At 60.1% G+C, this 57,671-nt stretch carries 49 protein-coding genes and 2 pseudogenes; 19 read left to right on the forward strand and 32 right to left on the reverse strand.

Annotated features, from left to right (window positions below; translation table 11 throughout):
• Positions 1 to 139: 139 nt before the first annotated feature.
• Entirely contained in the window at positions 140 to 760 is a 621-nt protein-coding gene (locus tag IB254_RS09885) for a TetR/AcrR family transcriptional regulator (RefSeq protein ID WP_008041885.1), read from the forward strand.
• 191 nt (positions 761 to 951) lie between these two features.
• On the opposite strand, the gene IB254_RS09890 is transcribed toward IB254_RS09885, so the two are convergent.
• The 3 genes from IB254_RS09890 to IB254_RS09900 all read right to left on the reverse strand — a co-directional run bounded on the left by IB254_RS09890 (position 952) and on the right by IB254_RS09900 (position 2,753).
• Positions 952 to 1,800 (reverse strand): phasin family protein, encoded by an 849-nt coding sequence (locus tag IB254_RS09890; RefSeq protein WP_192417167.1) that lies wholly within the window; start codon positions 1,798 to 1,800, stop codon positions 952 to 954.
• Positions 1,801 to 1,810: 10 nt separating this feature from the next.
• Complete coding sequence (locus IB254_RS09895) at positions 1,811 to 2,233, reverse strand: phasin family protein (protein ID WP_008025226.1); 423 nt, start codon at positions 2,231 to 2,233, stop codon at positions 1,811 to 1,813.
• 244 nt (positions 2,234 to 2,477) lie between these two features.
• Positions 2,478 to 2,753 carry a polyhydroxyalkanoic acid system family protein gene (locus IB254_RS09900; protein WP_192417168.1) on the reverse strand — a complete coding sequence of 92 codons (276 nt, stop codon included), beginning with the start codon at positions 2,751 to 2,753 and terminating at the stop codon, positions 2,478 to 2,480.
• 155 nt (positions 2,754 to 2,908) lie between these two features.
• On the opposite strand from IB254_RS09900, the gene ubiE reads away from it, so the two are divergent.
• From ubiE to IB254_RS29830, 11 genes and pseudogenes are all read left to right on the forward strand, one after another.
• On the forward strand, positions 2,909 to 3,679 hold the full coding sequence (gene ubiE / locus IB254_RS09905) for a bifunctional demethylmenaquinone methyltransferase/2-methoxy-6-polyprenyl-1,4-benzoquinol methylase UbiE (protein WP_007948968.1): 771 nt from the start codon (positions 2,909 to 2,911) through the stop codon (positions 3,677 to 3,679).
• Positions 3,679 to 4,302 carry an SCP2 domain-containing protein gene (locus tag IB254_RS09910; RefSeq protein WP_008025228.1) on the forward strand — a complete coding sequence of 208 codons (624 nt, stop codon included), beginning with the start codon at positions 3,679 to 3,681 and terminating at the stop codon, positions 4,300 to 4,302. The genes ubiE and IB254_RS09910 overlap by 1 nt, the downstream gene beginning before the upstream one ends.
• Positions 4,299 to 5,903: a ubiquinone biosynthesis regulatory protein kinase UbiB gene (ubiB, locus tag IB254_RS09915; RefSeq protein ID WP_192417169.1), complete on the forward strand. Its 1,605-nt coding sequence runs from the start codon at positions 4,299 to 4,301 to the stop codon at positions 5,901 to 5,903. The genes IB254_RS09910 and ubiB overlap by 4 nt, the downstream gene beginning before the upstream one ends.
• A gap of 80 nt (positions 5,904 to 5,983) precedes the next feature.
• Positions 5,984 to 6,385, forward strand: coding sequence for a phosphoribosyl-AMP cyclohydrolase (hisI, locus tag IB254_RS09920; RefSeq protein WP_007899278.1), 402 nt, complete (start codon positions 5,984 to 5,986; stop codon positions 6,383 to 6,385).
• Positions 6,378 to 6,710 carry a phosphoribosyl-ATP diphosphatase gene (locus tag IB254_RS09925; protein ID WP_008025232.1) on the forward strand — a complete coding sequence of 111 codons (333 nt, stop codon included), beginning with the start codon at positions 6,378 to 6,380 and terminating at the stop codon, positions 6,708 to 6,710. Before hisI ends, IB254_RS09925 begins: the two co-directional genes overlap by 8 nt.
• A gap of 25 nt (positions 6,711 to 6,735) precedes the next feature.
• The gene (locus tag IB254_RS09930) at positions 6,736 to 7,008 is read left to right on the forward strand and encodes a twin-arginine translocase TatA/TatE family subunit (RefSeq protein WP_008025233.1); all 273 of its coding nucleotides are present in this window, start codon (positions 6,736 to 6,738) and stop codon (positions 7,006 to 7,008) included.
• A 10-nt stretch (positions 7,009 to 7,018) separates the two neighbouring features.
• Positions 7,019 to 7,489, forward strand: a complete 471-nt coding sequence (gene tatB, locus IB254_RS09935; RefSeq protein ID WP_192417170.1) for a Sec-independent protein translocase protein TatB — start codon at positions 7,019 to 7,021, stop codon at positions 7,487 to 7,489.
• Positions 7,486 to 8,280: a twin-arginine translocase subunit TatC gene (gene tatC, locus IB254_RS09940; RefSeq protein ID WP_008025235.1), complete on the forward strand. Its 795-nt coding sequence runs from the start codon at positions 7,486 to 7,488 to the stop codon at positions 8,278 to 8,280. Before tatB ends, tatC begins: the two co-directional genes overlap by 4 nt.
• Positions 8,277 to 8,984: a 16S rRNA (uracil(1498)-N(3))-methyltransferase gene (locus IB254_RS09945; RefSeq protein WP_192417171.1), complete on the forward strand. Its 708-nt coding sequence runs from the start codon at positions 8,277 to 8,279 to the stop codon at positions 8,982 to 8,984. Before tatC ends, IB254_RS09945 begins: the two co-directional genes overlap by 4 nt.
• Positions 8,985 to 9,064: 80 nt before the next feature.
• Positions 9,065 to 10,123: pseudogene (locus tag IB254_RS29825) on the forward strand (methyl-accepting chemotaxis protein); the annotation flags it as partial.
• 144 nt (positions 10,124 to 10,267) lie between these two features.
• Positions 10,268 to 10,981 (forward strand): methyl-accepting chemotaxis protein, encoded by a 714-nt coding sequence (locus tag IB254_RS29830; protein ID WP_411736712.1) that lies wholly within the window; start codon positions 10,268 to 10,270, stop codon positions 10,979 to 10,981.
• A gap of 142 nt (positions 10,982 to 11,123) precedes the next feature.
• Here the strand turns inward: IB254_RS29830 and IB254_RS09955 are convergent, their stop codons facing one another.
• The 20 genes from IB254_RS09955 to hutC form a co-directional block, all read right to left on the reverse strand.
• Entirely contained in the window at positions 11,124 to 11,858 is a 735-nt protein-coding gene (locus IB254_RS09955; protein ID WP_008025241.1) for an amino acid ABC transporter ATP-binding protein, read from the reverse strand.
• Positions 11,851 to 12,810 (reverse strand): amino acid ABC transporter permease, encoded by a 960-nt coding sequence (locus IB254_RS09960; protein WP_008025242.1) that lies wholly within the window; start codon positions 12,808 to 12,810, stop codon positions 11,851 to 11,853. The genes IB254_RS09955 and IB254_RS09960 overlap by 8 nt, the downstream gene beginning before the upstream one ends.
• A 131-nt stretch (positions 12,811 to 12,941) precedes the next feature.
• Positions 12,942 to 13,739 (reverse strand): transporter substrate-binding domain-containing protein, encoded by a 798-nt coding sequence (locus tag IB254_RS09965; RefSeq protein WP_008025244.1) that lies wholly within the window; start codon positions 13,737 to 13,739, stop codon positions 12,942 to 12,944.
• 189 nt (positions 13,740 to 13,928) lie between these two features.
• A complete protein-coding gene (gene mdoH / locus IB254_RS09970) occupies positions 13,929 to 16,499 on the reverse strand; it encodes a glucans biosynthesis glucosyltransferase MdoH (RefSeq protein WP_192417173.1) in 2,571 nt (856 codons plus the stop codon).
• Positions 16,492 to 18,309 carry a glucan biosynthesis protein G gene (locus tag IB254_RS09975; RefSeq protein ID WP_192417174.1) on the reverse strand — a complete coding sequence of 606 codons (1,818 nt, stop codon included), beginning with the start codon at positions 18,307 to 18,309 and terminating at the stop codon, positions 16,492 to 16,494. The genes mdoH and IB254_RS09975 overlap by 8 nt, the downstream gene beginning before the upstream one ends.
• A gap of 321 nt (positions 18,310 to 18,630) precedes the next feature.
• Positions 18,631 to 19,068 (reverse strand): D-aminoacyl-tRNA deacylase, encoded by a 438-nt coding sequence (gene dtd, locus IB254_RS09980; RefSeq protein ID WP_008025248.1) that lies wholly within the window; start codon positions 19,066 to 19,068, stop codon positions 18,631 to 18,633.
• Positions 19,065 to 20,036, reverse strand: a complete 972-nt coding sequence (gene pip, locus IB254_RS09985; RefSeq protein WP_192417175.1) for a prolyl aminopeptidase — start codon at positions 20,034 to 20,036, stop codon at positions 19,065 to 19,067. Before pip ends, dtd begins: the two co-directional genes overlap by 4 nt.
• Before the next feature lie 104 nt (positions 20,037 to 20,140).
• The gene (locus IB254_RS09990) at positions 20,141 to 21,070 is read right to left on the reverse strand and encodes an alpha/beta hydrolase (protein WP_192417176.1); all 930 of its coding nucleotides are present in this window, start codon (positions 21,068 to 21,070) and stop codon (positions 20,141 to 20,143) included.
• A 151-nt stretch (positions 21,071 to 21,221) separates the two neighbouring features.
• Entirely contained in the window at positions 21,222 to 22,169 is a 948-nt protein-coding gene (locus IB254_RS09995; protein ID WP_192417177.1) for a choline ABC transporter substrate-binding protein, read from the reverse strand.
• A 262-nt stretch (positions 22,170 to 22,431) separates the two neighbouring features.
• On the reverse strand, positions 22,432 to 23,235 hold the full coding sequence (hutG, locus tag IB254_RS10000; protein ID WP_192417178.1) for an N-formylglutamate deformylase: 804 nt from the start codon (positions 23,233 to 23,235) through the stop codon (positions 22,432 to 22,434).
• 10 nt (positions 23,236 to 23,245) lie between these two features.
• Entirely contained in the window at positions 23,246 to 24,451 is a 1,206-nt protein-coding gene (gene hutI, locus IB254_RS10005) for an imidazolonepropionase (RefSeq protein WP_008025259.1), read from the reverse strand.
• An 87-nt stretch (positions 24,452 to 24,538) separates the two neighbouring features.
• Positions 24,539 to 26,071: a histidine ammonia-lyase gene (hutH, locus tag IB254_RS10010; protein WP_192417179.1), complete on the reverse strand. Its 1,533-nt coding sequence runs from the start codon at positions 26,069 to 26,071 to the stop codon at positions 24,539 to 24,541.
• Between the two features lie 131 nt (positions 26,072 to 26,202).
• A complete protein-coding gene (gene hutH / locus IB254_RS10015) occupies positions 26,203 to 27,726 on the reverse strand; it encodes a histidine ammonia-lyase (RefSeq protein ID WP_192417180.1) in 1,524 nt (507 codons plus the stop codon).
• Between the two features lie 127 nt (positions 27,727 to 27,853).
• Positions 27,854 to 28,684 carry a quaternary amine ABC transporter ATP-binding protein gene (locus IB254_RS10020; RefSeq protein WP_008036590.1) on the reverse strand — a complete coding sequence of 277 codons (831 nt, stop codon included), beginning with the start codon at positions 28,682 to 28,684 and terminating at the stop codon, positions 27,854 to 27,856.
• Positions 28,681 to 29,532, reverse strand: coding sequence for an ABC transporter permease (locus tag IB254_RS10025; protein WP_008025264.1), 852 nt, complete (start codon positions 29,530 to 29,532; stop codon positions 28,681 to 28,683). The genes IB254_RS10020 and IB254_RS10025 overlap by 4 nt, the downstream gene beginning before the upstream one ends.
• A gap of 70 nt (positions 29,533 to 29,602) precedes the next feature.
• Entirely contained in the window at positions 29,603 to 30,571 is a 969-nt protein-coding gene (locus IB254_RS10030; protein WP_008025265.1) for an ABC transporter substrate-binding protein, read from the reverse strand.
• Positions 30,572 to 30,640: 69 nt separating this feature from the next.
• Positions 30,641 to 32,110: a purine-cytosine permease family protein gene (locus tag IB254_RS10035; protein WP_192417181.1), complete on the reverse strand. Its 1,470-nt coding sequence runs from the start codon at positions 32,108 to 32,110 to the stop codon at positions 30,641 to 30,643.
• A 134-nt stretch (positions 32,111 to 32,244) separates the two neighbouring features.
• Positions 32,245 to 33,933 carry a urocanate hydratase gene (gene hutU, locus IB254_RS10040; protein WP_192417182.1) on the reverse strand — a complete coding sequence of 563 codons (1,689 nt, stop codon included), beginning with the start codon at positions 33,931 to 33,933 and terminating at the stop codon, positions 32,245 to 32,247.
• 444 nt (positions 33,934 to 34,377) lie between these two features.
• Positions 34,378 to 34,947: a HutD family protein gene (locus tag IB254_RS10045; protein ID WP_192417183.1), complete on the reverse strand. Its 570-nt coding sequence runs from the start codon at positions 34,945 to 34,947 to the stop codon at positions 34,378 to 34,380.
• Entirely contained in the window at positions 34,944 to 35,612 is a 669-nt protein-coding gene (hutC, locus tag IB254_RS10050; RefSeq protein WP_253405710.1) for a histidine utilization repressor, read from the reverse strand. The genes IB254_RS10045 and hutC overlap by 4 nt, the downstream gene beginning before the upstream one ends.
• 200 nt (positions 35,613 to 35,812) lie before the next feature.
• Here hutC and IB254_RS10055 point away from each other — a divergent pair, with 200 nt between their 5' ends.
• Positions 35,813 to 37,177: a formimidoylglutamate deiminase gene (locus IB254_RS10055; RefSeq protein WP_008036578.1), complete on the forward strand. Its 1,365-nt coding sequence runs from the start codon at positions 35,813 to 35,815 to the stop codon at positions 37,175 to 37,177.
• A 105-nt stretch (positions 37,178 to 37,282) separates the two neighbouring features.
• Here the strand turns inward: IB254_RS10055 and IB254_RS10060 are convergent, their stop codons facing one another.
• Positions 37,283 to 37,852 (reverse strand): lipocalin family protein, encoded by a 570-nt coding sequence (locus IB254_RS10060; protein ID WP_192417185.1) that lies wholly within the window; start codon positions 37,850 to 37,852, stop codon positions 37,283 to 37,285.
• A 31-nt stretch (positions 37,853 to 37,883) separates the two neighbouring features.
• Complete coding sequence (locus tag IB254_RS10065; RefSeq protein ID WP_192417186.1) at positions 37,884 to 38,138, reverse strand: hypothetical protein; 255 nt, start codon at positions 38,136 to 38,138, stop codon at positions 37,884 to 37,886.
• Positions 38,139 to 38,432: 294 nt separating this feature from the next.
• Between IB254_RS10065 and IB254_RS29835 the strand changes: the two are divergent.
• Positions 38,433 to 39,455 (forward strand): annotated as a pseudogene (locus tag IB254_RS29835) (cache domain-containing protein); the annotation flags it as partial.
• Between the two features lie 93 nt (positions 39,456 to 39,548).
• Positions 39,549 to 40,313, forward strand: a complete 765-nt coding sequence (locus IB254_RS29840; protein ID WP_371927683.1) for a methyl-accepting chemotaxis protein — start codon at positions 39,549 to 39,551, stop codon at positions 40,311 to 40,313.
• Between the two features lie 122 nt (positions 40,314 to 40,435).
• On the opposite strand, the gene IB254_RS10075 is transcribed toward IB254_RS29840, so the two are convergent.
• The 5 genes from IB254_RS10075 to IB254_RS10095 all read right to left on the reverse strand — a co-directional run bounded on the left by IB254_RS10075 (position 40,436) and on the right by IB254_RS10095 (position 49,972).
• Positions 40,436 to 41,038: a DUF924 family protein gene (locus tag IB254_RS10075; protein WP_192417188.1), complete on the reverse strand. Its 603-nt coding sequence runs from the start codon at positions 41,036 to 41,038 to the stop codon at positions 40,436 to 40,438.
• A 2-nt stretch (positions 41,039 to 41,040) separates the two neighbouring features.
• A complete protein-coding gene (locus IB254_RS10080) occupies positions 41,041 to 42,051 on the reverse strand; it encodes a class 1 fructose-bisphosphatase (protein WP_008040991.1) in 1,011 nt (336 codons plus the stop codon).
• A gap of 290 nt (positions 42,052 to 42,341) precedes the next feature.
• Positions 42,342 to 43,715: a DUF3999 domain-containing protein gene (locus IB254_RS10085; RefSeq protein WP_192417189.1), complete on the reverse strand. Its 1,374-nt coding sequence runs from the start codon at positions 43,713 to 43,715 to the stop codon at positions 42,342 to 42,344.
• A complete protein-coding gene (locus IB254_RS10090) occupies positions 43,712 to 47,305 on the reverse strand; it encodes a DUF2339 domain-containing protein (RefSeq protein WP_192417190.1) in 3,594 nt (1,197 codons plus the stop codon). The genes IB254_RS10085 and IB254_RS10090 overlap by 4 nt, the downstream gene beginning before the upstream one ends.
• Before the next feature lie 216 nt (positions 47,306 to 47,521).
• Positions 47,522 to 49,972: a glycogen/starch/alpha-glucan phosphorylase gene (locus IB254_RS10095; RefSeq protein WP_008028030.1), complete on the reverse strand. Its 2,451-nt coding sequence runs from the start codon at positions 49,970 to 49,972 to the stop codon at positions 47,522 to 47,524.
• Positions 49,973 to 50,232: 260 nt separating this feature from the next.
• On the opposite strand from IB254_RS10095, the gene IB254_RS10100 reads away from it, so the two are divergent.
• Positions 50,233 to 50,673 carry a YkgJ family cysteine cluster protein gene (locus tag IB254_RS10100; protein WP_085988407.1) on the forward strand — a complete coding sequence of 147 codons (441 nt, stop codon included), beginning with the start codon at positions 50,233 to 50,235 and terminating at the stop codon, positions 50,671 to 50,673.
• A 213-nt stretch (positions 50,674 to 50,886) separates the two neighbouring features.
• Here IB254_RS10100 and typA read toward each other — a convergent pair whose 3' ends face one another.
• Together typA and thiI are read right to left on the reverse strand one after the other, a co-directional pair.
• Positions 50,887 to 52,707, reverse strand: coding sequence for a translational GTPase TypA (gene typA / locus IB254_RS10105; RefSeq protein ID WP_008028025.1), 1,821 nt, complete (start codon positions 52,705 to 52,707; stop codon positions 50,887 to 50,889).
• Between the two features lie 139 nt (positions 52,708 to 52,846).
• Entirely contained in the window at positions 52,847 to 54,301 is a 1,455-nt protein-coding gene (gene thiI / locus IB254_RS10110) for a tRNA uracil 4-sulfurtransferase ThiI (protein ID WP_192417191.1), read from the reverse strand.
• A 330-nt stretch (positions 54,302 to 54,631) separates the two neighbouring features.
• Here thiI and glnA point away from each other — a divergent pair, with 330 nt between their 5' ends.
• From glnA to IB254_RS10125, 3 genes are all read left to right on the forward strand, one after another.
• Complete coding sequence (gene glnA, locus IB254_RS10115) at positions 54,632 to 56,038, forward strand: type I glutamate--ammonia ligase (RefSeq protein WP_192417192.1); 1,407 nt, start codon at positions 54,632 to 54,634, stop codon at positions 56,036 to 56,038.
• 280 nt (positions 56,039 to 56,318) lie between these two features.
• Complete coding sequence (locus tag IB254_RS10120; protein ID WP_192417193.1) at positions 56,319 to 56,828, forward strand: DUF4124 domain-containing protein; 510 nt, start codon at positions 56,319 to 56,321, stop codon at positions 56,826 to 56,828.
• Complete coding sequence (locus tag IB254_RS10125; RefSeq protein ID WP_192417194.1) at positions 56,825 to 57,442, forward strand: DUF4124 domain-containing protein; 618 nt, start codon at positions 56,825 to 56,827, stop codon at positions 57,440 to 57,442. Before IB254_RS10120 ends, IB254_RS10125 begins: the two co-directional genes overlap by 4 nt.
• The last annotated feature ends 229 nt before the right edge of the window (positions 57,443 to 57,671 follow it).

Raw genomic sequence — 57,671 nt, forward strand, 5'->3', positions numbered from 1 at the left:
CCACTGCTGCTTCCGTAGGAGCGGGCTTGCTGGCGATCGCATCACCGCGGTTTCACGACCCACCGCGGTGATGCGATCGCCAGCAAGCCGGCTCCTACAGGGTTTAAGCGCGGCAGGACTTGAACATTAAGAAGACTGGATGAAAACCCGCGACCGGATCCTCGAATGTGCCCTGCAGTTGTTCAATCAGAAGGGCGAACCGAACGTCTCCACCATGGAAGTTGCCAACGAAATGGGCATCAGCCCGGGCAACCTCTACTACCACTTTCACGGCAAGGAACCGCTGATTCTCGGGCTGTTCGAGCGCTTCCAGGCGGAGCTTGCGCCGCTGCTCGATCCGCCGTCCGATGTGGAATTGGCACCGGAAGATTACTGGCTGTTCCTGCACCTGATCGTCGAGCGCCTGTCGCACTATCGGTTTCTCTTTCAGGACCTGTCGAACCTCGCCGGGCGCCTGCCGAAACTGGCCAAAGGGATTCGCAACCTGCTCAATGCGCTGAAGCGCACACTGGCTTCATTGCTGGCGCGGTTGAAGGCTCAAGGGCACTTGGTCAGCGACACGCAGGCGTTGGGGCAGTTGGTGGAACAGATCACCATGACGCTGCTGTTTTCGCTGGATTACCAGCGGATTCTGGATCGCGAGGGCGAGGTGAGGCTGGTGGTGTATCAGATCATGATGCTGGTGGCGCCGCATCTGCTGCCGCCAATCAAGGTGGCGACGGAGCAACTGGCACTCCAATACCTCGAAGAACACGGATAACACCTGAATACCACGGTCCCCTGTGGGAGCTAGCCTTCTAGCGATAGCGATTTATCCGGCGACATTGTTGTTGACTGATGAACCGCTATCGCTAGCAGGCTAGCTCCTACAAGGGCCGTGGTGTTTGCAGGATCGTGCACAAACAAAAACGCCCGACCTTTGCAGGCCGGGCGTTTTTTTGAGCCCTGAAATCAGGACTGACTGGTTGGCGTCGATGGAGCTGGCGCGGCAGTCGGGGTTACAGCAGAGGTCGGCGCGGTAGCAGAGTTGGAGCTGCTCACTGTCGGCGCCGGGGTTGCCGGTTTGGCGGCAGCCACTGCTGGTTTTGGAGCAGCAGCTTTCGGCGCTGCCGGTTTTTTCACTGCTGGTTTTTTCGCGGCGGCAGGTTTTGCCGCAGGCTTGGCTGCTGCAGGTTTAGCAGCCGGTTTAGCGGCGGCTTTGGCGGCAACCGGTTTCGCTGCTGGCTTGGCTGCGGCAGGTTTTGCTGCGGCCGTTTTGGCAGCCGGCTTGGCCGCTGCTTTCGCGGCGGGTTTTGCAGCCGGTTTAGCGGCAGCTTTTGCCAGTGGCTTGGCAGCGGTTTTAGCCGCTGGTTTGGCTGCTGCGGTTTTCGCCGCAACAGGCGCAACCTTGGCACCGGTGAGTTTTTCGATTTGCTTGGTCAGGGTATCGACCTTGCTGTGCAGCGCTTTCACTTCGTTGCGGCTCGGGACACCCAGGCGCGAAATGGCGCTGTTCAGGCGCTTGTCGAAAGCCCCTTCCAGCTCATCCCACTTGCCCAGCGCACGATCTTTCACGCCAGTGATGCGCGATTTGGCAGAGGTAGCGGAGTCCTTGGCGGCATCGACTTTCTTGCCGACAGCGCTCTTGGTTAGCTTCTCGGCTTTCTCGCCGTCTTTGACCAATGTATCGAAGAGCTTGCTGCCGTCAGTGTCGATCTTCGAGTACACGCCTAAACCAGCAAGCCAGATTTTGCGGGAGTAGTCTTCGACTTTCCCGATCCACGAGCTGCCTTCTTTTTCGGTGTTCTTTTTACCAGCCATCCCGTTCTCCTTAAGATTTACGCGCGACGCGTTCGAGCAATGCCGTCAGCTCATCGAGCTTAGCAGAGAGTGCCTCAACGTCATGTTTAGACGGAATGCCAATACGATTCAAGGTACTTGCGACACGCGAGTCAAAAGCCTTCTCGACCTTGTCGAGTTGAACTTCGACCTTGCCTTTGAAAGTGCTTACTTCGCTCTTCGCTTCATCGATCTCGGCGTTAGCTGCTTCAAGTTTCTCGGCAACTACCTTTTTGCCTTTCTTTTCAACAGTTTGACCAGCCTTGATCAACTCTTGAAAGTAATCGCTGCCCTCTTGGCCGACCTTGGCGTAGGCACCCAGGCCTGCCAGCCAGATCTTGCGGGCATAGGATTTGACGTCGCTCAGAGCGGTTGTCGAAGCGTCGATTTTTTTCTTCAAAATAACTTTGGCCATGGTGCACCTCACGCGCAGAAGGTTTGAGGAACTGCCCGCGAAAGTGTCGGGCTCATGCACAAAGTAGGGAGAAAAATTAGAAACGGCACCCTAACAACTGACATAAAACCTCGGGCGCACCTTAAAACAAATGTGGGAGCCTGCCTGCTGGCGATAGCGGTTTATCCATCAACATCAATGTTGACTGATACACCGCCATCGCCAGCAGGCTGGCTCCCACAAGGGATGTAGTTCGACTCGGAAATCAGATCAGGGCTTTATCGAGGGCCTTTTCGATTTCCGATTTGATCATGCCGCTCATGGCCGACATCATCAGGCCCAATTCCACATCAACGCGAATCGAATCCTCAGCAACATGCACCGCGCCTTTCACTCCGGAACGCTTGAGGTTCAGGGTGTCGCCGGACCACTGCGGCTCCAGGCCATATTGATCGGACAGTTTCTGCGCCAACTGGTCGGCCTTCTCGCGGGCCGCTTCCTTGCCCAGGCCGTGGGCACGTTCAACACTAATACGGGCCATCGAATGACTCCTGCTTTATGAATACTTTCCTGAAGCATCTTGACCGCGCCTGCGGCAAAACGTCCCGGCGGTTCTACATCTTACCTTCAGCCTTGCCAAGACAAAGCAGGCCACCGGGATTAGAATGTCCCGCATTCTCTTCTGGTGACAGCGATATGACTGATCAGCGCAAAGGCAGCGATGCCGAACCCACCACGCACTTCGGTTTCAAAAACGTTCCGGAAAGCCAAAAAGCGGAAAAAGTCGCTGAGGTTTTCCACTCGGTAGCCGCCAAGTACGACTTGATGAACGACCTCCTGTCGGGCGGCATGCACCGTTTGTGGAAGCGTTTTGCGATCGAGCTGTCGGGCGTTCGCACCGGCAACCGCGTACTGGACATTGCCGGCGGCACCGGCGACCTGACCAAAAAATTCTCGCACCTCGTGGGCCCGACCGGCCAGGTGGTGTTGGCCGACATCAACGAATCCATGCTCAAGGTCGGTCGTGACCGCCTGCTGGACCTGGGTGTGGCCGGCAACGTCGAATTCGTTCAGGCCGACGCTGAAAAGCTGCCGTTCCCGGACAACCATTTCGACTGCGTGACCATCGCATTCGGCCTGCGCAACGTGACGCATAAAGAAGACGCCCTGCGCTCGATGCTGCGCGTACTCAAGCCGGGTGGCCGTTTGCTGGTGCTGGAATTCTCCAAGCCGACCAACGCGCTGATGTCCAAGGCCTACGACGCCTACTCGTTCGCCTTCATGCCGCTGATGGGCAAGCTGATCACCAACGACTCGGAAAGCTATCGCTACCTGGCCGAATCGATCCGCATGCACCCGAACCAGGAAACCCTGAAGTCGATGATGGTCGAGGCCGGTTTCGACCGCGTGACCTACCACAACATGACCGCAGGCATCGTGGCCCTGCACCGCGGCATCAAACCCTGATGTTGCTGGCCGGTCTGCTCGCCAGCATTGAACTCGGCCTGAACCGGGTGCTGCGTCTCGACAGCACGGCGCTGCCGCGGCTGGCGCATTTGAGCGGCCGGGTGATTGCCGTCGATTGCCGCAGCCCGGCACTGCAACTGTTCATCCTGCCCAGCGACGAAGGCTTGATGTTGGCGACCCACTGGGAAACCGGCGCCGACTGCACCTTGCGTGCACCGGCTTCCAGCCTGTTGAAACTGGCGATGAGCAAGGACAAGACCTCCGTTTTGCATGCCCCTGAAGTCGAACTCGATGGCGACAGCGGCGTGCTGCTTGAACTGGCCGCGATCCTCCAGGACCTGGAGCTGGACTGGGAATACGAACTTTCGCGCTGGCTGGGACCTGTGGCCACGCAACTGGTCGGCGGTCACCTGCGCAGTCGCGCACGCTGGTATCAGCAAGGATTTGCCAGCCTGGGTCAGAACCTGGGCGAATACCTGGCCGAAGAATCGCGCACCCTCGTCGGTCAGCGCGAAGCCGAAGCCCGATTCAGTGAACTGGACCAGATCAAACTCGATCTGGAACGTCTCGAGGCGCGTTTCGAGCGCCTTTCCCGATCCCTCGACCCAAGCGATAACGCATGAAGCTGCTTGCCGTCCGCCGTTTGTTGCGCATCCAGCGCGTTGTGATTCGCTACCGCCTCGATGACCTGCTGTTCGCCCTGCCGCTGCCGTGGTTTCTGCTGGCGCTGCGCTATGCCTTGCCGTGGCGCTGGTTCCCGCGCAAGCCGCTGGACCTGAGCCGTGGCGCGCGATTGCGCCTGGCGTTGCAGGACCTGGGGCCGATCTTCATCAAGTTCGGGCAGATCCTGTCCACCCGCCGCGACCTGCTGCCGGAAGACATCGCCGATGAGCTGATGAAGCTGCAGGACCGCGTGCCGCCGTTCGATTCGCAAGTGTCGGTCAAGCTGATCGAAGAACAGCTCGGCAAAAAGATCAGTGAAGTGTTCAGCCGTTTCGACGTCGAACCGCTGGCCTCGGCTTCGGTGGCGCAGGTGCACGCCGCGCAGTTGAAAACCGGTGAAGAAGTCGTCGTCAAAGTCATCCGCCCCGGCCTCAAACCGATCATCGCGCAAGACCTGGCATGGCTGTTCATCCTCGCCCGCGCAGCGGAAAAACTCTCCGCCGACGCGCGTTTGCTGCACCCGGTGGACGTGGTCAGCGACTACGAAAAAACCATCTACGACGAACTCGACCTGTTGCGCGAGGCGGCCAACGCCAGCCAGTTGAAGCGTAACTTCGACGGTTCGCCGCTGCTGTACGTGCCACAAGTCTATTGGGACTGGTGCCGGCCGAAAGTGCTGGTGATGGAGCGCATCTACGGCATTCAGGTCACCGACCTCGCGACCCTGGCCGACCAGCGCACCGACATGAAAATGCTCGCCGAGCGCGGCGTCGAGATCTTTTTCACCCAGGTGTTCCGCGACAGTTTCTTCCACGCCGACATGCACCCGGGCAACATTTTCGTCAGCACCGTCAACCCGTGGAGCCCGCAGTACATTGCGATCGACTGCGGCATCGTCGGCAGCCTGACCCCCGAAGACCAGGATTACCTGGCGCGCAACCTGTTCGCGTTCTTCAAACGCGATTACCGGCGTGTGGCGCAACTGCACATCGACTCGGGCTGGGTCCCGGCGGAAACCAAACTCAACGAATTCGAAGCGGCGATCCGTACCGTTTGCGAGCCCATCTTCGAAAAACCGTTAAAAGATATTTCCTTCGGTCAGGTGCTGATGCGCCTGTTCCAGACCGCCCGACGCTTCAACATGGAAGTGCAGCCACAACTCGTGCTGCTGCAAAAAACCCTGTTGAACATCGAAGGCCTGGGCCGTCAGCTGTACCCGGACCTCGATCTGTGGAACACCGCCCAGCCGTTCCTCGAACGCTGGATGCGCGAGCGCGTCAGCCCCAAAGCCTTGATCGGCAACGTGCAGAGCCAGTTCGAACAACTGCCGCACCTGGCCAACATGGCGCGTGACCTGCTCGAACGCATGTCGCAGCCCCACGCTTACGACCCGCCGCCACCGTGGCATCGACGCCGGGACGACTGGTTCCTGCGCCTGCTCGGCACCGCGCACCTGGCCGGCGGCGCAATACTGGCCATGGGCGGGCCGTTGAACGAACTGGCCTACTGGCCTGCGGGAATCATGATGGCGGTCGGTTTGTATCTGGTCGTTCGCCGATAGCCAGTTGTGTGATCCACTGGCACACTGTTTCAACGTTGGACTCTGCTCATGTAGTGCGGAGCCCGCTGTCGGAGTCGAAGATGAAAAACTGGCTGGACGAGATCAAGTGGGACGCCGACGGCCTGGTGCCGGCAATCGCCCAGGATCACAAGACCGGGCGCGTCCTGATGATGGCCTGGATGAACCGCGAAGCGCTCGAACTGACCGCTGCCGAAAACCGCGCCATTTACTGGTCACGTTCCCGTGGCAAGTTGTGGCGCAAGGGCGAAGAGTCCGGCCACGTGCAGACCCTGCATGAGATGCGCCTGGACTGTGACGCCGACGTGATCATCCTGATGGTCGAGCAGATCGGCGACATCGCCTGCCATACCGGTCGGCAGAGCTGCTTCTATCGCGTCTTCGAGAACGGCGACTGGAAAACCGTCGACCCGGTTCTCAAAGACCCGCACGCCATCTATTCCGCAGGACACACACATGAGTGACACTCTGACCCGACTGGCCGAGGTACTGGAAGCGCGCAAAGGCGCCGCCGCCGACAGCTCGTACGTCGCCAGCCTGTACCACAAGGGCTTGAACAAGATTCTGGAAAAGGTCGGCGAAGAGTCGGTCGAAACCATCATTGCCGCCAAGGATGCCGCCATCAGCGGCGACTGCAGCGATGTGATCTACGAGACCGCCGATTTGTGGTTCCACAGCATGGTCATGCTCGCCCAACTGGGGCAGCATCCACAGGCTGTACTCGATGAACTGGACCGTCGTTTCGGTCTGTCCGGACACGCAGAGAAAGCCTCGCGCCCGTCTGCCTGAACAACTATTAGAGAGGAGCAGCAACATGGGCATTTTTGACTGGAAACACTGGATCGTCATCCTGGTTGTTGTCGTGCTGGTGTTCGGCACCAAGAAACTGAAAAACCTCGGCACTGACGTCGGCGAATCGATCAAAGGCTTCAAGAAAGCCATGAACGACGACGAAAAACCGGCCGATCCGGCAGCGGCCCAACCGGTTCCGCCTGTTCAGCCACAGACCACCCAGTCCGTGAACCAGCCGCACACCATCGACGTGCAGGCGCAAAAAGTCGAAGAGCCGATCCGCAAAGACGTGTGAGCACTGACTAATGTTTGGTATCAGCTTCTCTGAACTGCTGCTCGTCGGCCTCGTGGCCCTGCTGGTGCTGGGCCCCGAGCGTCTGCCGGGTGCTGCGCGCACCGCCGGCCTGTGGGTCGGTCGCCTGAAGCGCAGCTTCAATGCGATCAAACAGGAAGTTGAGCGTGAAATCGGTGCCGACGAGATTCGTCGGCAACTGCACAACGAGCACATTCTGTCGCTGGAACAGGAGGCGCGGAAGATTTTCACGCCGACCCAGCAGGAAGCCACACCGGTTCAGCCGGTGGCAGAGCAGACGATCCATGCATCGACGACAGAATCCGCGCCTGCTGCTACGCCGACGGAAACCGTGAAAGCGGTGGAAGCGGTTGAAGCGGTTGAAGCGGCGCCGGTCGTGGCGCACGTAGAACCCGTTGCTCCTGCCGCCGCGCCGACAACGCCGGCTCCTCACGACACCACTTTGCCGCCGCGAGCCTCATGAGCGATCTCCCAGAAAACGACCAGCACATGCCGCTGGTTTCGCACCTCACCGAGTTGCGTACCCGTCTGCTGCGCTGCGTAGCGGCGATCTTCATCATCTTCGCCGGGTTGTTTGCGTTCACCCAGCAGATCTACACCTTCGTCTCCACGCCGCTGCGCCAGTATCTGCCAGTGGGCGCGACGATGATCGCCACCGACGTGTCGTCGCCGTTCCTGACGCCACTGAAGCTGACCATGATGGTGTCGCTGTTCCTGGCGATCCCGGTGATCCTGCATCAGATCTGGGGTTTCATTGCGCCGGGCCTGTACAAGCATGAAAAACGCATCGCGGTGCCGTTGCTGGTATCGAGCATCATGCTGTTCTATGCCGGCATGGCGTTCGCCTATTACCTGGTATTCCCGCTGATCTTCAAATTCTTCGCCGCCGCCACCCCGGCCGGCGTGGAAATGATGACCGACATCAGCAGCTACCTCGATTTTGTCATGACGCTGTTCTTCGCCTTCGGCGTAGCGTTCGAGATTCCGGTGGCCGTGGTGCTGCTGGTGTGGATCGGCGTGGTCGACGTCAAATACCTGAAGAAAATCCGCCCGTACGTGATCATCGGCTGCTTCGTGGTCGGCATGATCCTGACGCCACCGGACATCTTCTCGCAGACGCTGCTGGCCGTACCGATGTGGCTGCTGTTTGAAATCGGCATCCTGTTCGGCGGCCTGATCAGCAAGCGCGGCGACCATCCGGACGACCAACCGGTTGACGATCACAACGACCAGCCGCCAGCGACCCAAGCGTGAACCTGCTGCTCCTTGAAGAGGCCGATTTCATTGCGGCCGACCGGGCGATCCTGCGTGATCGCCGGTTGACGCACATGCAGGAAGTCCACCGCTGTGAAGTGGGTGACAGCATGCGCGTCGGGCGTATCGGCGGCCTGATGGGCTCGGCCGAAGTGTTGCGCCTGGACGCCGATGAAGCCGAACTGCGCGTCACCCTCGACCAGCCGCCACCGGCCAAGCTGCCGCTGACCCTGGTGCTGGCCCTGCCACGCCCCAAAATGCTGCGTCGGGTGTTTCAGACCGTGGCGGCCATGGGTGTGCCACGGATCGTGCTGGTGAACAGCTATCGCGTCGAGAAGAGCTTCTGGCAGACCCCGTTCCTGGAACCGGAAGCGATTCGCGAGCAACTGATCCTCGGCCTCGAACAGGCTCGGGACAGCGTGTTGCCTGAAATTGTCATCGAGAAGCGTTTCAAGCCGTTTGTCGAAGACCGACTGCCAGCGATTGCCGAAGGCACCCTCGGCCTGGTCGGCCATCCGGGCAATTACCCGCCCTGCCCCCGCGGCCTCGACGAGACGGTTACGCTGGCCATCGGCCCGGAAGGCGGCTGGATCCCCTACGAAATCGACCTGCTGGCCAAGTCCGGCCTGCAACCGGTGCAGCTCGGCGAGCGTATCCTGCGCGTCGAAACCGCCGTCACCGCGCTGCTCGCCCGCCTCTTCTAGCCATTACGCGCCTACAGAATCCTGCCCGCCTGCCGATACAGCTCCCATAAAACCAACTTGTGGTCCGTGGGAGTTGCAGCATGTACCGATGGCTAGCCGAGAAACTGGGGAACGTCAGCGTCAATCGCAAACTGGGTGTCGGCTTCGGTCTGGTGCTGCTGCTGACATTGTTGATCACCGTCACGGGCTGGACCGGCCTGAGTGACGTGGTGAATCGCGGCGACAAGCTCGGGTTCATTGCCAGCCTCAATGAACTGACCAAAGACCTGCGCCTGGCCCGCCTGGACTACGAAATGCGCCGTGGCGAACAAGGCCCGGGCGCCGTCAACGACCTGCTCGGCCAACTCGACACCGGGTTGAAAACCGCCCGCACACTAATCGAGCAACCTGCCGACGCAGCCATGGTCGATCAGCAACTGGCCGCCGTCAGCGAGTACAAACAAGCCTTCGCCGCCATGACCCAGGCCGGCGCCAACCGCGAAGATGCTCGCAGCAAACTCGGCGCCACGGCCGATAACGCCGTGTTACGCGTGGGTGAAGTCGAGAAATCCATGCTGCAAGGCGACAGCGTCGCTGATTTCAACAGCGTTATCGACCTGAGCAAACTGATCCAGCAAGCTCGCTTCCAGGTGCGCGGCTATACCTACAGCGGCAAGACCGAAGCCGAACAACCGGCGCTGGACGCCATCGACAACGCACTGAAAAACCTCGAAAGCCTGCCGTCCAGATTGCCGGAACAGCACATCGCCAACCTGCAACAGGCCAGCGATTCACTCAAAGCCTACCGCGCCGCCGTCAGCCAGTTCCGTGACTCTCAGGTTGCCAGCGCCGCCGCGCTGAAACGCATGGCCGCTCAGGGCAACATCCTGTTAGACGTCAGCAAAAAGCTCACCGCCTCGCAAACCGTCATCCGTGACACTGACGCCGCGCACGCCAAGAACATGCTGTTGCTGGCCACCGCCCTGGCGCTGGTCTTCGGCCTGTTCGCGGCATGGGCCATCACCCGGCAGATCGTCGTTCCGCTGGGCCAGACGCTGAAAGTGGCCGAGCGCATTGCCGCCGGCGACCTGACCCAGAACCTCGTTTCCGAGCGTCAGGACGAACTCGGTCAGCTCCAGCGGGCAATCCAAAGCATGACCCTGGGCCTGCGCGAATTGATCGGCGGCATCAGCGATGGCGTCACGCAAATCGCCAGCGCCGCTGAAGAACTGTCCGCAGTCACCGAGCAGACCAGCGCCGGCGTAAACAGCCAGAAGGTCGAGACCGACCAGGTGGCGACCGCGATGAACGAAATGACCGCCACTGTGCAGGAAGTCGCCCGCAACGCTGAAGAAGCGTCCGAAGCCGCGCTCGCCGCCGATCAGCAGGCCCGCGAAGGCGACAAGGTGGTCGGCGAAGCGATCGCTCAAATCGAACGCCTGGCCAAGGAAGTCGGCAACTCCACCGACGCCATGGGGCATCTCAAACGCGAAAGCGACAAGATCGGCAGTGTGCTCGACGTGATCAAATCCGTGGCTCAGCAAACCAACCTGCTGGCGCTCAACGCGGCCATTGAAGCTGCTCGCGCCGGTGAAGCCGGACGTGGTTTTGCGGTGGTTGCCGACGAAGTCCGCAGCCTGGCGCAGCGCACCCAGAAGTCCACCGAAGAAATCGAAGAGCTGATCGTCGGCCTGCAGAGCGGCACCCAGCAAGTCGCGACCATCATGGACAACAGCCGCACCCTGACCGACAGCAGCGTCGAACTGACCCGCCGCGCCGGTGGCTCGCTGGAAAGCATCACTCGCACCGTGTCGGCGATTCAGTCGATGAACCAGCAGATTGCCGCCGCTGCCGAACAGCAAAGCGCGGTGGCGGAAGAGATCAATCGCAGCGTGCTGAACGTGCGCGATGTGTCCGAGCAGACCTCGGCAGCCAGTGAAGAGACCGCGGCGTCCAGCGTTGAGCTGGCGCGGCTGGGGACGCATTTGCAGATGCTGGTGGGGCGGTTCAAGGTTTGAGGTGATTCATTTGCCTCGGTTCACTATGGACCGAGGTGATGCAATCGCCAGCAGGCTGGCTCCCACAGGGTTTGGTGTGAACACCACAAATCCACTGTGGGAGCTAGCTTGCTGGCGATTAGCGGCCCCAAGGCCGCTGCTTTCAAAGGACCTGACGAAGGAAGGCCTGCGCCCGCGGATCCTTCGGCGCATCGAAGAACTCGGCTGGCGAGGCGTCTTCCAGCAATTTGCCGTGATCGAAAAACAGCACCCGATCCGCCACTTCCCGCGCAAAGCCCATTTCGTGGGTCACGCAGACCATGGTCATGCCTTCCACGGCCAGGGTTTTCATCACATCCAGCACTTCGCCAACCATTTCCGGATCGAGCGCCGAGGTCGGCTCATCGAACAACATGACCTTCGGCTCCATGGCCAGCGCCCGTGCAATCGCCACGCGCTGTTGCTGACCGCCGGACAGGCGTGACGGAAACTCGTTGGCCTTCTGCGCAATGCCAACCTTTTCCAGCAATGCCAAGGCCTTGGCTTCACGCTCCTTCTTGCCGCGCTTGCGCACGACTTTCTGGGCGAGGCAGAGGTTTTCCAGCACGGTCATATGCGGGAACAAGTTGAAATGCTGGAACACCATGCCGACTTCGCGGCGGTAGGCATTCACGTCGGTTTTCGGATCGGCCAGTTGCAGGCCGTCGATACTCACCGAGCCCGAGTCGAATTCTTCCAGGCCGTTGAGGCAGCGCAGAAAGGTCGATTTGCCGGAGCCGGACGGACCGATCACCACCAATACTTCGCCCTTCGCCACTTGGGTGGAGACGTTATCCACCGCGCGCACCACGTGGCCACGGGTGTCGAAGACTTTTACCAGATCGCGGACTTCAATCACTTTGCGCGAGCCTCCGCTCAAGCCGGCTGGCGATTTTCGACAGCGGCAGATTGATCAACAAATACAGGCCAGCCACGCAGAACAGGATTTCGAATGGCGAAAACGAGGTGGTGATCACTTCGCGACCGCTTTTCAACAGCTCGGTAATCGCAATCACCGACACCAGCGAGGTGTCCTTGACCAGGCTGATGAACTGCCCGGCGAGCGGCGGCAGCACGCGTTTGAACGCTTGCGGCAGCACCACGTGGCGCATCGACTGACCCGCGCTCAAGCCCAGGGAACGCGCAGCTTCGTTCTGGCCACGGGCGATGGATTGCACGCCGGAGCGGATGATTTCCGCCACGTAGGCGCCGGTGAACAGCGACAGTGCGGCGATCCCGGCGAACTCCCGGGACAGGTTCATCACGGTGCCGATGAAGAAGTAGAAGATGAAAATCTGCACCAGCAGCGGCGTACCGCGCACCAGTTCGACGTAAATCGTCGAGAGGTCGCGCAGGGTCGGATTATTCGAGAGACGGCACAAGCCCGTGGCGAGGCCGATCAGCAAACCGAGCACGCCAGACACCACGGACAACCACAAGGTGGTCCAGAGCCCCCACATCAGCGGTCCGGCGGCCCAATGGCGAGTCACGCCGATCACGTCGCCTTCGGCCACATCATCGCCTTGGGCGACTTGCAGGCTGTTGTCGTCGACGGTCACGCGTTGCTCGTCACCCGCGTCGTTGCGCAACGTGACTTCAGCCTTGTCGCCTTTGCGCACCAGTTCGCTGACGGTGGAGATGTCGGCGGCGCGCTGGGATTCTTCGGCGTGGTAGGCGAAATACTGCGGGACGCGGTTCCAGCGCCATTCGTAGGACATCAGCGAGGTGGCGTAATACAACGCGCCGGCCAGGCCGATCAGCACCAGCACGGTCAACACGTGCCAGGGCCATTGGGCTTTTTTCTGTTTCATTGCAGGTTCCGGATTCTGTGTTGCCTTGGAGGCCGTCATCGCCAGCAGGCTGGCTCCCACAGGGGAATGCATTTCATTGTGGGAGCCAGCCTGCTGGCGATTGGGCGCGACGCGGTCTATCTGACCGGGCCTTATTCCATATCCTTCAACCAAGCGGTGTCTTTGAACCACTTGTCATGGATGCGATCGTAGGTGCCGTCTTCGTGGATCTGGTGCAGGAAGTTGTTGATGAAGTTGATGCTGTCGTAGTCACCCTTCTTCAGACCAAAGGCCAGCGGCTCGTAGGTGAACGGCTTGTCGAGGAACACCAGTTTGCCGTTGCCGACCTTGTTCACCGCCACGACGTTGTAAGGCGCGTCGTAGATGAAGGCGTCGGCCTTGCCGTTGACCACGTCGAGCACCGCTTCCTGCTCGTTGTCGTAGCCGTGGTACTTGGCTTTGGAGATCAGCTTCTTGGCGACCATCTCGCCGGTGGTGCCGAGCTTGGAGGTAATGCGGTAGTCAGCAGTGTTCAGGTCTTTGTAGGACTTGATGGTGCCTTCCAGCTCTTTGCGAATCAGCAGCGTCTGGCCGACCACGATGAACGGTTCGCTGAAGTTCAGGCGCAGGTTGCGTTCCTGGGTCAGGGTCATGCCGCTGCCGATCATGTCGAACTTGTCAGTGAGCAGGGCCGGGATAATGCCGTCGTAGCCGGTGGACACCAGCTCCAGCTTGACGCCCATGGCCTTGGTCATGGCTTTGAGGATGTCGACTTCGAAGCCGATGATCTCGCCGCGCTTGTTGGTCATTTCGAACGGCATGTAGGTCGGGTCCATGCCGACTTTCAGCGTGCCGCGCTTGACCGCGTCATCGATGGCACCGGCCTGCGCCGCGCTGACTGCAACCAATGCCGTGACGCCGACCAGCAGCATCGAGAGATACTTCTTCATCTTCATGTCCCCAAAACCAGTGCGTTATGAGGCGCGCAAACGGCGGCTCCCCTCAGGAAACGCATCGATACGGACAAAAATTATCCGGGCGCACCAATTCGGGGACGGATGCTAACGCACTCGCTCGTTTGCACAAGTGTTTGGGAACGATGAGGCAAAAAAAACCCCGCTTTCGCGGGGTTCTCTTTGTTATGCCAACTGCGGTTGCGCACTCAGCGGCTTGAGCGGCAGCAATGGCGCATGGGGATCGGATTTCACCGATTTGCGCCAGGCTTCCAGCCACTCGGGATGACCTTCGCTCCAGACCTGCTCATGCAAACGAGCCAGTGCCACCGGATCGCTCAGCAGTTGCACACGCTCATTGTTGGTCAGACCGTCAGGCCCGGCTTTCAACGCATGGCGAACCCGCTCGATCCGCAGCCACTCGATTGGCTCGGCCTGACCGTGGCGCGATGTCGCCAGCGAGCACGCCAGGGCATTCTGCTGTGGATCGACCACCGACCGGATGAAGCCGTCTTTCAGCGCATGCCAACGGTTTTCATGGGTGTACTGGTCAGTTGCCAGCAACGCCTGTGGCGGATTGTATTCCTCAGGAATCAGGAACAGGCTCTCGTCACGGGACTTCAGGCCCAGGCCAACACGGCTGGAGATCACGGAAACCGGGATCGACAGCATCAACGAACCGACAATCGGCACCAGCCACCAGAGGAAGCTCGGGTTCAGCCAGATCACCAACAGGGCCCAGAAGAAGCCCAGCAGGGTTTGCGGACCGTGGCGCTTGACCGCTTCGCTCCATGGCGTGGAGTCGTCGTCACGTTGCGGCGAGTTCCAGGTCGCGGCCCAGCCGAGGAACGCGGCGAGTACGAAACGGGTGTGGAAAATCATCCGCACCGGCGCCAGCAACATGGAGAACAACATCTCCAGCAGCATCGACAGGGTCACCTTGAACTTGCCACCGAACTCTTTCGCGCCCTTGGCCCAGATCAGGATGATGCTCAACAGCTTCGGCAGGAACAGCAGCACGATAGTGGTCGAGAACAGCGCGATGGCCTTGTCCGGGTGCCATTGTGGCCACAGCGGGTAGAGCTGACGCGGTTCAAGGAAGTACTGCGGCTCCATCAGCGTGTTGACCGCCAGCAGCGCCGTCGACAGCACGAGGAAGAAGAACCACAACGGCGCCGACAGGTAAGACATCACGCCGGTGAGGAACACCGCACGGTGAACCGGGTGCATGCCCTTGACCAGGAACAGGCGGAAGTTCATCAGGTTACCGTGGCACCAGCGACGGTCACGCTTGAGTTCGTCCAGCAGGTTCGGCGGCAACTCTTCGTAGCTGCCCGGCAAGTCGTAGGCAATCCACACGCCCCAACCGGCACGGCGCATCAGCGCGGCTTCAACGAAGTCGTGGGACAGAATCGCGCCGGCGAACGCGCCTTTACCGGGCAACGGCGCCAGGGCGCAGTGCTCGATGAACGGCTTCATGCGGATAATCGCGTTGTGGCCCCAGTAGTGCGATTCGCCCAACTGCCAGAAGTGCAGACCGGCGGTGAACAGCGGACCGTACACGCGAGTCGCAAACTGCTGCATGCGTGCATAAAGAGTGTCCATGCCCGACGCACGCGGCGCGGTCTGGATGATCCCGGCGTCCGGCGTGGCTTCCATCAGGCGCACCAGACTGGTCAGGCATTCGCCGCTCATCACGGAGTCAGCGTCGAGCACGACCATGTACTTGTAGTCACCGCCCCAGCGACGGCAGAAGTCGTCGAGGTTGCCGCTTTTGCGTTTCACGCGACGGCGACGGCGACGATAGAAGATCTTGCCGAAACCCTTGGCTTCGCGGCAGACGTCCAGCCAGGCCTGCTGTTCGGCGACGCAGATGTCGGCATCGTTACTGTCGCTGAGGACGAAGAAGTCGAAGCGGTCCAAGTCACCCGTGGCAGCGACCGACTCGAAGGTAGCGCGCAGACCGGCAAACACCCGTGGCACGTCTTCGTTGCAGATCGGCATCACCAGTGCGGTGCGCGCGTCTTTGGGGATCGGCTCGTTGCCGGCACTTTTACCGGAAATGCGGTATTTATCGTGACCGGTGAGCAACTCGAGGAAACCCATCAGCGCGGTCCAGAAACCGGCCGAGACCCAGCAGAACAGAATCCCGAACATGATCAGGATGCTGGTCTGCAGCGCATACGGCAGCACTTGTGTGACCGTTTGCAGGAGCGGCTGATGCAGGACTTCGTTGAGGTCGACGAACGACCAGCCCTGGTACGGCATGATGCCTTTCATGTACCAGCCGGCAACGATGGTTTGACCGAGCATCAGTACCAGCAAGATGTAACGGCGGATCGAACCCACGGTGCGCCAGCGGGCCGCCGGCAGCACGTTCTCGTCTTTCGGCGGAGCCGGCGGGTTGGTGCGACCGGTCAGACGCCGCCAGCCACGCACCAGAATGTTGGTGCGCCACGGCTCCGGCACGACTTTGGTCCGGCGGATCGGCGGGGTTGCCTTGAGGCAAACACGACCGCTGGCGTCGAGCACCAGCATTTCCGCTTCTTCCAGCTCTTCAGCGGTGCTCAGGGTCAAGCGACGGCCGACCGAGGCTTGAGCCGCCTCGACCGGTGCATCGAACGTCGAGGACGACAGACGCTCGTGAAGTTCGCTGAACGACTTGCAGCCCGCGAGTTCCGCGCGCTGCTCGTCGGTCATCGGCAGATGCGCCAGATACTCGGCAAGAGTTTCTGGCTGAACTTGAGAATTACTCATCGGCAGGCAACTGATAGCTCCAGGTCTCGGTCAGGACTTCTTCAGTCGGTGCCGATTCCGGTGTGGCTGGGGCCGCGTCGGCAGCGACAGGCTGCTTGGCGTCTTTGTTGTTCGCCTTGTCCTTGGCATCTGCAACTGGCTTGGCTTCGGCCTGCTTGGCCTCGGCGGCCTTCGCGTCCTTGTCCGCTTTCTCCGCTTGCTTGGCAGCGACCTTGTCGGCCTTGGCAACGGAAGAGGTGGACGATGGGATCGAAGTCTTGGCCAGATCGGCAGGCACGATGCTCTGCACCAGTGCGGCACGCATCTCGGTGGACTTGCCCGGATCCTTGATCTTCATGCGCAGGGTCAGGCGCCAGCCCTTGGTTTCAGGGTTGTAGCGCACGCTGTTCTCGACCAGCTCGGCATTATCACCCACGCTGACCTGGCTGCGAACGTCTGTATCGGCCGGCAACGCTGCCAGGGACGGGCCTTCGAAATCCACCAGATAGGCAACGCTGCCGTCCGGCTGACGAATCAGGTTGGACTGTTTGACGTCGCCGGTGGAGCGCAAGGTCTGTTTGACCCAGGCGCTGTCCGGTGCGTGAATCGCCGCTTCGTCCATGGTCCAGTGCAGGCGGTAGCCGAATTCCAGCGGCTGACCAGGCTCAGGCAGTTTTTCCGGGCTCCAGAAGGCAACGATGTTGTCGTTGGTTTCATCGGCAGTCGGAATCTCGACCAGGTCGACAGAACCCTTGCCCCAATCGCCTTTAGGCTCGATCCAGGCACTTGGGCGCTTGTCGTAGCGGTCGTCGAGGTCTTCGTAGTGGCTGAAGTCACGGCCACGTTGCAGCAAGCCAAAACCGCGCGGGTTCTCGATCGAGAAGTTGCTCACCGCCAGGTGTTTCGGGTTGTTCAGCGGACGCCAGATCCACTCGCCGTTGCCGGCATGGATCGACAGACCGCTGGAATCGTGCAGTTCGCGGCGGTAGTTCAGCACTTTCGACGGCTGGTTGGCGCCGAACAGGAACATGCTGGTCAGCGGCGCAACGCCAAGCTTGGTGACCTTGTCACGCAGGAACATCTGCGCCTTGACGTCGACAATGGTGTCGCTGCCCGGACGCAGGGTCAGGCGATAGGCACCGGTGGCGCGTGGCGAATCCAGCAGCGCGAAGATCACCAGGTGCTTGTCGCCCGGCTTCGGCTGTTGAATCCAGAACTCACGGAAACGCGGGAATTCTTCGCCGGACGGCAACGCGGTATCGATTGCCATGCCGCGAGCGGACAAGCCATAGGTGTGACCCTTGCCGACAACGCGGAAGTAACTCGCGCCGAGCATGGTCATGATTTCGTCTTGCTTGTCGGCCTTGTTGATCGGGTACAGCACACGGAAACCGGCATAACCCAGTTGTTCGGTGGCTTTAGGATCGAATTTCAGGTCGCCGAAATCGAAACGAGACGGGTCGTATTTGATCTCTTCGACGGTGTTGGCCGTGATTTCGTTGATTTTCACCGGCGTATCGAAATGCATACCCTGGTGATAGAACGAAAGCTTGAACGGGGTTTTCTGATCGGCCCATTCGGCTTTTTCGGTCAGGAAACGAATTTTTTGATAGTCCGCGAATTTCATCTCACGGAATTCGTTCGGCAGGTTACTGCGCGGGGCTTCGAATTTCTGCCCGGCCAGCTCTTTTGCCTTGACCGATACATCATCCAGATTGAATGCCCAAAGCTGGCCGGCGCTGAACAGGCAGAGCAGTGCAGAGCCCGCTACCAGTGCGCTTCGTAGCCGTTTGGCTGACAATCTTGGTGCATTACAGGGACTAACAATCACGAGCAACCCTCGCCGAAAACAGATCAAAAAACCAACGGCCAGTTAAAGGGCCTGTGAGGTAAACGGGATGAAAAACCCGTCCCTACAAACCACTCTTGCCAAGTTGGCGAGCATTGTTCCGACTCCTATGGGGCTAAATGATTCCCCAACAGGTCCAGGACAAGTCTCTACCTAAGTCAAAACGGACCAACGAACGCTGATCCCCGTAGCGCGCGATTATCTAGCAGGCCGCGTTACAACGCATCAGGCGCAACAAAGTATTTCTCGCGAAAAACCCCTGTTTTCAGTGAAAAAGCGCTTAAAAACTTGTTTCAAGCGCTTTCAGGTCTGTAACAGGAAGGTTACCGGGCCATCATTGACCAGGTGCACCTGCATATCCGCGCCGAATCTACCTGATGCCACTGTGCCATGCACCTGTTTCGCTTTCTCTAATAGATAGTCGAAAAGCTCCTCGCCCAGCGCCGGAGGGGCAGCGGTTGAAAAACTCGGGCGCAACCCGTTTTTGGTGTCGGCGGCCAGGGTGAACTGAGAGACCAGCAGCAACCCGCCCCCGACATCCGCCAGGGACAGATTCATCTTGCCCTCGGCGTCACTGAACACACGATAGTTAAGCAGCTTATGCAGAAGTTTGTCGGCGCTGGCCCGAGTGTCCTCGGGCTCGACCGCCACCAGTACAAGCAAACCCTGATCGACGGCACCGACCACCTCCCCCGCTACCTCGACGCGCGCGCCACGCACGCGCTGCAACAGGCCCTTCATGCTTCTTCAGGGGACAGGTCGAGCAGGCGCCGTGCCATCTGATCGGCGGCGCGCACCAAGGCATCGGTAATGCCGGGTTCGGAGGCGGCATGCCCGGCATCACGGATGACCTGCAGTTCACTGTTCGGCCAGTTCTGATGCAGTTCCCAAGCGTTATCCAGCGGGCAAATCACGTCGTAGCGACCGTGAACGATCACGCCCGGCAGATGGGCGATCTTGCCCATGTCGCGGATCAGCTGATTCGGCTCGAGGAACGCATTGTTGGTGAAATAGTGACATTCGATGCGCGCGATGGACAAGGCGCGTTGCGGCTCGGAGAAACGATCGACCACCAGCGGGTTCGGACGCAAGGTCGCGGTCCGCCCTTCCCAGGTGGACCAGGCTTTGGCCGCGTGCATCTGGGCGATCTGATCGTTGCCGGTCAGGCGCTTGTGGAAAGCGCCGAGCAAGTCTTCGCGCTCATCCAGCGGGATCGGCGCAATGTAGTCCTGCCAATAATCAGGGAACAGACGACTGGCGCCCGCCTGATAGAACCACTCGATTTCCTGCGGACGGCAGAGAAAAATCCCGCGCAGGATCAGACCGTGCACACGCTCCGGATGGGTTTGCGCGTAGGCCAGCGCTAGGGTCGAGCCCCACGAGCCGCCGAACAGCACCCATTTATCGATGCCCAGATGCTGGCGAATCCGCTCAAGGTCGGCGACCAGATCCCAGGTGGTGTTGTTTTCCAGGCTGGCGTGGGGCGTGGAGCGACCACAACCGCGCTGGTCGAAGGTGACGATGCGATACAGGTTCGGATCAAAAAAACAGCGACTCTGTGCATCACACCCGGCACCGGGGCCGCCGTGGATGAACACCACCGGCAAACCTTCCGGTGAACCGCTTTCGTCTACATACAGGGTGTGGGTTTCATCGACAGCCAGATCGTGCCGGGCGTGGGGTTTGATCTGCGGGTACAAAGTCTGCATTGCGCGCTCCGTAAGGGGTCGAGGTCATCCCTGGGGGGACTTCTATTATTCTGCCGTTGGGCATCATAAACCCGATTTACGTCAATGAGCATGTCCATGCAGAGTCAGAGTTTTGCCACCCGTTTTTTTGCCAAATAGCCGAGCAGCGTTTCGTAGAGCGCATCGACCTCCGCAACCTGACCCCGCGCCCGCAGACAGCCATGAACCAGCCCTTCCCCGTAATAAAGCGTCGCGGCCACGCCCGCAGCGTTCAGGCGCTCGGCGTACAGCACGCCGTCATCGCGTAACGGGTCGAACTGCGCCACCGCGATCAATGCCGGCGGCAATCCGCGCAGATCCCCGGCGAGCAACGGCATGGCATAGACGCCAGGCGTTTGAGTGCCGCGCAAATACAAGGCGTGATAACAATCCACGTCACTGCTGCTGAGCAGAGGCGCGTCGCTGCATTCACTGCGTGAAGGCAAACGGTGATCGCCACCGAGGCCGGGATAGATCAGCACTTGCGCCGCCGGCAGTGGTTCACCCGCATCGCGTAGTGCCAGGCACAGCGCGGCGGCGAGATTGCCACCGGCGCTGTCGCCAGCCACCAGCGTACGCGCGGGGTCCAGCTGAAACGGCCCGGAGCGCAGCGCTCGCCAGACCTTCAGACAGTCATCGAACGCCGCTGGAAACGGATGCTCCGGCGCCAGACGATAATCGACCGCGATCACCAACACGCCGAGCGTCGACGCCAGCTCGGCGCAGATGAAGTCGTGGGAATCCAGATCCCCCACCACCCAACCGCCGCCGTGCAGATACACAATGCACGGGCTACCGTCGGTCGATGGTAAAGCTGCGGGCTGATAGGACCGAATCGGTACACCGGCCAATACAAAATCCACGACGTATAGCCCGTCGGGACGCGGCGGGGTGAACGCCCGGCACATCTCGCTGTAGGCCTGGCGCAGTCCGGCGAGGCTGGTGTCGGTGGCGTTGAAGCTGACGGTTTTCTCGACGAATGCCGTCATCTCGTCAGAAAGGGGATAAGTTTCCATGGACCTGCCGCCGAGATGTTGTGGTGAGCAGATAACCCTGTAGGAGTGAGCCTGCTCGCGATAGTGGTGGGTCAGTCAAAGTAGATGTTGCCTGATACACCGCCATCGCCGGCAAGCCGGTCTCGCTCCTACAGGGGTTTTGCGGTAATGGTCAGTTTTTCAGGCTGGCCTGAACGGTGGCAACACCATCCTTGCCATCAAAACTGCTGACACCGGCCAACCAGCGCTGCAGGTCTTGCGGATGATCACGCAGCCACTGCCTGGCGACGTCCTGCGGCGTCTTGCGCTCCATGATCGGCACCATCAGCTGGCTTTCCTGAGCGGCGGTGAAGGTCAGGTTCTCCAGCAAACGGTTCACGTTCGGGCAACGCTCGGCGTAGTCCGGGGACGTCACGGTGGAGACCGTCGCCGCGCCTTCGTTAGGCCCGTAAACGTCTTCGCTGCCGGTCAGGTAAGCGATTTTCATGTTGATGTTCATCGGGTGCGGCGTCCAGCCGACGAACACCACGAACTCCTTGCGATTCACCGCCCGTTGCACAGCGGCAAGCATGCCGGCCTCACCCGACTCGATCAGTTTGAAATCCTTCAGGCCGAACTGATTGGACTCGATCATGGTTTTGATCGTGGTGTTAGCGCCACTGCCCGGCTCGATGCCGTAGATTTTGCCGCCGAGCTGGTCCTTGAACCTGGCGATATCGGCGAAGGTTTTCAGCCCGGCCTCGGCCACGTATTCCGGCACGGCGAGGGTTGCCTGGGCGTCGGCCAGGCTCGGTTTTTCCAGGACCTTCACTTGATTGGCAGCCAGGAACGGCGCGATGTTCTTGTCCATCGCCGGTTTCCAGTAACCGAGGAAGATGTCCAGGCGCTTGTCGCGGATGCCGGCGAAAATGATTTGCTGCACGGCGCTGGTTTGCTTGCTTTCGTAGCCAAGGCCGTTGAGCAGCACGTCGGCCATGCCGCTGGTGGCGATGACGTCGGTCCAATTGACCACGCCCATGCGCACGGCTTTGCAGGAAGCGTCGTCACTGGCCAGAACAGGGGAGCTCAGAAGAGCGGTACCGCAGAGGATTGAGAGACAGCGGGTCAACAGTCTTTTCATTGGGAATGATCTCGTGCGGCAGAATTATTATGGGTCCGGTGTCTTGATGCACCGTGTCCAGAACATTACGCAGCAGTGAGAGACCAAAAGCGAACTGTGGCGACCGAGATTTGCACGGTGGCGACTGTTCCAATCAGGTTTAGAGACGAACACAGAACTGTGGGAGCGAGTCTGCTCGCGAATGCGGTGGGTCAGTCAGCGTTGATGTCGCCTGACACTCCATCGCGAGCAGGCTCGCTCCCACAAGGTTTTGCGCCAGGCTTTAGCGGCTGTAGTGCTTTTGGCCCCAGGCGAGCAGGCCTTGCAGCAGCTCCTTGAGCACCACTTGCGTCGGCTCTGCCAGGTCCGGGCGATAACGGAACGGCTCGAACTCTTCCATGTACGTGCACTGGCCCAACTCCAGTTGCACGGCGTGGATGTTTTGCGTCGGATTGCCATAGTGCCGGGTGATGTGGCCGCCCTTGAAGCGCCCGTTCAGCACATGGCTGTAATCGGTGTGCCTGGCGCAGATCGCTTCCAGTTGAGTCGCCAACTGTGGATCGCAACTGGCGCCGTTGAACGTGCCGAGGTTGAAGTCCGGCAGCTTGCCGTCGAACAGGTGCGGGATGATCGAGCGGATCGAGTGCGCATCAAACAGCAATGCATAGCCGAATTCGGCTTTCATACGAGCCAGCTCGTTCTGCAACGTGCTGTGATACGGCGTCCAGACCTGCTCCAGATACGTCGCACGCTCAGCCGCCGACGGTTCCATGCCTTCACGGAACAACGGAATGCCGTCGAACAGCGTCGCCGGGTACAGACCGGTGGTGGCGCCGACGTACAAAGGTTTGTCGTCCGAAGGCCGGTTCAGGTCGATGACAAACCGCGAGTACTCGGCAGCCAGGGTGCTGGCGCCCAGTTCGGTAGCAAATTCGTAGAGTTTCGGGATGTGCCAGTCAGTGTCCGGCAAGCTTTTCGCGTCGGGGATCAACCCGGCTTCAACCGCCGGGGTCAGGCGTACGCCAGCGTGGGGCATGCTGATCAGCAGCGGCACGCGGCCTTGTTTGAAGTTCAGAACCTTATCCACAACTGCTCTCCTAAACGCTTGTTTCGACGCCGTGACGCACGACGCGTTTTTCCAGGTCACCGCCCAGCCAGTACGACAGGTCGGCGGGACGATCGATTTGCCAGGCGACGAAGTCAGCGACCTTGCCGGCTTCCAGCGAACCATGGGTGTCGGCCATGCCTAGCGCGGTGGCGGCATGAATCGTCGCGCCGGCCAGGGCTTCTTCCGGGGTCATGCGGAAACAGGTGCAAGCCATGTTCAGCATCAAGCGCAGCGACAGTGCCGGTGACGTGCCGGGGTTGAGGTCGCTGGCGATGGCGATTTTCACCCCGTGTTTGCGCAACGCTTCCATCGGCGGCAATTGGGTTTCGCGCAGGAAGTAGAACGCGCCGGGCAACAACACGGCGACCGTGCCGGACGCGGCCATGGCGATGGCGTCTTCTTCGGTCATGAATTCCAGGTGATCGGCGGACAGTGCGTGATAACGCGCCGCCAGGCTCGAACCGTGCAACGACGACAGTTGCTCGGCATGCAGCTTCACCGGCAAGCCCAGTTTTTGCGCTGTGACGAACACGCGCTCGACCTGTGCCGGCGAGAACGCCAGGTATTCGCAAAACGCGTCCACCGCATCCACCAGCCCTTCGGCGGCCAGGGCCGGGAGCATCTCGGCGCAGATGTGATCGATGTAATCGTCGGCGCGATCCTTGTATTCCGGCGGCAAGGCGTGGGCCGCCAGGCAGGTACTGCGCACGCTGATCGGCAGTTCGGCGCCGAGACGGCGGGCCACGCGCAGCATCTTGCGTTCGTTGGCCAGGTCGAGACCGTAGCCGGATTTGATTTCGATGCTGGTCACGCCATCGCGCATCAAACTCTTCAACCGCTTGGCGGCGCTGGCGAACAACTCGTCTTCACTGGCCGCCCGCGTGGCGCGCACGGTGCTGGCAATGCCGCCGCCGGCCGCGGCGATTTCCGCATAGCTGACGCCTTGCAGACGCTGTTCGAATTCACCGCTGCGGTTACCGCCAAACACCGTGTGGGTGTGGCAGTCGATCAGGCCCGGCGTAACCCAGGCCCCGTTCAAATCGTTGACGGCCGGGTATTCACCCGCCGGCAGTTCAGCACGTGGGCCGATCCACTCAATGTGCGCACCGGACGTCACGATGGCCGCGTCCTCGATGATCGAGTAGACGCCTTGCGCCATGGTTGCGACGTGGCAGTGTTGCCAGAGAGTTTTCATCCCGTAATCTCCACAATGTTCAAAATCGGTTCGCGGGCAAGCCTCGCTCCTACAATGTAGGAGCGAGGCTTGCCCGCGAAGAGGCCATCACAGACTAGGCAGCAACTTCGCCGTCACCAGTTCATTCAGGCAACGCGTCGCCAACAACTCGCTAGCCGCATTGATGTCCGGCGCAAAGAAACGGTCCTTCTCATAGAACGGCACTTCTTTACGCAGAATCGCCCGAACCTTTTCCAGTTTTGGCGAGGTTTTCAGACCTTCACGCAGGTCCAGACCTTGAGCCGCGGCCAACCATTCCACTGCCAGAACGCCGCGGGTGTTTTCCGCCATTTCCCACAGACGCTTGCCGGCAGCCGGAGCCATCGACACGTGGTCTTCCTGGTTGGCGGAGGTCGGCAGACTGTCCACCGAATGAGGATGGGACAACGCCTTGTTCTCGCTGGCGAGTGCCGCAGCGGTCACCTGGGCGATCATGAAACCGGAGTTCACGCCGCCATTGGCCACCAGGAACGGCGGCAGTTGCGACATGTGCTTGTCCATCATCAACGAGATGCGGCGTTCGCTCAGCGAGCCGATTTCAGCGATGGCCAGGGCCATGTTGTCGGCGGCCATCGCGACAGGTTCGGCGTGGAAGTTACCGCCAGAGATCACGTCACCTTCAGCAGCGAACACCAACGGGTTATCCGAAACGGCGTTGGCTTCGACGGCCAGCACTTCGGCAGCCTGACGGAACTGCGTCAGGCAGGCGCCCATGACTTGCGGCTGGCAGCGCAGGGAGTACGGGTCCTGGACCTTTTCGCAGTTCTCGTGCGAATCGGACACTTCACTGCGCTCGCCCAGCAAGTCGCGGTAAGCGGCAGCGGCGTCGATCTGGCCTTTCTGGCCACGGGCAGCGTGGATACGAGCGTCGAAGGGCGAGCGCGAACCCAGCACCGCTTCGACGGTCAGGCCGCCCAGGGCCAGGGCGCCCGCGAACAGATCTTCACCTTCAAACAGACCGCGCAATGCGTAAGCGGTGGACACTTGAGTACCGTTGAGCAGCGCCAGGCCTTCTTTCGCGGCCAGGGTCAGCGGGGTCAGACCGGCGACTTTCAGCGCTTCGGTCGCTTCCATCCACTCGCCTTTGTAACGAGCCTTGCCTTCACCCAGCAGCACCAGCGACATGTGGGCCAATGGCGCCAGGTCGCCGGAGGCACCGACCGAACCTTTCAATGGAATGTGCGGGTAAACCTCGGCGTTGATCAGGGCGATCAGCGCGTCGATGACCACGCGACGAATACCGGAGAAACCACGGCTCAGGCTGTTGACCTTGAGCACCATGACCAGACGCACCAACGCGTCGCTGATCGGCTCGCCGACGCCGGCAGCGTGGGACAGCACCAGCGAGCGCTGCAGGTTTTCCAGGTCTTCGCTGGCGATGCGGGTCGAGGCCAGCAGGCCGAAACCGGTGTTGATGCCGTAAGCGGTGCGGTTCTCGGCGAGGATCTGTTCCACGCAGGCAACGCTGGCTTCGATCTGGGCAGCAGCGCTGTTATCGAGGCTGATTTTGACCGGTTGCTGATAGACATCACGCAGTTGGGCAAGGCTCAGTTGGCCGGGGATCAGGTTTAGTGCAGTCATTTTGTGCTCCTTTTGAGAGTTTTTATTCTTCATAAACGAAGAAGACTCACCAGACGCTCCGGAGATATCCGTTGTCCGTCGCGACTCGCTTTTTGGGAGCCGCGCCTTGGCACGTTGGTGTTGTGTGGAAATCAGTTCAGATTCGGTAAAGCGTTGTGCAGCAAATTCGAGTCTTTCAATACGCCGGCAGCGGCGGCGATGTCCGGCGCCAGCCAGCGATCCTGGTCGTAGGCCGGAACACGCTCACGCAGCAGACGCCACGCCGCATCGGTGCCGGTGCCGAAGCGTTGCTCTTTGAGGAACTCAAAAGCCTGGGCCGCCAGCAGGTACTCGATGGCGAGGATCTGCGTGCAGTTTTCCAGCGCGCGATGCAGCTTCAGCGCGGCGTTGGTGCCCATGCTCAGGTGGTCTTCCTGCAAGCCGGAAGTGACGTAGTTGTCGAGCACCGCCGGTTGCGCCAACTGGCGGTTTTCCGCACACAGCGAAGCGGCGACGTATTGCACGATCATCATCCCGGAGTTCACCCCCGGATTGGCCACCAGGAACGCTGGCAGACCGCTGACGTGCGGGTTGATCAAACGGTCCAGACGTCGTTCGGCGATGGAGCCGATTTCGGCCATGGCGATGGCCAGCAAATCCGCCGCCAACGCGACCGACTGGCCATGCGGGTTTGCTTGGGACATGACGCGGAAGTTGTCCGGGGTACCCAGCAGCAACGGGTTATCCGTGCAGCCGTTGAGTTCGGTTTCGACTTGCTTGATCGCGTGATCGAGCTGATCGCGAGCGGCGCCGTGGACTTGCGGGATCGAGCGAATGCTCAGCGCATCCTGCGTACGAATGCCTTTGCTGCTGGCAATCACTTCGCTGCCATCGAGCAGCGCCCGCAGGTTGATCCCGACCTGTTGCATGCCCGGATGCGGTTTGAGCGCGATGATCTCGGCGTCGAACGCAGCGATCTGGCCACGCTGGGCTTCGAAGCTCATGGCACTGATCACGTCGGCCCACTGCAGCAGGCGCGTCGCATCGGCAATCGCCAGGCAGCTGAGACCGCTCATGCACGGCGTACCGTTGACCAGGCACAAACCGTCCTTGGCGCCGAGTTGAACCAGTTGCAGGCCTTCTTCAGCCAGCGCCTGTTGAGCGGAAACAATCTGCCCGCGATAGCTGACATTGCCGACACCCAGCAGTGCGATGCCGATGTGCGCCATGTGGGTCAGGTAACCGACCGAACCCTGGGACGGCACTTGCGGGGTGATGCCCCGATTGAGCAGCGCCAGCAAGGCTTCGACCACTTGCCGGTGAATGCCGGATTTGCCCTGGGAGTAGTTGCGGATCGCTGCGCACATGATCGCGCGGGTCTGCTCGTCGGCCAGTGGTGCGCCGACGCCACAGGCATGGCTGAGCAAGGTGTTGCGCGACAGTTGGCTGAGTTGTTCGTCTTTGAGCGAAACGTTGCAAAGCGCGCCCAGGCCGGTGTTGACGCCATAGGCGCGTTCGCCGCTGGTGACGATGCGCTGGACGATCGCCTGGGCATTGTCGATGCGTGCCCAGGTCTGGGCCGACAGCTCGAGTTGTGCGCCGTGACGGGCTACCGCGACCACATCCTGCCAACGCAACGGGGCATCGGCGATAACGATTTTTTCAGCCTGGGACATCATTAACCTCAACCGTACAACCAGAATATTGATGCAGCTTCACCGGCGCCTTCGCGGGCAAGCCTCGCTCCTACAGGTGTGGGAGCGAGCCTGCTCGCGATGGGGCCGGCACAAACGCCGCAAACCTTTAAACCACCGCCGCCCGCCGCTGTACGAACCGGTCGACATACTCATCCGCCGGCGAATGCAGGATCTCTCGCGGGGTGCCGACCTGAATCAGGCGGCCATCCTTGAGGATCGCGATGCGGTTGCCGATGCGCACGGCCTCGTCGAGGTCGTGGGTAATGAAGACGATGGTCTTGTGCAGGGTCTTTTGCAGCTCCAGCAACTGGTCCTGCATCTCGGCGCGAATCAGCGGATCGAGCGCACTGAAGGCTTCGTCCATCAGGATGATGTCGGTGTCCGCCGCCAACGCACGTGCCAGGCCCACACGCTGACGCATGCCGCCCGAGAGCTGATGCGGGTATTTGTTTTCGTAGCCCTTGAGGCCCACGGTGTTGATCCAGTGCAGCGCGCGTTCGGTGCACATCTGCTTGCTCTCGCCGCGCACTTTCAGGCCGTAGGCGACGTTGTCCACCACGGTCTTGTGCGGCAACAGGCCGAAGCTCTGGAACACCATGCTGATCTTGCGACGACGAAATTCGCGCAGGGCTTCCATGTCGTATTGCAGGATGTCCACGCCATCCACCAGGATCGCGCCGCTGGTCGGGTCGATCAGGCGGTTGAAGTGACGCACCAGGGTCGATTTGCCGGAACCGGACAGGCCCATGATCACGAAGATCTCGCCGCTGCCAATGCTCAACGACAGGTCGTTCACACCGACCACGCAGCCGGTTTCGGCCAGCACCTGATCCTTGGTCTTGCCCTGGCCGATCATGCCCAGCGCTTCCTTGGAACGGTTGCCGAAAATCTTGAAGACGTTTTTGACTTCGATCTTGCTGATGGCTGCGTTGCTCATTTGCTCACCTCATGCCGTGCACGACCGTACGCCTGTGTAATGCGGTCGATCACCACTGCCAGAATCACGATCGCCAGACCGGCTTCAAGGCCGCGTCCGACGTTGAGGGTCTGAATCCCCACCAACACATCTTCACCCAGGCCACGGGCACCGATCATCGAGGCAATCACCACCATCGACAGGGCCATCATGGTGGTCTGGTTGATCCCGGCCATGATGCTCGGCAGGGCCAGCGGCAATTGCACGCCGAACAGTTGCTGCCAGCGGTTGGCACCGAAGGCGTTGATCGCTTCCATCACTTCACCGTCGACCTGGCGGATACCCAGATCAGTCAGGCGGATCAGCGGCGGCGCGGCGTAGATCACGGTAGCGAAAATCGCCGGGACCTTGCCCAGACCGAACAGCATCAGCACCGGGATCAGGTACACGAAGCTCGGCATGGTCTGCATGATGTCCAGCAACGGCATCAGCACCGAACGCAGGCGATTGCTGCGTGCCGAGAGAATGCCCAGCGGAATGCCGATCAGCACCGAAATGACCGTCGCGACCATCATCAGCGCGAGGGTCTGCATCAGCTTGTCCCAGAGGCCGACCGCGCCCACCAGGAACAGCAAACCGACGATCACGGAGGTGGTCACGACCTTGCGGGTCGCGTGCCAGGCAACGCCCGCCACGATCGCCAGCATCAGCCACCAGGGCGCCGCACGCAGCAGCCCTTCAAGATTGACGATGGCCCACAACAGGGTGTCGGAGATGCTGCGGAACACATCGCCGTAGTTGGTAACCAGCGAATCGACCCAACCGTTGACCCAGTCGGCGATGGAAAAGGTAAAGCTTTCGGGAAACATAAGAGACTCTCAATCAAGGGGTTGCGATCAAGCATCCGACTGCCGCTGACGGCAGTCGGAGAAGCTCAACCTACAAGGCCGCGTCGATCTTTTTGGCTGCGTCTTCGCTCACCCATGCGTGCCAGACTTCAGGATGTTCCTTCAAGAAGATCTTGGCCAGTTTTGGCGACTCGATCCGCTCTTTGGCCATACGCCCGAGGTTCTGGTTCAGCAGGTCGATCGGCAGGTTGACCTTTTCCAGCACGGCCACCAGTTCCGGGGCTTGCTCGTGGAAGGTCTTGGACAGGCCGACCTTGATGGTCACGCGCTTGTCCACGCCCGGCTTCTCTTCGAGCTTCACCAGGTCAACCTGGCCCATCAGCGGCGTTGGCGACCAGTAGTAGAACAGGATCGGCTCGCCACGCTTGTAGCTCGACAGCACTGCGGCATCCAGTGCCGGGCCGGTGCCCGGACGGAAGTTGGTGTAGCTGCTTTCCAGGCCGTAGCTTTTCAGCATTTCGCTGTTGTCCAGCTCACAGGTCCAGCCCGCCGGGCAGTTGTAGAAACGGCCCTTGGCTGGCTCTTCGGCGTCCTTGAACACGGCGGCATACTTGCCCAGGTCAGCAATGTTTTTCAGGTCCGGCGCCTTGGCTTCCAGTTTGCGCTTGGCGTCGCCTTCGATCACGTAGCGCGGCACGTACCAGCCTTCGACTGCGCCCACGACTGGTGCGCCGACACCGACGACTTTGCCGGCCTTCTCGGCCTTGTTCCAGACCTCGCTGCGGCCGACCCACTCTTCGGCAAACACTTGAATGTCGTTGCTGCTCAGGGCGTTTTCCATGGTGATGGAGTTGCCCGGCAGGCTGTCGGTCTTGCAGTCGTAGCCTTTCTCCAGCACGACTTGCAGCACGTCGGTCAGGAGCATGGCGCTTTCCCAGTTCAGGCCGGCGAATTTCACCGGTTTGCCCGATTCGCACCAACCGGCTGCCTGAGTGGCGCCGGCGCTGGCCAGCAGGCCCATGGAAAGCAATGTGGTCAGCAGGGTCTTGTTCGATTTCATTGTTGTGACGCTCCTAATCATGAATTGGCTTACGGCAGTCAAGAGGCATCCAGCCCTGTCCACGTCCAATCAGGCCTGCGCCGCAGCGCGACCGACATTCAGCTTTTGTTCGGTGATAACGTCCCGCTCGACCGGCAGGATCAGTTGATCGGGCACTGTGCCGTGCCATTTTTTTGCACACACGTAATACAGGGCGGCGGGGATCACCAGGCCGATGATCCAGGAGATATCCACATCACCCAGAGCGGCCACCAGCGGACCTGTATAGAACTTGCTGGAGATGAACGGCAGCTGAACCAGCACACCGAAAACATAGACGCTGATACCCAGAACGTTCCAACGACCGTAACGACCGTCCGGATCGGACAGTGCCGGCACGTCATAGCGCTCGCGGGTGATGCAGTAGTAGTCCACCAGGTTGATCGCGCTCCATGGTGTAAAGAACGCCAGCAAGAACAGGATGAAGGACTTGAAAGCACCGAGGAACGAGTGCTGGCCGAGCAACGCCATCAGGGTCGCGGTACCGACGATGACCAGCACAAACAGCAGACGCTGCAAGCGCGTTACTTTCAGGTCACCACGGAAACCGCTGATGATGGTCGCGATGCACATGAAGCTGCCGTAGGAGTTCAGTGTGGAGATGGTGACCTTGCCGAACGCGATGCTGAAGTACAGCAGCGCAGCAGTGGCACCGGTACCACCCAGACCGACGATGTAGGCCACTTCGTGACCGGCGAATTGCCCATTGGCCGAAGCGGCGGCAAACACGCCGAGGATCATCGCCACCTGCGCGCCAATGACCGAACCTGCACCCGCGGCGAAAAAGGTTTTCACCGAGGAAGTCTTGCTCGGCAAGTAGCGTGAATAGTCAGCCACGTAAGGACCAAAGGCGATCTGCCAGGACGCCGCGAGCGACACCGCAAGCAGGAAGCTGCTCCAGCTGAAGTGGCGGATTTGCAGGAGTGCGCCAACGTCAGTCTGGCTCATCAAACGACTGAACAGGTAAACGAAGGCAATCACACCAATGACGCTGGCAATACGGCCAATCCAGTGGATCACCCGATAGCCCAGCACCGTGACCAGCACGATGACACTGGCGAAGATGAGGATACCGACGGTGTCACTGACGCCAAACAACTGGCCCAGCGCCTGACCGGAGAGCACGGTACCCGTTGCGGTGAAACCCAGGTACATCAGGCACACCAGCACGATCGGGATCGCCGCGCCATAAACGCCGAACTGCACACGGCTGGAGATCATCTGCGGCAAGCCAAGCTTGGGACCTTGTGCAGCGTGCAGCGCCATCACCCCGCCGCCGAGCAGTTGACCGATCAACAGACCGATCAACGACCAGAACACATCACCGCCCAGCACCACGGCCAGAGCCCCGGTGACAATCGCGGTGATTTGCAGGTTGGCACCCATCCACAGCGTGAACTGGCTGAACAGACGACCGTGTCTTTCCGCTTCCGGGATGTAGTCGATCGAGCGTTTCTCGATCAACGGTTTGCTGCCTGCACGATCGTTGTTAACAGCCATGATTCAACCTCTGTGGATTGTTCTTCCGGGTTGGTAAAAATCTTTGTAGGAGCCGGCTTGCCGGCGATTCAGGCACCCTGATGTGTCAGGTAAATCGCCATCGCCAGCAAGCTGGCTCCTACAGGGGTGTTGCGTTATTTACCGGTAATCATCGGCAGGTTCAGCCCTTGTTCCTTGGCGCAGTCGATCGCGATCTGGTAGCCCGCATCGGCGTGACGCATAACGCCGGTGGCCGGGTCGTTGTGCAGAACGCGGGCAATACGCTCGGCCGCTTCGTCAGTACCGTCGCAGACAATCACCATGCCGGAATGCTGGGAGAAGCCCATGCCGACGCCGCCGCCGTGGTGCAGGGAAACCCAGGTCGCGCCGCTCGCGGTGTTGAGCAGGGCGTTGAGCAGTGGCCAGTCGGACACGGCATCGGAACCGTCTTGCATCGATTCGGTTTCGCGGTTCGGGCTCGACACCGAACCGGAGTCCAGGTGGTCGCGACCGATCACGATTGGCGCGGACAATTCACCGCTGCGTACCATTTCGTTGAATGCCAGGCCAAGCTTGGCGCGCAGGCCCAGGCCAACCCAGCAGATACGCGCCGGCAGACCCTGGAAGCTGATGCGCTCGCGCGCCATGTCCAGCCAGTTGTGCAGGTGGGCGTCGTCCGGGATCAGTTCTTTGACCTTGGCGTCGGTTTTGTAGATGTCTTCGGCGTTGCCCGACAGTGCAGCCCAACGGAACGGGCCGATGCCACGGCAGAACAGCGGACGGATGTAAGCCGGTACGAAGCCTGGGAAGTCGAATGCGTTTTCCACGCCTTCTTCCTGGGCCATCTGACGGATGTTGTTGCCGTAGTCGAAAGTCGGGATGCCCATTTTCTGGAAATCCAGCATCGCTTTAACGTGTACGGCCATCGATTGCTTGGCGGCTTTCACCACGGCAGCAGGCTCGGTCTTGGCACGAGCGCGGTACTCTTCCCAGGTCCAGCCGGCCGGCAGGTAACCGTTGAGCGGGTCGTGGGCGCTGGTCTGGTCGGTGACCATGTCCGGGCGCACACCGCGGCGGACCAGTTCCGGCAGGATTTCAGCGGCGTTACCCAGCAGGGCGATGGAAATCGCTTTGCCTTCCTTGGTGTATTTCTCGATGCGGGCCAGAGCGTCGTCGAGGTCTTTGGCTTGCTCGTCGACGTAGCGGCTGTTCAAACGGAAGTCGATGCTGACCTGTTGGCATTCAATGTTCAGCGAGCAAGCGCCGGCCAATGTTGCAGCCAGAGGTTGAGCGCCGCCCATGCCGCCCAGGCCTGCGGTCAGGACCCAACGACCTTTGAGGTCATCGTTGTAGTGTTGGCGACCGGCTTCGACGAAGGTTTCGTAGGTGCCTTGAACGATGCCCTGGCTGCCGATGTAGATCCAGCTGCCGGCGGTCATCTGGCCGTACATGGCCAGGCCTTTGGCGTCGAGTTCGTTGAAGTGTTCCCAGCTCGCCCAGTGTGGCACCAGGTTGGAGTTGGCGATCAGTACGCGCGGCGCGTTGCTGTGGGTCTTGAACACGCCGACCGGCTTGCCTGATTGCACCAGCAGGGTCTCGTCGTCGTTGAGGTTGGTCAGGCTTTCGACGATCTTGTCGTAGCATTCCCAATTACGCGCCGCACGACCGATACCACCGTAAACCACCAGTTCTTTAGGGTTTTCGGCGACTTCCGGGTCGAGGTTGTTCATCAGCATGCGCAACGGCGCTTCAGTCAGCCAGCTCTTGGCGGTCAGCTTGTTACCGCGGGCGGCACGGATTTCAACGTCACGAAACTTAGTGGTTTTCTGGGTATTGTCAGTCACGAAAAAGACTCCTCAGCGATCAATTCAAACCAACCCTGGCGGTGGGTAAGCCAGCCTGTGCGCATCAAAGCGACACAAGCGAATCAGTGGACGCTGCGGAGAGTCTCGATCGACTCATACGCATACGTCTTTACTTGTACATACAAGCATATGCAATCAAGCGGCCAACTTGTTGGATGGGTGTTCAAGAAAAGTTTTTGGAAGGCTGGAAGGCGCCTGGATCAAGGGTTTTGGAGAAGATGAAATTTTTCGGGAGGATTTTTCGGAGGGGAGGACTGTTGTTACTTGAGCGTGGTTTTGCGCCACGCTGGGGCGTTCGGTAACAAGTTGGTGCGCGATGGGAAACGCGTTCAAGTAGCGAAAAGCTTCGCGGGCAAGCCTCGCTCCTACAGGGGATCTGCGGTCCACTGTAGGAGCGAGGCTTGCCCGCGAAAGGATTTTGGATCAGCGTGCAGTCAGCTCGACCACACAGCATGGGCCGTTACTGGAGACTTCCAGCAGGCCGTTATTACCGTCGAGTTGCAGGCAGTCATGGCGACCCAATTGCTGGGTGTTGTTACCAACCTTCACTTCCAGCGCCTCGCCGACACTGAACACCAACACCGTGCCCGCCGAACTGAAAAACCGCTGTTCGCCGCCCAGCCACTGCAACCGCGCGCTATAACGCTGTGGCGCATAGATCAGGTTGAAATCGCGAATCGGCCCACCGAGCAGTGTGCAGGCAACGTGGCTCTCACCGCTGAAGGCAAACGGGTCCAGCGGTAACAAGGGCCGCGTGTTCTGGCCATCAACCGACAAGGTCATGCCGTCGCCTTGCAGCACGGTGATGATGCGCTCGTAACCGGCGAAGGTGGAAAACCCGCCCGACTCGCCAATATCGGCAATCGACAGGCGCCAGCCGAAACCATCCAGGCCAGTACCCGCATCGCGGGTGATTTCTTCAGTGCTGCCGCCGCCGTTTTTCCACGGCATGCGCGGGTAATCAACGGCACGTAAAACCTTTATCTGACTCATTTATGAAACCGACCTTCCAGACGATGACGGGAACCAGGGTGGATCAAACGGGCGGCGGTCACTGGCTGACGGCCAGACCAGGTGCGGCGACGAATCAGCAGGCACGGCTCGCCTTTCTCAATCTGCAGCAACTTGCACTCGCTGGCCTCGGCCAGAATCGCCTCGACCACATGCTCGCCTTCGGTCAGCGGCGCGACCTGGTTCAGATAGGCGTAAGGCGTTTGCAGGGTGAAGTCCTGCTTGAGGTACTCCGGGGCGACCAGCGCGTTGACGAAACGGTCTTCGATTTGCACCGGAATATCGTTTTCGAAATGCACGATCAGCGAGTGGAAGACCTTTTGACCTTCACGCATGTCCAGCGCCAGGGCGCGCTCGGAACCGGCGGCCTCTTCTTCAAGGGTAATGACCTTGCAGGTATGGCGATGGCCACGGGAGGCGATTTCGTCGGCGATGTTGTGCACTTCGAACAGCGCGGACTGGCTTTTCGGTTCGGCGACGAACGTGCCGACGCCTTGCATACGCACCAACAGACCGTCGGCAGTCATCTCGCGCAGTGCGCGGTTGATGGTCATGCGGCTGAAACCGAGTTGGCTGACCAACTCGCTTTCCGACGGAACGCGGTAGTGCGGCGGCCAGTTTCCACTGTCGATTTGCTGGGTGATCATCTGTTTGACGCGGGCGTACAAGGGCGCCGGACTGTCGCCCAGATTGGCGCTCAGATTGGCATTCGGCGGCAATGTGGCAGACGGAGTTGGCACGGTTAATCCTTGTTCATTCGTTGAGGGCTACTAGCTTGCCGGAGTTTACCGAGCAGGCAAACGTCTGTATATGTATATACAAATAACACACGATGGGGTGCTGAACCATGTCCGCCTTCTTTGCCGAACGCGCGCTGCTGCCTAGTGGATGGGCCAACAATGTACGTCTTGAGGTCAGCGCCGACGGCGTTTTGACCCATATCCAGGCTGATTCCCACGCAGATGGCGCCGAACGGCTAAGCGGTCCGCTGCTGCCAGGCATGCCGAATCTGCACTCCCATGCGTTCCAGCGAGCGATGGCCGGGCTGGCGGAAGTGGCCGGTAATCCGAACGACAGTTTCTGGACCTGGCGCGATTTGATGTACCGTCTCGTCGGAAAAATCAGCCCGGATCAACTCGGCGTGATCGCCCGGCAGCTGTACATCGAAATGCTCAAGGCCGGTTACACCTCGGTGGCGGAATTTCATTACGTGCACCACGACACAAGCGGCCAACCCTATGCAGATCCGGCCGAACTGGCGCTACGCATCAGCCAGGCGGCCAGCTCGGCCGGCATCGGTTTGACCCTGCTGCCGGTGCTCTACAGCCATTCCGGTTTCGGCGGCCAGACGCCGAACGACGGCCAGCGTCGCTTTATCAACAGCACTGAAAACTACCTCAAGCTCCAGTCGCGCCTGCAGCCGATCCTGGCGCAGCAACCGGCGCAATCGCTGGGTCTGTGTTTCCACTCGTTGCGTGCGGTAACACCGCAGCAGATCAGCGAAGTGCTGGCGGCCAGCGACAAGCAGTGCCCGGTGCACATTCACATCGCCGAGCAGCAGAAGGAAGTCGATGACTGCCTGAGCTGGAGCGGTCGCCGGCCACTGCAATGGCTGTACGAAAACACCGAAGTCGACCAACGCTGGTGCCTGGTCCACGCGACCCACGCCAACCCGGAAGAAGTGACGCTGATGGCCAAGAGTCGCGCCATTGCCGGTTTGTGCCTGACCACCGAAGCCAACCTCGGCGACGGGATTTTCCCGGCGGTGGACTTCCTCGCTCAAGGTGGGCGCATGGGCATCGGTTCTGACAGCCATGTGTCGCTGAGCGTGGTGGAAGAATTGCGTTGGCTGGAATACGGCCAGCGCCTGCGCGATCAGCGGCGTAACCGGTTGTATGGCGCGGATCAGCCGATGGTCGGCCGTACGCTGTACGACGCGGCACTCGACGGCGGCGCGCAGGCGATGGGGCAGCCGATCGGTGCACTGGAAGTTGGCAAACGGGCAGATTGGCTGGTGCTGGACGGCAACGATCCGTACCTGGCGACCGCCAGTGGCGACGGGATTCTCAATCGTTGGTTGTTTGCCGGCGGCGATCGCCAGGTGCGCGATGTGCTGGTCAATGGCCAGTGGGTCGTGCGCGATGGGCGACATGCCGCAGAAGAAGAAAGTAACCGCGCGTTCACCCAAGTCCTGCGCGATCTCCTGGGTTAACACAAACCACCTGTAGGAGCCGGCTTGCTGGCGATGGTGTGTCAGCTACATTGAAGTCGACTGACACTCATCGCCAGCAAGCCGGCTCCTACAAGGGATATGTAGTCAATTCGAGGTCTTGGCCATCTGCGTATCCGTCGCACGCCAGATCAGCCGCGTGGTGTCATACCCCTGCTGACGCGCCTTGCTCAGCAGTTCTTCGCGCACTACACCGTTGACCGTCGGGGTTCGCGACAGCAACCACAGATAGCGGCGGCTCGGGTCGCCGACGATCGCAGTCTTGTAGTCGTCGCTGACGAACAACACCCAGTATTCGCCCTTCGCCACACCCGGTATCAATCGCGAAAACCAGGTATCGAACTCGACCCACAACTTGTCGGTCTTGCCCGGCACCTGTGGATAAGCCGTGCCCTTGGCCTCCTCCCATTGCCAATCCGCCGTCAGGCAGCGATTCAGCACCAGGATGTTACCGTCCGGCTTGAGCGTGTAATGCGCTTCGGATTGCGCGCAGTTGCGCTGGAAATACATCGGCAGACGCGCCAACTCGTACCAGGTCCCTTGGTACTTCTTGAGATTGACGCTGTTGACCGTTTTCGGCGCCAACGGATTTTCACCAGAAGTGGCGCAGCCGGCCAATACCAGGCTGGCAAAAAGGAGGATCAATAACCGCTTCATTGTTTTTCTCCCGTGGGCATATCGCCCCGGTTTACTTCAGGCCTTGGCCGGAAAACATCAACACTTTGTCACCGGCGTACTGCACGCTGATAAAGCTGTTCTTGTCGCCCCAGGTGCAACTGGACATGCCGAGCGCGCCCGCACAGTCGGTAGGTTTGCCCAGCAAGGTTTCCACCTCGGCCTTGGCCATGCCTGTCGACAACTTGGAGTAGTTTTCCTGATTGATTTTGCCGCACGCGGCCAGCAACACGCAGAACGAAAGCAGGGCGAGGGAACGCAGCGACATTGTGTAGCTCCTGGGACAAAGGGGAATGGCATGACTGCCAAGCTGAAGCTTAGAAGAGAAAACCCCTATCTGGTTCCCTGACCGAGTGCCTATTTCTCGGGCCGCTCGTCTGCCTTTTGCCGAAAAATCAGCCACTTTCTCGTGTTGTTGAGCATTTCGTCGGTTTTGACAGATTCCGCCTAATCTTTGGCGCCGCTCAGTCGACATAAAAGCAGCGCAAAGCCCGTTACTGTGGCAAATTGACGCCCCTTGTCGACCAGCACCTCCGCGGTAGTTCATTTAATGACCAGAAACATGAAGTTCAGCCACAAAATCTTGTTGGCTGCTGCCCTCGTGGTGGCCGTTGCATTCGCCTGTTTCATCTTCTTCAACGACTACCGCCAGCGCCAGACCTTGCGCAGCAGTACCGAATCGTCGATGCAGGAACTCGGCAGCCTGACCACCAGCAACATTCAAACCTGGCTGGAAAGCCGCATCCAGCTGTTGCAATCGTTGTCCCAACAGATCGCCGTGGACGGCAGCGCCCAGGCCAGCCTCAAGCGCGCCATCGACCTGCCGGCCTACACCAGCAATTTCCAGCTGAGCTACTTCGGTGGCACCGACGGCGTGATGTTCTCGATTCCGGCCGGTAATCGCGCCGCCGATTACGACCCTCGCGCACGTGGCTGGTACAAGGCGGCCAACGGCGCGCAACAGACCATCGTCACCGAACCGTACATCGCTGCGTCCTCCGGCAAACTGGTGATCACCGTGGCCACACCGGTGAAGCATCAGAACCAGATGATCGGCGTCGCCGGTGCCGACATTGACCTGTCCAGCGTCAGCGCGATCATCAACTCGCTGAACTTCGGTGGTCACGGCCATGCGTTCATCGTCAGCGCCGACGGCAAGATCCTGATTCATCCGGACAGCAAACTGGTCCTCAAAAATCTGGCCGATGCCTACCCGAACGGCGCGCCGCAAGTCAGCCCGGGTATGAAAGAAGTCGAGATCGACGGCAAACGCCAGTTCATCTCCTTCACCCATGTCAATGGCGTGCCATCGGCCGACTGGTACGTGGCGCTGGTGCTCGATCAGGACACCGCGTTCTCGATGCTCAGCGAATTCCGCACCTCGGCGATCATCGCCATGGTTATCGCGGTGGTGATCATCATCGCGCTGCTGGGCATGCTGATCAGCTTCCTGATGCAGCCGCTGCTGACCATGGGCCGCGCCATGCATGACATCGCCGAAGGTGAAGGCGACCTGACCAAGCGCCTGACCATTCACGGCCACGACGAATTCGGTGCGCTGGGTACTTCGTTCAACCGCTTTGTCGAGCGTATTCACACCTCGATCCGCGAAGTGTCCTCGGCCACCGGCCAGGTCAACGAAGTCGCCCTGCGCGTTGTCGCCGCGTCCAACTCGTCGATGTTCAACTCCGACCAGCAAGCCTCGCGCACCAGCAGCGTGGCCGCCGCCATCAATGAACTGGGCGCCGCCGCCCAGGAAATTGCCCAGAACGCCGCCCTCGCCTCGCAGCATTCCAGCGACGCGCGCGCCTTGGCCGAAGACGGTCAGCAAGTGGTGGATAAAACCATCGCGGCGATGCAGCAGCTCTCGGCGAAGATCAGCGATTCGTGCGGCAACATTGAGACGCTCAACAGCAACACGGTGAACATCGGGCAGATTCTGGAAGTCATCACCAGCATCTCGCAGCAGACCAACCTGTTGGCCCTGAACGCTGCCATCGAAGCCGCCCGTGCCGGTGAAGCCGGGCGCGGTTTTGCCGTGGTGGCAGACGAAGTGCGCAACCTGGCGCACCGCACCCAGGACTCGGCGCAGCAAGTGCAGAAGATGATCGAGGAACTGCAAGTCGGTGCGCGTGAAGCGGTGAGCACCATGACCGACAGCCAGCGTCAGAGCGAAAGCAGCGTTGGCATCGCCAATCAGGCGGGCGAGCGTCTGGGTAGCGTGACACAGCGTATTGGTGAGATCGACGGGATGAACCAGTCCGTGGCGACGGCGACGGAAGAGCAGACTGCGGTGGTGGAATCGATCAATGTCGACATCACCGAGATCAACACGCTGAACCAGGAAGGGGTGGAGAATTTGCAGGCGACGTTGCGTGCGTGTTCTGACCTTGAACAGCAGGCGGCGCGTCTCAAGCAATTGGTCGGCAGCTTCAGGATCTAAAGCGCTCTTGCGGGCCTCATCGCCGGCAAGCCGGTCTCGCTCCCACATTGGATTTGTGATCGACACAGATCCCCTGTAGGAGCGAGCCTGCTCGCGATGACGGCATCAGCCGCAATGAAGATTTAAAACCGAGAACCTGGCTGCGAAAGAAACACCAACTCCTGCGCCGTAGACTCCCTTCCCAACACCGCATTGCGATGCGGAAACCGTCCAAACCGCGTAATCACCTGCTGATGCTTCTCGGCATAATTCAGATAATCGCCGAACAGCGCCCGGTCGCCCTCCGGCTGTTGCGCCAACAGATCGATATAGCGTGAGACGGCCTCATTCTGCACCGCCAGATTCTCGCAGTGCTCGAACACCAGATAGATGAACACCCGCTGAATCGGCCGCAACTGCCGATCAAAATCCGCAGCAATGCCTTGCGCCACCAGTGCCTGAGCCCTGAGATCGCCGGAAAAGGATTTGGGTGTTTCGCGAAAGATCATTCGCGGCAGTTGATCGAGCAGCAGCACCAAGGCCAGCCAACCTTCCGGGCGTTGCGCCCAGTCAGTCAATCCGCCGGCCAGTGCCTGCTCGACCCAGTCCCCGAAACGCGTCTGCGCTTCGAGGTCCTGGCTGTCGTGCTTGCCGAACCATAACCTGCCCTTCTCAGCCGCTACTTCATTCGACGATTCGGAATTTCCAAACCACCATTCGAGCAACGGCTGCCAAGGCGCGGTCATGTTTACTCCTTGTGGTAAGCCGTGACGCGTGCAACTTCTTCTTTCGAACCGAGGAACACCGCTACGCGCTGGTGCAGGCCTTCCGGTTGAATGTCGAGGATGCGCTGATGGCCGTCGGTGGACGCGCCGCCCGCCTGTTCAACCAGGAACGACATCGGGTTGGCTTCGTACATCAGGCGCAGTTTGCCCGGCTTCGACGGCTCGCGGCTGTCGCGTGGGTACATGAACAGACCGCCACGGGTCAGGATGCGGTGCACGTCGGCAACCATCGCGGCAACCCAGCGCATGTTGTAGTTCTTTTTCAACGGGCCTTCATCGCCAGCCAGCAATTCGCTGACGTAACGCTGTACCGGCGCTTCCCAGTGACGCTGGTTGGAGGCGTTGATCGCGAATTCCTGAGTGGACTCAGGGATCGTGATGTCTTCATGGGTCAGTACGAAGCTGCCCATTTCACGGTCCAGGGTGAAGCCTTTGACGCCATTGCCCAGGGTCAGCACCAGCATGGTCTGTGGACCGTAGATCGCGTAACCGGCGGCAACCTGCTGAGCGCCTGGCTGCAGGAAGGCCTTTTCGTTCAAAGGCTCGTTCTGGGTCAGGTATTCGTTCGGGCAACGCAGCACCGAGAAGATCGTACCGACCGGCGCGTTGATGTCGATGTTCGACGAACCGTCCAGCGGGTCGAATACCAGCAGGTACGCGCCTTTCGGGTATTTGCCCGGGATCTGGTAGGCATTGTCCATTTCTTCGGACGCCATGCCGGCCAGGTGACCGCCCCATTCGTTGGCTTCGAGCAGGATGTCGTTGGACATCACGTCCAGCTTCTTCTGCACTTCACCTTGGACGTTTTCAGTGCCCATGCTGCCCAGAACACCACCCAGGGCGCCTTTGGAGACGGCGTGGCTGATTTCTTTACAGGCGCGCGCCACCACTTCGATCAGGAAACGCAGATCGGCAGGGGTGTTGTTGCTACGGGTCTGCTCAATCAAATAGCGACTCAGGGTAACGCGGGACATGGAAGGCTCCGGTGGAATGGGGGGCTAAAAACCCGCGCAGTTTAACGCGAGTCGGGGCGTATTTCCTCCTATCAGACGTGATACGTCCAACAGAGTTCATGTGCCGGGTTTAGCGTAGTTCGAAACAGGCCGGATGTGGGCGGGCGACAGGCGGCAGTTTTGAGATTTTCCATGCCTGACAGACCGTCTTCGCGGGCAAGTCGGATCGCCGCACCGCTCGCTCCTACAGGTTTACGCAAACTCTGTAGGAGCGTGGCTTGCCTGCGAATGGCGCGCAGCGCCAGCCATTCTCAGGAATTGGCCGGAGGTTTACGCAACAGGCTGAATGCCATCGCCGCCAAAAACAGAACACCCAGCAACAACACCGCCCACAACCCGAACTTCTTCCAGTTAGGTTCAGCCTGTGCAACGGATGTGAGTGTGGACGTCGGCGTCTCTACCACCCCGCCCGACACCGTCGCCTTGCCCAACGCCGCCCACTTCGCCGCGCTGTAATCCGGAATCAACGTTGCCAGCGGCAGGTTCGCCGCTTTCACCGTCGCATTGCCCAGCGCCAGCGTATAAGGCCCGGCGCCGCGCGCCAGGAACACCAGTTGCGTCGAACGCACAGCGAAACGCACCGTCGGCGCCTCGGCGCCCAAGCCACCGCCGCGCTCGTCCACCGTCAACTTCAACTGCTGCACGGTTTGCCCCTGCAACTGCAATTCGTTCTGCACCACGTCCTGGCCACTCTGGGTCAGGCGGTAGAGCAAACCACTGCTCAACGGCTGCCACGGCAGGCTGCTTTCCCGACGACCGGACAACGTCACCGGCGCCAGGCTGTTCGGTTGATTCAGTTCGACCTGCAAGCGCTCGACGTTCAATCCCATCGGCAATTGCCAGGTGTATTCACCCGCCTTCACGCTGGCGCCCGCCAACGGTTGCGACCAGACCAATGGCAGCGGCAGGCTACGCGTGCTGGCGCTTTGCAGTTGCGCCGAGGTCAATATCGGCGCCGATTGTGGCGTGCTCCACAACAAACGCAGATAACGCGCCGATTGTCCCGGCAAGCCGACCTCATGCTGCTCGACCCGCTCGTCGGCAAACGTCAGCCGCGCCACCTGACCGTCACCCCACGACTGCCAATGCTGCAAATCGTCGCTGGCTTCGATGCTGAAACGCTGGAAGCCATCGCGCTCGCTGGTCCAGTCGAGGATCAATTGCTGCAACGGCGCCTTGATGCCGCTGGCGTCGAGCAGCCAACCGCTCAGCACTTCTTCGCCCACCTCCAGCTGACTCGACGGCTGCACTTCGACCAGCGTGCCATTGGCGCTCGATTGCACCCGTACACTCGGCGCGCGCTCGGTGGCGTCCGCCGAGTTGTACAACGGGAACCATTTCACGTCGGTCAGGGTGGGGGTTTCGCCGGTTTTCGCGGTCTCCCGCGCCACGGCGTAGGCCTGAGCCTCACCGGCCGCGTTGAACACGCGCACATCGCTGAGGTCGGTTTGTCGCGCATTCAGCTGCACGGCCAAGGGCAATTCGAGGCGATACCACGGACCTTCGCCGCTCACGGTCAACGGCACTTGCGTGGCGAAGTCCGCCGGTTTTTCCTGCGCGTTGGCCGACAGCGCCACGCCCAACGCAACAGCGCCCAACCAGACCAGGTTCAGCTTCTGACTCAAGACGACACTCCTTCGGTTTCCGGGGCCGGATTTTCAGATTCCGGCGCAGCATCGACGCGCTTGGGCGGCAACGGGGCGAAATAGCCCACCACCAACAGCAACACGCCAACACCGATAAACGAGACGATCCGGGCGAGTCCGCCACGGTTACTCAATTCGACAAAGAACAGTTTCGCGACCACCACGCCGATAAGCGCCGCGCCGATCAGCCAGACTTCGCGACGATGACGCAGATGGCCGCCGATCATCAGACTCAGCGCCATCAAGGTCCAGACGATGGACAGACCGGCCTGCACCTGCATCGACGCGAGCAGCAAATCCAGCTCGAACGGTACGCCGCCCCAGTGGTGAGCCGTGCGATTCACCAGCGCGGTGAAAAACGCGAACAGCGAAACACCCGCGATCAGCTGCGTGGCGTGATCGAAGATGTCCTTGCGGATTGCCAATTGCGTCACGGCGCTGCGGGCCCACACGTAAACGCCGAACAGCGCAAACAGCAGCCCCAACTCCAGCGGATTGATCAGCGGCACATAGGGCAGCGGCTCGGCGGTGCCGTCGCTGACAATATTCGCCAGCCAGAACCAGCCGAGCATGAGCAAGGCCAGCGGCGCCGCCGCGTACAGTCGATACTCGCGCGGATATGCCGACACCGGCCACGGCCAGGCACGCGGTGCGGCCATCAACACCAGATAAACACTCGGCAGAATCGCCCAACCCAGCCAACGCCAGGCGTTGTATTGCTCGGACAACAGCAGCAAGCCGTAACGCAACTCCAGCGCCAGTACACCGATCAACAACCAGCAGCCGAGCACGTGAGCGGTGCTCAAAGCCCGCTCGGGGAGCATCGGCGCCAGACGCCGCAGCGAGATGAAATGCACGACGAACACCGCCGCCCAGGCGAGCCAGCCGAAGTCGGCCGCCGGGTGGTAACGCGCGTGCCATGCCCCGAGCAATACCACACCCGCCGCAGGAATCAGCAAAGTGCAGAGCAAACCCAGCGACGGCCATTTCAGGCGCAACGCCAACACGGCCCACAACGCGACGCTCAGCGCCGCGACCGTCAGCAGCAACGTCGCCTGAATATTTACCGGTGCAAAGCGCAGCACTTCACTGATCCACGCCAACGCCCACCAACCCGCGCCCCACACCAGCAGCACTTCGGACAAACGCTGCAAACTCAGCACATCGAACGCCGATGCATGGTTGCCGAGTTGCAAGCGCCAGGCGCCGAGCAACGCCGCCAGCCCCAGCACCAACGGTGTCCAGAATCCGCTATGCGCCAATGGTTTCAGCCCTTCGCTGGCCAGCGGCCCCAGCAGGTCCGGCCCGGCGAACAGGAACGCCGCCCCGCCAATCACCTGCAACAGCAGACCGAAGACGAAACTCACGCGCTGCTTCAGATAAAGGCTCAGCCAGATAATGAACAGGCCACTGGCCGCCCACACCGCACTTGCGGTTTGCCACGGCAACACGAACAGCACTGCGAGGTTGATCAGCACCAGGCCTGCCAGCAACACCACCGACAAACCGCGCAACAGCCGAACATCGCCGCGCACCATGTCATCGCGGGCGGCCAGCAACATACCGGCGATCAACGCCAGACCGATCAGCGACGCGCTGAGCAAACCGCTCCAACCCGCGCTGAACACCGCGCCAGACTCACCGCTCGCACCTTGCAGGCGCAGCAGGAACAACGCGCCGCCCAGCAATTGCACAGCGAACGCGGTGAAGAGGAAGGTGCGCGATTGCAGACGCAGACCGACAAACAACGTCGCCAGACCGGCCAGCGCCCAACTGATCGCCGTGCCGTGGGTAAAGAAGAACAGCGGCGCCAGCAGATAGAGGAAGGTCAAACCGAGGCAGGCCAGCACCGGCAAGCCTTGGCGCTCCCACGCCAACGTCTGCTCAGGCAAGGCGTTGCGCAGTTGGTAGAAACTGAACAGCAGCGCCACGCCGAGCATCAACGCGCCCAGCGGCGCACCTTCCAGCAGGCTGCTTTCGCCGAACCGCAGCTCACTGAGGAACGCCAGCGCCGAACCCAGTTGCAGCAGCAACGCAAAGGCGCGCGCGAGCGGTCGTTGCTGACGCAATCCGAGCCAGAAAATCCCGGCACCTTCCACCGCCCAAGCGGCCGCTGTCCAGCGCGCATCAAGCCCCAACGGGATTGCCAGACTGGCGAAGATCACGCCCAACGCCAGACAGGTTTCCGCCAGCAACAACGCTCGGCCACCCATCAGCAAACGGGCCAGGCCCATGTAAATCATGCCCAGCGCCAATGCACTGAAAGCAGCAGCGAACTCCAGATGCTGGACCAGCGCGAACTGCAAACCGAAACCCACCAGCGGCGGGCCAAACAGCATCGTGCCGTCGACGTAGTCACCTTTGCGCGCCGACCAGTGCAGCAGCGCCTCGCGACTGTCGTCCTCGGGCGCGTCGCTCATTTCCAGCAACTTGCGCCGTGCAAACAGTAGCCCGATGGCCAGATACATCAGGAAAAACACAATCAGGAACGGCTCGGTGCTCCACAGCAGCTCCGGCGTGTAGGAGCGCAGGCCCCAGGCGAAACCGATGCCGAAGGTGCCGACAAAGCCGATCAGGTTGAGCAGCCGCCAGGCCTTGAACCAGGCGATGGCGAGAATGCCGGCGTTGAGCAAGGCGAAATAACTGAACAGCGCGACATGGTTGCCGGCGCCGGTGGACGTCAGGATCGGCGCGGCGAAACCGCCCAGCGCGGCGGCGCACGCCAGTGCCAGCGAGTCTTGAGTGATGGCCAGAATGGCCGAGAACACCGTCACCGCCACCAGCAGCCCGAGCGCCGCCGTCGGATCAAGCAGCGGATGCAAACGCATGGCCGCGAACACCGTCAGGTACAACACGGCGATCCCGGTACCTTGCAGCATCAACGCATAGTTAGTGTTGCGATGACGCAGCCACCAGCCCAGACCGAGCAGGGCCAACGCAGCCGCCGCCACCCCGGCGTAACGCAGTTCGATCGGCACCACCATGCCTTCGGTGGCATAACGCAGTAGAAACGCCAGACCGAGGAACAACAGCACCACACCGACCCGCAGCACGGTGTTGCCACCAAACAGCCAATTACGGGCGCCGCTGATGGCGCGCTCGATGAAGTTCGGGCCACGCGGGACGGCGGGTTCGCGGGCAACCGGTTCGGATTTCCAGGCATCGTCGGGCAGCGGACGGCTGGTTTGCGTCGCTGTCGCGGTGATCGGTTCGAGTTCGGGCGGGAGCTCCCAGACCATCTCCGGGGTCGAGACAGGGACTTCTTCGAGAATGAATACAGGGGACGGGGCCGGTTCGCTGGCAAGCGGTTCCTCGGCAAGCGGCTCGCTGGTTTCAGGCGCCTTGACGCCAGACACCTCCAGCGTGGCCAGACGTTGCTGGACCGTATTCAGCGCCACCTGCGCCTGCTCCAGCAGAGCGCGCTGTTCAGCCGCCTGTGAACCCAAACGGCCGATGCGAATGGCCTGGCCGATACCCAACCCGAGTAACGCCCCCAACAACGCGTCGCTGAACGACTCGTCGAGTATCCAGCCCAGCACCAGCCCTATCAGCATGAACATCCATTGCATGGTCGATATCCCTAAACGGCCCATTGCCTTGCGGTGTCTGCGCTGATGCTTTCGCGGGCAAGCCTCGCTCCTACGGGTATGCGTAAATCCTGTAGGAGCGAGGCTTGCCCGCGAAGATGCCCGCAAGGACATCACTTAAACATCTGGCAAACTGGTGCTTAGTATATCGGTCAGGTCCAACAACCGTCGGACCTTGCGCACATTTGTGGCTAAAAGTTACTCCAATGCCTTCCAGATATCCGTCGCGTACTCGCGAATGGTCCGGTCGGAGGAGAACCAGCCCATCCGGGACGTGTTCAACACCGCCGAACGCCACCACTCGTTCGAATCGTGCCAATGGGCTTCAACACGCATTTGCGCGTCCCAGTAGGAATCAAAATCGGCGCAGACCAGGAAGCGGTCATAGTCGATCAGAGAGTCGATCAAGCCGGTGTAACGGGACGGATCATCCGGCGAGAACACCCCGCCACGAATCGCTTGCAGCACATCATTGAGCCGATGGGACGCGGCAATGTCCGGCGTCGCATTGAACTCATGATTCTGTTTACGCGCTTCAACCTGCTGCGCGCTGAGGCCGAAGATGAACATGTGCTCGGCGCCGATGCGCTCGCACATTTCCACGTTGGCGCCGTCCAGCGTGCCAATCGTCAGCGCGCCGTTGAGGCCGAACTTCATGTTACTGGTGCCCGACGCTTCAAAGCCTGCGGTGGAAATCTGCTCGGACAAATCCGCCGCCGGAATGATGCTCTCCGCCAGGCTGACGTTGTAGTTAGGCAGGAACACCACTTTAAGCAAGCCGCGCACGGTCGGGTCGTTGTTCACCACCCGGGCGATGTCGTTGGTCAGTTTGATGATCAGCTTGGCCTGGTGATAACTGGCGGCGGCCTTGCCGGCGAAGATCTTCACTCGCGGCACCCAGTCGATTTCCGGCTCGGCGCGAATCGCCTGATACAGCGCGACGGTGTGCAGCAAGTTGAGCAACTGACGTTTGTATTCGTGGATCCGTTTGACCTGCACGTCGAACATCGCCGCCGGGTTGACCGCGACCCCAAGACGCTCGTGAATGATGTACGCCAGCGCTTTCTTGCTGTGCAGGCGCTGCTCGGCGAAGGCCTTGCGGAACGCGGCTTTTTCCGCGAACGGTTCCAGATCGAGCAAGCGCTCCTCCGGGTTATCCAACAGATCAGGGCCGAGGGCATCGACCAGCATCGAGGTCAATTCCGAGTTGGCCTGATACAGCCAGCGGCGGAAGGTAATGCCGTTGGTCTTGTTGTTGATCCGCTCCGGGTAGAGCTTGTGCAGTTCCGAGAACACGGTTTTGCGCATCAGTTGCGTGTGCAGCCCGGACACGCCGTTGACGCTATGGGAGCCAAGGAACGCCAGGTTGCCCATGCGCACACGGCGACCGTTGTCCTCTTCGATCAGCGATACCGCGCGCAGCACGTCAAAATCATGGATGCCTTTGGCGCGCAGCGAGTCGATGTGCTGGGCGTTGATCAAGTAAATGATCTGCATGTGCCTTGGCAGCATCCGCTCCATCAAACCGACCGGCCAGGTTTCCAGCGCTTCCGGCAACAGCGTGTGGTTGGTGTACGAAAGCGTGTCGACGGTGACCTGCCACGCGGCGTCCCACGCCACGTCGTAGACATCGACCAATTGGCGCATCAGCTCGGCCACGGCAATGGACGGGTGAGTGTCGTTGAGCTGGATCGCTGCGTGATCGCCCAGGGTCAATACCGAGGTGTGCATGTTGCGATGACGGCGCAGCAAATCCTGGAGAGACGCAGCAACAAAGAAGTATTCCTGGCGCAGGCGCAGTTCCTGGCCGGCTTCGGTGCTGTCCGCCGGGTACAGCACGCGAGAGATACTTTCCGCCCGCGCCACTTCAGCGACCGCGCCGAGGTGGTCGCCCGCGTTGAAGCGTTCAAGGTGCAAATCTTCCATCGCGCGGGCACGCCACAGGCGCAGCGTGTTGACGCTCGCCCCGCGCCAGCCGACTACCGGGGTGTCATAAGCAATGGCGCGCACGGTTTCCGCCGGAGACCAGACTTGCTTGGACTTGCCGTTTGAGTCGGTCACGGTTTCGACGCTGCCGCCGAAGCCAATCGGGTAAACCACTTCTGGCCGTTCGAATTCCCACGGGTTGCCGAAATCCAGCCAGTGTTCGGTCTGTTCCTGCTGCCAGCCATCGACAATCGCCTGGCGGAACAAGCCGTGTTCGTAACGGATGCCATAACCGTGGCCGGCGATGCCGAGGGTCGACATGCTTTCCATGAAGCACGCCGCCAGACGACCGAGGCCGCCGTTGCCTAGGGCGGCGTCGGGTTCCAGCAGGCGGATACGTTCGAGGTCGACGCCGAGCTCGGTCAGCGCTTCGCGGGCGACGTCGAGCAGGCCGAGGTTGCTCAGGCTGTCGTAGAGCAGCCGGCCGATGAGAAATTCCAGGGAGAGGTAATAAACCCGCTTCTGACCTTTGCGGTAGATCTGCCGGGTGTGGTCCATCCAGTGCTCGACCATGTGATCACGCGCCGCCAGCGCAATGGCTTCGAACCAGTCGTGGTCGAAGGCGTGATCCGGGTCTTTACCCACCGCGTAGGTGAGTTTGGTCAAGACGGCGTCGCGGAATGCGGCCACCTCTGCTTCGCGAACAAGTGGTTCTTGAGTCATCGATAAGACCTCGAGCGAGCTTTGAGTTGTCTGAGCCTAGACGGTCTGACAGGCGGTAGAGGCTCTGGTTCGGCAGTTTTTCCTGTTAGTGCGAGATAGGTCGGCATTACCTTGTCGTGTACCTGAATCAATGCAGGGGCCGTGCCGGAATTCACGTGTTGTTGACCACAGTTAAAAAATATCTGGCGAAAGGTTGTTCAAAAATCCACCAGTCCCGGTATGATCGCGCGCCCTGATGCACACGCTGGTAACAACCGATGATGAAGCCCAACCTGATCGCCGCCGCAGAGATCGATCGTCTCGATACCTGGGCCAAATACTCTGCGCCGATGTGCGGTTCTTGCATATCCAGCTGCTGCACCCTGCCGGTCGAGGTCAAGATCAAGGATCTGATCCGCATCGGCATCGTCGACGAGTTCGAGCGCGGCGAACCGGCGAAGAACATCGCCAAGCGTTTGCAGAAGGAAGGGATCGTCGAGCGTTACAGCCAGAAGACCGAGATCTTCACCCTCCAGCGCATGAGCAACAACGATTGCCTGTACCTGGATCGTAAGAGCCGTCTGTGCACTATTTATGAAAAGCGCCCGGATACTTGCCGCAACCACCCGAAGATCGGGCCGCGACCTGGGTATTGCGCTTACAAGCCGAAAGAAGTGGCGCGCGAGACCAGCAGCAGCCGTCGGCCTCTCGAGAAATTCTGATCTGAATCTTCGCTGCTTGACCTGACCTCATCGCGAGCAGGCTCGCTCCCACAGTGATTGGTGTCGTGCACAAATTATGTGTTCACCATCAATACCCTGTGGGAGCGAGCCTGCTCGCGATGAGGCCGGTACAAACGCCACACAAATCGCAGACAAACAAAAACGCCCCCGGCCTTTCGACCGGGGGCGTTTTCATTCAGCCTGAACTAAAACTTAGTTCTTGGCTTTCTTGGCAGCGCGGGTACGCTCGCCTTCGTCCAGGATCTTCTTGCGAAGACGGATGGACTTAGGAGTAACTTCACACAGCTCGTCGTCCTGGATGAATTCCAGAGCCTGTTCCAGGGTGAAGCGAACAGGTGGAACCAGAGCGATGGTTTCGTCTTTACCCGAAGCACGCATGTTGTCGAGCTTCTTACCTTTGGTTGGGTTGACGCCCATGTCGTTATCACGGCTGTTCAGACCAACGATCTGACCGTTGTAGATTTCCTGACCGTGTTCAACGAACAGCTTGCCACGTGCCTGCAGGGTTTCCAGGGAGTAGGTCAGAGCCTTGCCGGTTTCTACCGATACCAGAACACCGTTCTGACGACCGGACATGTCGCCGGACTTCATGGTGTCGTAGCGATCGAAGATCGAGGTCAGGATGCCAGCACCGTTGGTCAGGGTCAGGAACTGGTTACGGAAACCGATCAGACCACGAGCAGGGATGTTGTATTCCAGACGCACACGGCCTTTGCCATCCGGCACCATGTTGGTCAGGTCGCCCTTACGCAGACCCATCTCTTCCATGACCTTGCCCTGGGATTCTTCAGGGGTGTCGATGGTGACGTTTTCAAACGGTTCCTGCTTCACGCCGTCAACCTGACGGATGATCACTTCAGGACGACCAACGCCCATTTCGAAGCCTTCGCGACGCATGGTTTCGATCAGTACCGAGAGGTGCAGCTCACCACGGCCGGAAACCTTGAACTTGTCAGCCGAGTCGCCTTCTTCAACGCGCAGAGCAACGTTGTACAGCAGCTCTTTGTCCAGACGTTCCTTGATGTTACGGGAAGTCACGAACTTGCCTTCTTTACCGCAGAAAGGCGAGTCGTTCACCTGGAAGGTCATGGAAACGGTTGGCTCGTCAACGGTCAGAGGCTTCATCGCCTCGACGTTGTCCGGCTGGCACAGGGTGTCGGAGATGAACAGCGAGTCCATACCGCTCACGCACACGATGTCACCGGCAAACGCTTCTTCAACGTCGATACGGTGCAGACCGTGGTGACCCATCAGCTTCAGGATACGGCCGTTGCGTTTCTTGCCGTCGGCGCCGATGGCGACAACCGGAGTGTTCGGCTTGACGCTACCACGAGCGATACGGCCAACACCGATAACACCCAGGAAGCTGTTGTAGTCCAGTGCCGAGATTTGCATCTGGAACGGGCCTTCACGGTCAACTTTCGGCGCAGGTACGTTGTCGACGATCGACTGGTACAGCGGGGTCATGTCTTCAGCCATGTCGGTGTGGTCCAGACCGGCAATGCCGTTCAGGGCCGAGGCGTAGACGACTTTGAAGTCCAGCTGTTCTTCGGTGGCACCCAGGTTGTCGAACAGGTCGAAGATCTGGTCCAGAACCCAGTCCGGACGCGCGCCTGGACGGTCAACCTTGTTGATGCACACGATCGGACGCAGGCCGGCTTCGAAAGCCTTCTTGGTCACGAAACGGGTTTGCGGCATAGGGCCGTCTTGAGCGTCAACCAGCAGCAGAACGGAGTCAACCATCGACATTACGCGTTCAACTTCGCCGCCGAAGTCGGCGTGGCCCGGGGTGTCCACGATGTTGATGTGGTAGCCGTTCCAGTTGATGGCGGTGTTTTTCGCCAGAATGGTAATACCGCGCTCTTTTTCCTGGTCGTTGGAGTCCATCACGCGCTCGTCGTTGAGCTCGTTGCGCTCCAGAGTGCCGGATTGACGCAGGAGTTTGTCTACCAGGGTGGTTTTACCATGGTCAACGTGAGCAATGATGGCGATGTTGCGTAGATTTTCGATCACTTGTGTATCTCGATCAGAGGATTCGGTGTGCTGACAAGTCTTGGCAGCGATTAACAGTAGAGTCAGGCCTTGCCGTTACAGCTTGACGGCAGAGTCGGGGGGCCGATGACGCAGGCCACAGGCAAACAGCCCCGGGCTCTTAGCTCGGTCGATAAACGCGCACATTGGCATGCCCCTCACTGAGCAAATGGTGGGCATGCAGGCGACTCATCACGCCTTTGTCGCAATACAGCAGGTACTGGCGAGTAGGGTCCAGTTCCTTGAAACGAGCGTTCAATGCATAAAACGGCATCGTCTGTACCTCAATGCCAGCGAGTTCCAGCGGCTCGTCTTCAGCGGCATCCGGGTGACGGATGTCGATGATGATCTGGCCCGCCAGTGCTTCGCTGACTTCTTCGATCTGCAAATCCTGGCCCAATTCGTCGATCACGCGATCGATCGGCACCAGTTTGGCGTTCTCGAGCGCACGCTCAAGGACTGCCATGTCGAATTCTTTCTCTTCATGCTCCACCCGGTGGCGCTTGGCAGCCGTCTTCGGGTTGACTGAAATGACCCCGCAATACTCCGGCATGTGCCGGGCGAAATCGGCGGTACCGATTTCGTTGGCCAGATCGATGATGTCCTGCTTGTGACTGGCGATCAGCGGGCGCAGCACCAGCTTCTCGGTCACGCAGTCGATCACGTTCAGATTCGGCAATGTCTGGCTCGACACCTGGGAGATCGCCTCCCCGGTCACCAGCGCTTCGATTTGCAGTCGATCGGCAATTTGGGTCGCAGCGCGCAACATCATACGCTTCAATACTACGCCCATATGACTGTTATCGACTTTACCGAGAATTTCTCCCAGTACTTCCTCGAACGGCACACTGACAAATAACACGCGTTGGGAGCTGCCGTACTTCTTCCAGATGAAGTGCGCGACTTCCATCACGCCCAGCTCGTGGGCCCTTCCGCCCAGATTGAAGAAGCAGAAGTGGGCCATCAGGCCGCGACGCATGATCTGGTAGGCCGCCACAGTGGAGTCGAAGCCGCCGGACATCAGCACAAGTGTCTGTTCCAGGGCACCCAGCGGATAACCGCCGATGCCGTTGTGCTGACTGTGGATCACGAACAACCGTTGGTCGCGAACTTCGATTCGGACTTCGATTTCAGGTTTTTTCAGGTCGATCCCGGCGGCACCGCACTGGCGGCGCAACTGGCTACCGACGTATTTCTCAATATCTATCGAGCTGAATGGGTGCTTGCCGGCGCGTTTGCAACGCACCGAGAAAATCTTGCCGGCCAGTGCATCACCGTAGTGCTGCTTGCATTTTTCAACGATGTCGTCGAAATCACCCAGCGGGTACTCATCGATTTGCAGGAAGTGTGCGACGCCCGGCATGCAGCTCAGACGCTCGCCCATCTCCCTCAGAGCCTTGGGATCGCTGACGCGGGTTTCCAGCTCGAGGTTGTCCCACACACCGTTCACCACCACAGCCGGATCCAGATCGCGGAGCACGGCACGGATGTTCTTGGCCAACTGGCGGATGAAACGCATCCGTACCGGGCGGCTCTTGATGGTGATCTCTGGGAAGACTTTTACGATTAATTTCATGGAAACAGCGCGCGCGAGGCCTGCCGAAAAAGGGGGGCGCGGATTATAGCGGAAATTGCTCAAGGTTTAACCAGTTAATGTGCAGAAGGTTTTGCGCGCACCAAAACAGGTCATTTGTTGATTTTAACGCCACATTGTAGGGCGGGATTTTCTCCATTAATGCGCTTTACACCTTTATAAGCGTGATATTGGGGCAAAAAACCCATGGTGGGGCACTGGCATGCAATTTGCTCCCTTGTGAGGCAGGTTGCCTTGGCAGAGTATTCGCGCCGGCATCACCCACATTCTAAGGGCATCCACTACTAAGCCCGAAGCCACCCGGAGGACACTATGTCGAAGTCGGTTCAACTCATCAAAGATCATGACGTCAAGTGGATTGATCTGCGCTTCACGGACACCAAAGGCACCCAGCACCACGTGACCATGCCGGCTCGCGACGCGCTGGATGAAGACTTCTTCGAAGTCGGCAAGATGTTCGACGGTTCCTCCATCGCTGGCTGGAAAGGCATCGAAGCCTCCGACATGATCCTGCTGCCGGACGACAGCACTGCCGTACTGGACCCGTTCACCGAAGAGCCGACCCTGATCCTGGTCTGCGACATCATCGAACCTTCGAGCATGCAAGGCTACGATCGCGACCCACGTGCGATCGCCAAGCGCGCAGAGGAATACCTCAAGTCCACCGCCATCGGCGACACTGTGTATGCCGGTCCGGAGCCAGAGTTCTTCATCTTCGACCAAGTGAAGTTCAAGTCCGACATCTCCGGTTCCATGTTCAAGATCTACTCTGAACAAGGCTCGTGGATGTCCGACCAGGACGTGGAAGGCGGCAACCGTGGCCACCGTCCAGGCGTCAAAGGCGGTTACTTCCCGGTTCCACCGTTCGACCACGACCACGAAATCCGTACCTCCATGTGCAACGCACTGGAAGAAATGGGCCTGACCGTCGAAGTTCACCACCACGAAGTGGCAACTGCCGGCCAGAACGAAATCGGCGTCAAGTTCAACACCCTGGTGAAGAAAGCCGACGAAACCCAAACCCTGAAGTACGTCGTGCACAACGTGGCCGATGCCTACGGCCGCACCGCTACCTTCATGCCTAAGCCTCTGTACGGCGACAACGGCTCGGGCATGCACGTGCACATGTCCATCTGGAAAGACGGCAAGAACACCTTCGCAGGCGAAGGCTATGCCGGTCTGTCCGATACCGCTCTGTACTTCATCGGCGGCATCATCAAACACGGTAAGGCCCTGAACGGCTTCACCAACCCGGCGACCAACTCCTACAAGCGTCTGGTTCCAGGCTTCGAAGCTCCAGTGATGCTGGCCTACTCGGCCCGTAACCGCTCCGCTTCGATCCGTATTCCTTACGTGTCGAGCCCGAAAGGCCGCCGTATCGAAGCGCGCTTCCCGGATCCGGCTGCCAACCCGTACCTGTGCTTCGCAGCACTGATGATGGCTGGCCTGGACGGTATCCAGAACAAGATCCACCCTGGCGATGCAGCTGACAAAAACCTGTACGACCTGCCGCCTGAAGAGGCGAAAGAGATCCCACAAGTTTGCGGCAGCCTGAAAGAAGCCCTGGAAGAGCTGGACAAAGGTCGCGCGTTCCTGACCAAAGGCGGCGTGTTCTCCGATGACTTCATCGACGCTTACATCGCTCTGAAAAGCGAAGAAGAAATCAAGGTACGTACCTTCGTACACCCACTGGAATACGAGCTGTACTACAGCTGCTGATCCGGTAGCGCCTGCGCAAGCGGCGTGACAAAAAAGAGGCCTCCTTCGGGAGGCCTTTTTTATGCCCGCGATTTATCGGATGAACTCCCTCCCTTGTAGGAGCCGGCTTGCTGCGGGCGGCGTTCCGGCGATGGCGCCCGTGAGAACGCCATCGCCGGCAAGCCGGCTCCTACAAGGGTTTTGTGGCGCCTGGGAAATCATGCCCAAATGTTTACAACTTGGGTCAATCGCCAGCCCTGACCTATGCTGCAACCCAACGCTTTCGTTTCTGGTCGATTTTATGGGTCGTGGTTTTCTGTTCATCCTGCTGCTGATCGCCCTGCCCGTCGCCGCGCAGATTTATAAGTACACCGACGCCGCCGGCAACACTGCCTACAGCAATCAACCACCCGACGGTGTGAAGGCTCAGCCGGTCGAACTGCCGCCGCTCAACAGCGTCGAGCGCCAGACGCCTCCTGCCCCACCCGCCGAAGCCACCAGCCGCGAACAACCTCGCAGCGCCTACGAGGTGCTGGAGCTGACCAACCTGCCCACCACCGAAGCGCTGCGGGCCAACAACGGCACCTTCACCGTCAACGTGTTGATCAAACCGCGCTTGCAAGGCCCGCATCTTTTCAGGCTACTGCTGGACGACCAGCCTTACGGCCAGCCGAGCAACGTGCCGATCCTGCAACTGGTCAACATTGATCGTGGCACTCACAGCCTCGCGGTGCAGGTGATCGACGGGGAAGACATCGTGCAGCAGAGTCCGACCGTGACCTTCACGGTACAGCGGGTGCACAAACCGTGAGGTTATGGCTGCTGGCCGCCTGCCTGATTGCGCTGTCCGCATCGGCCGAAGTCTTCACTTACATCGACGCACAGGGCAATCGGGTCTTCACCGACCAGCCTGGCTCCGGCAACGCCAAACGTGTGCCGCTGGCGACGAGCAACCGCATGTCCGCCAACCCGACCGCAGCGCCGGTGATTGCAGAGAAAAAAACCGAAGCCAGGCCGATGTTCCGCTATGACATGCTGCGAGTGCTGGTGCCCGAGCCCGACGCCACAATCCGCAGCAGTGCCGGCGAGCTGATCGTCAGCATCACCAGCGAGCCCGGCCTGCAACGAGGCCATCGCTACCGCTTGTTGCTGGACGGGCAGCCCACCGCTGAACCGGGTCCGAGCCCGGTGTTCGCCTTGAGCAACATCGATCGCGGCAGCCACAACCTGTCCGTGGAAATCCTCGACGAACACGGCCGCATCGTCGAGCGCACCGCCAATCAACCGTTCCATATGCTGCGCATTTCCCTGGCACAAAAACGCCAGGTCAAACCCTGCACGTTGACCGACTACGGCCAACGACCGGAATGTCCGCTAAAAGACAAACCCATCGAGCCAAAAAATCCCTTCCTGCGCTTCTTCTAACCTCGTTCAGCTTTACGCACTATATTGGTGCAATAGGTTGCACCGTACCCACATATCAACCCATTTTGGTTCGAAAGTACCCGCAAAAGCTGGCAGAACGCCACGCAAACGAGCGTCAAACGCCCGTTTCAGGCCTTTAGCGCTTCTTTTCGGAGCCTTGGTTTGGTTTTTGCATTTTCCTCATATCGGCGCGTTATTCACGCGCACGCCCTGCTCCAAAAGAGGTCCT

The sequence above is a fragment of the Pseudomonas sp. PDM03 genome (assembly GCF_014852385.1).
Taxonomy (GTDB): Bacteria; Pseudomonadota; Gammaproteobacteria; order Pseudomonadales; family Pseudomonadaceae; genus Aquipseudomonas; species Aquipseudomonas migulae.

Excerpts from the sequence above, each read along its gene's own strand:
- IB254_RS09885 (WP_008041885.1), top strand. The coding sequence starts at position 140 with ATGAAAACCCGCGACCGGATCCTCGAATGTGCCCTGCAGTTGTTCAAT.
- IB254_RS09890 (WP_192417167.1), bottom strand. The coding sequence starts at position 1,800 with ATGGCTGGTAAAAAGAACACCGAAAAAGAAGGCAGCTCGTGGATCGGG.
- IB254_RS09895 (WP_008025226.1), bottom strand. The coding sequence starts at position 2,233 with ATGGCCAAAGTTATTTTGAAGAAAAAAATCGACGCTTCGACAACCGCT.
- IB254_RS09900 (WP_192417168.1), bottom strand. The coding sequence starts at position 2,753 with ATGGCCCGTATTAGTGTTGAACGTGCCCACGGCCTGGGCAAGGAAGCG.
- ubiE (WP_007948968.1), top strand. The coding sequence starts at position 2,909 with ATGACTGATCAGCGCAAAGGCAGCGATGCCGAACCCACCACGCACTTC.
- IB254_RS09910 (WP_008025228.1), top strand. The coding sequence starts at position 3,679 with ATGTTGCTGGCCGGTCTGCTCGCCAGCATTGAACTCGGCCTGAACCGG.
- ubiB (WP_192417169.1), top strand. The coding sequence starts at position 4,299 with ATGAAGCTGCTTGCCGTCCGCCGTTTGTTGCGCATCCAGCGCGTTGTG.
- hisI (WP_007899278.1), top strand. The coding sequence starts at position 5,984 with ATGAAAAACTGGCTGGACGAGATCAAGTGGGACGCCGACGGCCTGGTG.
- IB254_RS09925 (WP_008025232.1), top strand. The coding sequence starts at position 6,378 with ATGAGTGACACTCTGACCCGACTGGCCGAGGTACTGGAAGCGCGCAAA.
- IB254_RS09930 (WP_008025233.1), top strand. The coding sequence starts at position 6,736 with ATGGGCATTTTTGACTGGAAACACTGGATCGTCATCCTGGTTGTTGTC.
- tatB (WP_192417170.1), top strand. The coding sequence starts at position 7,019 with ATGTTTGGTATCAGCTTCTCTGAACTGCTGCTCGTCGGCCTCGTGGCC.
- tatC (WP_008025235.1), top strand. The coding sequence starts at position 7,486 with ATGAGCGATCTCCCAGAAAACGACCAGCACATGCCGCTGGTTTCGCAC.
- IB254_RS29830 (WP_411736712.1), top strand. The coding sequence starts at position 10,268 with ATGAACGAAATGACCGCCACTGTGCAGGAAGTCGCCCGCAACGCTGAA.
- IB254_RS09960 (WP_008025242.1), bottom strand. The coding sequence starts at position 12,810 with ATGAAACAGAAAAAAGCCCAATGGCCCTGGCACGTGTTGACCGTGCTG.
- IB254_RS09965 (WP_008025244.1), bottom strand. The coding sequence starts at position 13,739 with ATGAAGAAGTATCTCTCGATGCTGCTGGTCGGCGTCACGGCATTGGTT.
- mdoH (WP_192417173.1), bottom strand. The coding sequence starts at position 16,499 with ATGAGTAATTCTCAAGTTCAGCCAGAAACTCTTGCCGAGTATCTGGCG.
- dtd (WP_008025248.1), bottom strand. The coding sequence starts at position 19,068 with ATGAAGGGCCTGTTGCAGCGCGTGCGTGGCGCGCGCGTCGAGGTAGCG.
- pip (WP_192417175.1), bottom strand. The coding sequence starts at position 20,036 with ATGCAGACTTTGTACCCGCAGATCAAACCCCACGCCCGGCACGATCTG.
- IB254_RS09990 (WP_192417176.1), bottom strand. The coding sequence starts at position 21,070 with ATGGAAACTTATCCCCTTTCTGACGAGATGACGGCATTCGTCGAGAAA.
- IB254_RS09995 (WP_192417177.1), bottom strand. The coding sequence starts at position 22,169 with ATGAAAAGACTGTTGACCCGCTGTCTCTCAATCCTCTGCGGTACCGCT.
- hutI (WP_008025259.1), bottom strand. The coding sequence starts at position 24,451 with ATGAAAACTCTCTGGCAACACTGCCACGTCGCAACCATGGCGCAAGGC.
- hutH (WP_192417179.1), bottom strand. The coding sequence starts at position 26,071 with ATGACTGCACTAAACCTGATCCCCGGCCAACTGAGCCTTGCCCAACTG.
- hutH (WP_192417180.1), bottom strand. The coding sequence starts at position 27,726 with ATGTCCCAGGCTGAAAAAATCGTTATCGCCGATGCCCCGTTGCGTTGG.
- IB254_RS10020 (WP_008036590.1), bottom strand. The coding sequence starts at position 28,684 with ATGAGCAACGCAGCCATCAGCAAGATCGAAGTCAAAAACGTCTTCAAG.
- IB254_RS10025 (WP_008025264.1), bottom strand. The coding sequence starts at position 29,532 with ATGTTTCCCGAAAGCTTTACCTTTTCCATCGCCGACTGGGTCAACGGT.
- IB254_RS10030 (WP_008025265.1), bottom strand. The coding sequence starts at position 30,571 with ATGAAATCGAACAAGACCCTGCTGACCACATTGCTTTCCATGGGCCTG.
- IB254_RS10035 (WP_192417181.1), bottom strand. The coding sequence starts at position 32,110 with ATGGCTGTTAACAACGATCGTGCAGGCAGCAAACCGTTGATCGAGAAA.
- IB254_RS10045 (WP_192417183.1), bottom strand. The coding sequence starts at position 34,947 with ATGAGTCAGATAAAGGTTTTACGTGCCGTTGATTACCCGCGCATGCCG.
- hutC (WP_253405710.1), bottom strand. The coding sequence starts at position 35,612 with ATGATCACCCAGCAAATCGACAGTGGAAACTGGCCGCCGCACTACCGC.
- IB254_RS10055 (WP_008036578.1), top strand. The coding sequence starts at position 35,813 with ATGTCCGCCTTCTTTGCCGAACGCGCGCTGCTGCCTAGTGGATGGGCC.
- IB254_RS10060 (WP_192417185.1), bottom strand. The coding sequence starts at position 37,852 with ATGAAGCGGTTATTGATCCTCCTTTTTGCCAGCCTGGTATTGGCCGGC.
- IB254_RS10065 (WP_192417186.1), bottom strand. The coding sequence starts at position 38,138 with ATGTCGCTGCGTTCCCTCGCCCTGCTTTCGTTCTGCGTGTTGCTGGCC.
- IB254_RS29840 (WP_371927683.1), top strand. The coding sequence starts at position 39,549 with ATGTTCAACTCCGACCAGCAAGCCTCGCGCACCAGCAGCGTGGCCGCC.
- IB254_RS10075 (WP_192417188.1), bottom strand. The coding sequence starts at position 41,038 with ATGACCGCGCCTTGGCAGCCGTTGCTCGAATGGTGGTTTGGAAATTCC.
- IB254_RS10080 (WP_008040991.1), bottom strand. The coding sequence starts at position 42,051 with ATGTCCCGCGTTACCCTGAGTCGCTATTTGATTGAGCAGACCCGTAGC.
- IB254_RS10090 (WP_192417190.1), bottom strand. The coding sequence starts at position 47,305 with ATGCAATGGATGTTCATGCTGATAGGGCTGGTGCTGGGCTGGATACTC.
- IB254_RS10095 (WP_008028030.1), bottom strand. The coding sequence starts at position 49,972 with ATGACTCAAGAACCACTTGTTCGCGAAGCAGAGGTGGCCGCATTCCGC.
- IB254_RS10100 (WP_085988407.1), top strand. The coding sequence starts at position 50,233 with ATGAAGCCCAACCTGATCGCCGCCGCAGAGATCGATCGTCTCGATACC.
- thiI (WP_192417191.1), bottom strand. The coding sequence starts at position 54,301 with ATGAAATTAATCGTAAAAGTCTTCCCAGAGATCACCATCAAGAGCCGC.
- glnA (WP_192417192.1), top strand. The coding sequence starts at position 54,632 with ATGTCGAAGTCGGTTCAACTCATCAAAGATCATGACGTCAAGTGGATT.
- IB254_RS10120 (WP_192417193.1), top strand. The coding sequence starts at position 56,319 with ATGGGTCGTGGTTTTCTGTTCATCCTGCTGCTGATCGCCCTGCCCGTC.